Origin of the sequence: Amycolatopsis kentuckyensis (genome assembly GCF_002155975.1) — a bacterium.
In the GTDB taxonomy this organism is placed as follows: domain Bacteria; phylum Actinomycetota; class Actinomycetes; order Mycobacteriales; family Pseudonocardiaceae; genus Amycolatopsis; species Amycolatopsis kentuckyensis.
On the sequence record NZ_MUMI01000001.1, the window covers coordinates 1 to 55222 of the forward strand.

Here is a 55222-nt window from a genome sequence, read left to right on the forward strand (position 1 = left end):
CCAGCAGCTCGTCGACCAGGTCGAGCACGCGCTGCGGCTGGGCCTGCTGCAGCCCGGCGACCGGCTGCCCACGGCCAAGGAGGTCGTCGCGGCCACCGCGATCAACCCCAACACCGTGCTCAAGGCGTACCGCGAGCTGGAGCGGAACGGGCTGGTCGAGGCCAAGCGCGGGCTGGGCACGTTCGTGTCGCGCTCGCTCGCGATGCCGCGCGACGCCATCGAAGGACCGTTGCGGGACGAGGTCGGGGACTGGGTGCGCCGGGCCGGGCAAGCCGGCTTGGCCCGCGAAGACGTCGCCGCGTTGATGAAGGCCGCGCTGGACGAGAATTTCTAGAAGGGGTTTCGTGAGTACGGAAGCAGGGATCGCCCTGGCCGCCACCGGCCTCGGCAAACGGTACCGCCGCGGCTGGGCGCTGCGGGACTGCGCGTTCGAGCTGCCGATGGGCAGCATCTGCGCGCTGGTCGGACCGAACGGGGCCGGCAAGAGCACGTTGATGCGGCTGGTCGCCGGCCTGAGCAGGCCGACCGAGGGCGAGGTGCGCGTCAACCAGAAGGTCGCGTTCCTGGCCCAGGACAAGCCGCTGTACCGCAAGTTCACCGTCGCCGAGATGCTGCGCGCGGGTGCGTCGATGAACCCGGACTGGGACGACGACTACGCGAAGCAGCTGGTCGAGGAGGCCGGCGTCCCGCTCGGCGCCAAGGTCGGCACGCTCTCCGGCGGGCAGCGCACCCGGGTGGCGCTGGCGATCGCGCTGGGCCGCCGGCCCGAGCTGATCATGCTGGACGAGCCGCTCGCGGACCTGGATCCGCTGGCGCGCGACGAGGTCATGCGGGCGCTGCTCGCGGAGGCGGCGGACACGGGCATGACGGTCGTGCTGTCGTCGCACGTGCTCACCGACCTCGAGGAGACCTGCGACCACCTGCTCCTGCTCGCCGACGGCGGCGTCCGGCTGGCCGGGCCGGTCGAGGATCTGCTCGCGCAGCACCGGATCCTGACCGGGCCGGCCGGCCTGACCGTGCCCGCCGAGTCCGTGGTGGACAGCCGGACGACGGCCCGGCAGGCGACGGTGCTCGCCCGCACGGCCTCGGCCGAGGCAGGTTGGGAGGCGGCCCAGCCGACACTGGAGGAGCTCACGCTGGCGTACCTGCGGGCGAGCAAGGGGAAAGTGGCATGATCTGGGTGACCTGGCGCCAGCAGCGCGTGCCGATCCTGGCGACGGCTCTCCTGGTCGTCGTGGCGGCTGTCGTGCTGGCCTTCGTCCGCGCCGACGTGGTGTCGCTCCTGCCGGACCGGACCGCCGTGAGCGCGAAGTACGGCGACTTCCTGCAGTACTACGTGTTCGTCATGCTCGTCGTGCCGGTGCTGCTCGGCATGTTCACCGGCGCGCCGCTGTTCGCCAGGGAGATCGAGCAGGGCACGCACGTCTTCGGGCTGAGCCAGTCGATCAGCCGTGCCCGCTGGGTCGCCACGAAGCTGGCGGTGGCGGGCGGAGCGCTGGCCCTGTCGATGTTCTCCCTCGGCCTGGTCGCCGCGTGGGCGCTGGCACCGGCGGGCTTCGTGCTGTCCGGCCGGCTCAACGAGACGAACTTCGAAACCCAGGGCGTGGTCGTGGGCGGCTACGCGTTCGTCGCGTTCGTCGTCGGCGCCGTCGCGGGGCTGTTCCTCCGCAACACGCTGGCCGCGATGGTGGTCACGCTGGCGGTCTACGTGGCCCTGGTGTTCACCGTGGCGAACGGCGTCCGCCCGCACTACGCCGAGCCCACCGTCGTCACCGCGCCGATCGGCGGCCACGTGGCGATCGACCCGGAAGCATGGGTGACCGAGTACGGCTACCAGGACGCGAACGGCAACGACCTGCCGTATTCCTACCTGGACTGCGCGCGCCAGGAGGGCGACCAGGCGGCCTGCCTGCGCGAGAAGGGCATCGCAACCGAGTACTCGGCCGTGCACCTGCCGTCCCAGTTCTGGCGGTTCCAGTTCACCGAGCTCGCGGTGCTCCTGGTGCTGGCGGCAGCGGTGCTGGCAACGGGCGCCCAGGCGGCCCGGCGGCGGCTCACCTGAGGCGGGCCGGGTAGACTCCCGGTGGCTCCTGCTGGGGCCAGGCCGGTATAGCTCAGCTGGTAGAGCATCTGTCTTGTAAACAGAAGGTCAGGGGTTCGAGCCCCCTTGCCGGCTCGTCTCCGACCAGGGAGTCCCCGCCGTGCGGAGACTCCCTGGCTGTCTTCCGTCTCAGTTCCAGTCTCATCGCGCGCTTCCCGCACGCCGGCGGCCTTGAGGACGGCCTTCCACTCGCCGTAGTCCGCCCGCGGCCCAGTCGAGCAGCCCGATCTCGTCGCGTGTTTACCCTGCTCCCATGACCATCGTCGTGCCTTACCACCAGGATGAACGGTTGCCCGATAGCAGCATCCCGCTGCCTGGGGCGGCCGTCATCGAGACCGTCGAAGCCACCTTGCCCGACGGGGATGTCTGGACGCGTCTGGTGGCCTTGTTCGACGTGGTGGCGGACAGGGTGACCGCCCGGCTCGGGGCTCAGGAGGCCGTCGCGCCGGTGGTGGTGTCCGGGGATTGCCTGGTCGTGAGCGCCACGATCACCGGTGCGCAACGTGCGGGCCTCGACCCGTCGGTGGTCTGGTTCGACGCGCACGGCGATGTGCACACCCTGCGCAGTTCGACCTCGGGTTACCTCGGTGGCATGGCGCTGCGGCTCGTGCTGGGCGCGCACGAGGAACGATTCGCGGCGCCGTTGGGGCTTCGCCCCCTGACCGAACGCCAGGCGGTGCTGGTCGATGCGCGCGATCTCGACCCCGCCGAGGTCGACTACCTCGCCGGCAGCGGCGTCCGGCGCCACGGAGTCGAGGACCTCCAGGCTGCGATGCTGCCTGGCGGGCCGCTCGTGCTGCACATCGACGTGGACGTGATCAGCACCGATGAACTGCCGGGGATGCGCTTTCCGGCCCCGAACGGACCAACGCGGCGAGCCGTTCTCGACGCCGCGCGCCGCGTGCTGGCCACGGGCCGTGTCATCGCCGTCGACATCGCTTGTCCTTGGCACCCGGCCCGTGACGAGCAGGACACCGCCACCCGGACAGGCCTGCTCACCGAACTCCTCGCCGCGGCCCGGGCGGGGGCTCCGAGGTAGAACAGCGGCGCGGCCATCGAGCAGCCTGCCGGCGAGGTAGCCGATTCCCTTGCCCGACGGGTGAAACATGGTGCCCGGACGGTTCTTCCTCTTCGACCTGCGTGTCAAGGGTAGGCCGCTTGACCGACGAGGCGAACGAAACCGCGGCGAGATGAGCTCGTGTCCGAAACGTTCGTCCCCGCTCCGCCCCGCCGGTTATAGTCGCTGGCCAGGGCCCTGCTGCCGGGCCTTCCGTGGGGGGATGGGAACGATGAGCGGGTTCGTCACCGCGGCCTTGGCTTTTCCTGCCGTGCTCTTCAGCTTCCTGCTGGTCGTCGTGATCGGCTACTGGGGGCTTGCCCTCTTCGGCGTCCTCGACGTCGAAGACGGGGAGATCGGGTTCTTCGGCGGGGTTCCGCTGTCCATCTCGCTGTCGCTGTTCGTCGCCTTCAGCTGGTTCCTCAGCCTCGCCGGCACCGTGCTCATCGACGGCCTTCCCCTGCGGATCCCGCTCGGGATCGGTGTCCTGGTCGTCGCGCTCGGGGGAGGGGCGCTCGGTACCCGGCTGATCGTCGTTCCGTTGCGCCGGGTCTTCGCCGGGGCCGAGCCGACGCGGCAGGACTTCGTCGGCCGGGTCGCCGTTGTGCGGACGTCGAGTGTCACCGAGGACTTCGGGCAGGCCGAAGCCACCGCCGCGGACGGCTCGTCGGCGATCGTCCAAATCCGACTGGCCGGGGAAGGCAACCTCGGCGTGGGCAGCCGCGTTGTCATCTACGACTACGACACCGCGGGTGAGTTCTTCTGGGTCAGCCCCATGGAACTCGAAGCAGAAAAGGACTGAACTGGAATGGATGCCATCGGCCTGGGGGCCGGCGTGTTGATCGCCGTCGTGGTCCTGATCTTCCTCGTGCTGCTGTTCGTCGTGAGCCGGCTGTTCCGCAAGGTGCCGCAGGGCAAAGCGCTGATCATCTCGAAGGTGCGCAAGGTCGACGTCACCTTCACCGGCGCGGTCGTGCTGCCCGTGCTGCACAAGTCCGAGGTCATGGACATCTCGGTGAAGACGATCGACATCGAGCGCACCGGTCAGGAAGGCCTGATCTGCCGCGACAACATCCGCGCCGACATCCGGATCTCGTTCTTCGTCCGCGTCAACAAGACCGTCGAGGACGTCGTGAAGGTCGCGCAGGCGATCGGCACCGAACGCGCGAGCGACCAGGGCACCCTGCAGGAACTGTTCAACGCGAAGTTCTCCGAGGCGCTGAAGACCGTCGGCAAGCAACTGGACTTCGTCGACCTCTACACCAAGCGCAACGAGTTCCGCGACCAGATCATCCGCGTCATCGGCACCGACCTCAACGGCTACAGCCTGGAAGACGCGGCCATCGACTACCTCGAGCAGACCCCGATGGCGTCGCTCGATTCGGCGAACATCCTCGACGCGCAGGGCATCCGCAAGATCACCGAGCTGACGGCGATCGAGCACGTGCGCACCAACGAGTTCCGCCGGCACGAAGAAAAGGAGATCACGCGCCAGAACGTGGACGCGCGTGAGGCGATCCTCGAACTGGAGCGCCGCCAGGCCGACGCGGAAATCAAGCAGCGCCGCGAAATCGAAACCATGCGGGCGCGCGAAGAAGCCGAAATCGCCAAAGTGCAGGCCGAGGAGCGGCTCAAGTCGCAGGCCGCGCAGCTGCGCACCGACGAGCAGCTCGGCATCCAGCAGCAGAACCAGCAGCGCGAGATCGAGGTCGCCGGCAAGAACCGCGAACGCGTCATCGCCATCGAGTCCGAGCGGATCGAAAAGGACCGCCTGCTCGAGGTGATCGGCCGCGAGCGCGAGACCGAGCTGTCCCGGATCTCGAAGGACAAGGAACTCGAAACCGAAAAGCGGTCGATCGCCGAGGTGATCCGGGAACGGATCGCCGTCGAGAAGACCGTCGCCGAGCAGGAAGAGAACATCAAGAAGCTGCGCGTGGTCGAGGAAGCCCAGCGCACCCGCGAGGCGATCGTCATCCGTGCCGAGGCCGAAGCCCAGGAGAACCTGGTCAAGGGCATCAAGGCCGCCGAGGCCGCGGAGCAGGCCGCCAAGTTCAAGGCCCGCGAGGAGCTGACCCTCGCCGAGGCGCGCCAGCAGGCCGCCGAACTGGAGACGCGGGCCAAGATCCGGCTCGCCGAAGGCATCCAGGCCGAGGAGGCCGCGACGGGTCTTGCCGCCGCGCAGGTCCGGGAGCGCGACGCCGTCGCGCTGGAGAAGGTCGGCCGCGCCGAGGCGATCGTCGAGCGCGAGAAGGCCGTCGTGGTCGCCGAGGCGCTGCGCGACAAGCTGAAGGGCGAGGCCGAGGGCCTCACCGACAAGGCCGCCGCGCTGGCCGCTCTCGACAACGCGAGCCGGGAGCACGAGGAGTACCGGCTGCGGCTGGACGCGGAGAAGGAGATCCGGCTGGCCGCGCTCGACGTGCAGCGGGACGTCGCCGAAGCGCAGGCGACCGTGCTCAGCGTCGGCCTGGAGAAGGCCGACATCGACATCGTCGGCGGCGAGACCATGTTCTTCGACCGGATCGTCGGCTCGATCGGCCTCGGCAAGAGCGTGGACGGCTTCGTGCAGCACTCCGACGTCGTCGGGTCGCTCGCGCGGCCCTACCTCGACGGGTCGGCCAGCTTCACCGACGACCTCGCCAAGCTGATCGGCGCGGTCAGCACCGAGGACGTGAAGAACCTGACGCTGTCGGCCTTCCTGGCGAAGCAGCTGCAGGCCGGCGGGCCGGACAGCGACAAGCTCCGTGAGCTGATGACCACGGCGCAGCGGCTCGGCCTCGCCGAGACGTCGGTCGCCACCGTCGTCGCCGCGAAGCAGTGACGGCGGCCGAGACGAAGCTGGACGCGGGCACCTATGACGTGCTCCGCGTCCGGCTGGCCGCCCAGGCCGCCGAGCTGGCGAAACGCGCGGACGAGCTCAACGCGCGGCGGCTGGAGGTCTTCGGCAGCGCGCAGCTCGCGCTGGTCGGCACCGAACGCATCCGCACCGCCAACAACTGCGTGCCCCGGGACATCGTCGCGGTCGACGGGCGGATGTTGTTCGGCTACAACGTCTTCATCGGGCTGAAGCCCGAGACGGCGATCGACGACGTCTTCTCGCTCCAGCGCTTCAGCCGCGACGACGACGCGTTCCGCTTCGACGACGTCAGCGCCGACGAGCTGCCCGAACTGCTGCGTGACGAGCAGTTCGGGCGGGACTTCGGCGAGCTGTACCGGTACTACCGGCAGGCGAAGCTGCTGCAGCTGCGCCGGCTGGACGGGAAGCTGCTCGCGGTGTTCCAGATCGGCCCGCGCACCGAGGACATCCGGGTGCTGCGGTGGGGGATCGCTGCCGACGGCACGGTGTCCTACCTGGACAGCCGGGGCGAGCGCGACCACGTCTTCCCGCCGTCGCACGACTTCGAGTGGATCGAGACGACGCGCGAGGACCACGTCCTCGGCCGGCACCCGCACATCTCGATCGAGGACGAGGTCTTCGTCGAAACCGTCGGCGGCAACCTGACGGTCAAGGTCGAGAACAACACCGAGACCGGCGCCGGCGTCTACGCCGAGCCGGTGGACGAGCCGCTGCAGAGCCTCGCCGACGCCGAGGTCTCCTACGCCCGGATCGGCCCGCTGATCCTGCTGCGCATGCTGCCCTACAAGGAAACCGAATACCGCTACCTGGTGTTCAACACGCGCACCCAGGACGTCGTGCGGCTCGACGGCATCGGGCAGGCCTGCCAGCGCCTCCCCGAGGACCACGGCATCATCTTCCCCGGCGGCTACTACCTCGACACCGGCGTCAGCAAGACGTTCGACACCACTGTGGACGGTCTCGAGTTCGAGCGCGTGATCCGCTCGCCCAACGGCGAGGACGTGCTGTACGTCTTCCACGCGCGGGCCGAGGGGCGCACGCTCCTGCTGCCCTACAACGTGATCCGCAAGGAGGTCGCCAGCCCGATCCCGTGCCACGGGTACTCGCTGTTCGACGACGGCACGATGATCCTGTTCCGCGCGCTGTCCGACGAACCGAGCCGGGTCCACCCGATGCAGGTGTGGCGGACGCCGTTCCAGTCGGACACCTACGCCGCGGCGCAGCCGGCCGGCACCGGGCCGCTGGAGCGGGTCGGGAACGCCGACCTCGTCCGCGGGATCTCCGACTGCCTCTCGATCACCAGGATGATCGGGGAGATGGCGCCGTCGGCGGCGGTGTTCGAGGCGCTGATCGCCGCCTGCGCGCGGGTCTTCGACCACTACCACTGGCTCGGCGAGAGCGAGCTGGGCGACCTGCGCTCGCCGCTGTCGGACGTCCGCGTCACCGCCGAGCAGGTGCTGGACGAATTCGAGACGGTCACCACGCTCACCGCGCAGGCGGCCGAAGCCGTCGACACCGCGGCGGCCGACACGGCGTCGCTCGTGCGGCGGGTGCGGGGCGAGGCGCTGAACGCGGCGGACGCGTGGGTCCGCCGGCTCGCCGAGATGCACCGGGCGCGCGGCCGCCTGGTCACCGTGCGGGAACTGCGTTACGCCGACACCGCCCGCGTGGACGAGCTGATCGCCGGGCTCGACACGGAGTTCTCCGAGGCCGCGCAGCGGGCCGTGCGGTTCCTGCAGGGCGAGGAGGCGTTCACCGGCTACCACGCCGAAGTGGCCGGGCTCATCGCGGCGGCGGGCGCGATCAAGACCGTCGCCGAGGCCGGTCCGGTCGCCGAGCGGCTCGACGAGCAGTCCGCGGGTCTGGAGGTCCTCACCGACGTCGTGGGCGGGCTGGACATCGCCGACGCCGTCGTCCGGACGAAGATCCTGGAGCGCGTCGGCGAGGTGATCGGCGCCGTCAACCGCGCCCGGGCCACCCTGGACGCGCGCCGCAAGGAACTCCTGGAGACCGAGGGCCGGGCGGAGTTCGCGGCCGAGTTCGCGCTGCTCGCGCAGGCCATCACGGGCGGGCTCGCGGTCGCCGACACCCCGGAGCGCTGCGACGAGCAGCTGGGCCGGCTGCTGCTGCAGCTGGAGAACCTCGAATCGCGGTTCGGGGAGTTCGACGACTTCCTGACCTCGCTCGGGGAGAAGCGCACCGACGTCTACGAGGCGTTCTCCTCGCGCAAGCAGGCGCTGCTCGACGAGCGGGCGCGACGGGCGGACAGGCTGGTCTCCTCGGCCGGGCGCATCCTCGGCAGCGTGACGCGCCGGGTCGGTTCGCTCGGCTCGGCGGAGGAGATCAACACCTACTTCGCGGCCGACCCGATGGTGGCGAAGCTGCGCAGTGTCGTCGAGGACCTGCGGGCGCTCGGCGACCAGGTGCGGGCCGAGGAGCTCGAAGGCCGGGTGAAGGCCGCTCGCCAGGAGGCCGCCCGGGCCCTGCGCGACCGGCTCGACCTCTACGGCGAGGGCGGCGAGACGATCCGCCTCGGCCGCCACACCTTCGCCGTCAACACCCAGGACATCGACCTGACGCTGGTGCCGCACGACGGCTCGATGAAGTTCGCGATCACCGGCACCGACTACCGGGCGGCGGTGCGCGACTCCGCGTTCGAGGCGACCCGGCCGTACTGGGAGCAGCTGCTGGTCTCGGAGTCGCCGGAGGTCTACCGGGCCGAGTACCTCGCGACGTCGATCCTCGCCGAACGGCCGGTGGCCGAGCTGGTCGAGGCCGACCTGCTCGACGTCGTCCGGAGCGTGGCCGGGGAGCGGTACGACGAGGGGTACGCGCGTGGGGTCCACGACCACGACGCCGCCGCGATCCTGGCGGCCCTGCTGCGGCTGCGCTCGGCCGCGGGGCTGCTGCGCTACCCGCCGGCCGCTCGGGCGGCGGCCCAGCTGTTCTGGGCGTTCGGTGCGGACGAGCGGGCCAAGGTGTCCTGGACGACGCGGGCCGCGTCGCTCGCGCGAGTGCGGGAGGCGTTCGGCGCCACCCGGGCGATCGACGAGCTGGCGCGGGAGCTCACGGACGCGATGACGGCGTTCCTCGACGGCGCCGGGCTGGCGCTCGAGACCGAGTTCGCCGGGGAGTACCTGGTCGAGGAGCTCGCCGTCGCCCCGCCCGGGTTCGTCACGAGCGGCGGGGCACGGGCGGTGCTGGACAAGTTCCGGCTCGACCGGCGGAGCTTCGCCGAAGACCTGGGTGCCCTCGACGACCTGGCGGACCGGTACCAGCTCGCCGACGCCTGGCTGCGGTCCTTTGCGGACGCCGTCGGGCTGCCGGCCGACGAGCTGCCCGAAGCCGTCGCGATCGAGCTGTGCGACCTGCCGCGGTACGACTCGTCGGCGGCGCTGGCGGCCACTGTGGACGGTCTGCTCGGGGCGCACCCGCGGATCACCGGGCGGTCGCTGACGGTGCGGCTCGACGAGACGCTCGCCAGGACGCACCGCTTCCGGCGCGACCGCGTGCCGGGTTTCCGGGCGTACCAGCGGCTGCGCAACGACCTGGTGGCGGCCGAACGCGACCGGCTCCGGCTGGCGGAGTACCAGCCGAAGGTGATGAGCGCCTTCGTGCGGAACCGGCTGCTCGACGACGTCTACCTGCCGCTGATCGGCGACAACCTGGCCAAGCAGCTCGGCGCGGCCGGGGACGCCAAGCGCACCGACCAGTCCGGGCTGCTGCTGCTCATCTCGCCGCCGGGGTACGGCAAGACCACGCTCATGGAGTACGTCGCCAGCCGCCTCGGGCTGGTCTTCGTGAAGGTCAACGGGCCGGCGCTCGGCCACGACGTCACCTCGGTGGATCCCGCGGACGCGCCCAACGCGACCGCGCGGCAGGAGGTCGAAAAGATCTCCTTCGCGCTGGAGCAGGGCAACAACGTGCTGCTGTACCTCGACGACATCCAGCACACATCGCCGGAGTTGCTGCAGAAGTTCATCTCGCTGTGCGACGCGCAGCGGCGGATGGAAGGCGTGTGGGAGGGCCGCACGCGGACGTACGACCTGCGCGGCAAGCGGTTCGCGGTGTGCATGGCCGGCAACCCGTACACCGAGCAGGGCAAGCGGTTCCGCATCCCCGACATGCTCGCCAACCGCGCGGACGTGTGGAACCTGGGCGACGTGCTGTCCGGCAAGGAAGAGCTCTTCGCGCTGAGCTACGTCGAGAACTCGCTGACGTCGAACCCCGTGCTGGCGCCGCTGGTGTCCCGGGAACGGTCCGATGTGGACATCCTGGTCCGGATGGCGCGCGGCGACGGTTCCGTGCGGGCGGACCAGCTTTCGCACGCGTATTCGGCGACGGAGCTGGAGCAGGTTCTCGCGGTGCTGCGGAAACTGGGGCGGGTGCAGCGGACCGTGCTGGCGAACAACCAGGCCTACATCGCTTCGGCGGCGCAGGCGGACGCTTCGCGCACGGAGCCGCCGTTCCAGCTGCAGGGTTCGTACCGGAACATGAACAAGCTCGCCGAGCGGATCGTGCCGGTGATGGACGACGCCGAGCTCGAGGCCCTGATCGACGACCACTACGCCGGCGAGGCGCAGACGCTGACCTCGGGCGCCGAGGCCAACCTGCTCAAGCTGGCGGAGCTCCGGGGGCGACTCTCCCCTGCGCAGGCTCGGCGGTGGGCCGAGGTCAAGGCCGCTTACCTGCGCGAACAGGCGCTGGGCGGCGACGGCGAGGACCCGATGAGCCGCGCGGTCGGCGCGGTGGGCCTGCTGGCCGACCGGGTCGGCGCGGTCGAGGCGGCCATCGGGCGCGCGGCCCGGCAACTGGCGCGGGAAGAGGCTTAATTGCTTTGACGCGGCTCGGCACGTCCGGTGATGATGGGTGCCACACGAACCGAGGAGGGCACATGACGACCATGGAATGGCGGCACATGTCGCACTTCTCGGGGCTTCCTGTCATGACGTAGCCGCGTCATGGTCCAGGGAGCCGCCCGCCGGGGAACCGGGCCGGGCGGCTTTCTTCGTCTATCGGCGAGCTTCGGAAGCGGCGCGGCCTCCAAAACCGCGGCCAGAGGGTTCGACTCCTTCCGCCGGTGCACCTTTTCCCAGGCACTCGTCTTCGCAGCAATCAGTGCGCGGACGCGAGTGCGCTCGGCGCGTTGGTCCAGTGGAACGGATTCCCGGTTTCACCCGGGGGACCCGGGTTCGACTCCCGGACGCGCTACGTTGGCCGAAGCCGAAGGAGACGAGGCCCCGGGCTGTGACCCCGGGCGAAGCCGGTGCGAGTCCGGTCGGCCAACCCACGCGCGCGGTCCGGTGACCAGCGGGGCCTCATAAGCTCCGTCGGCGTGGTTCGACACCACGGCGCGCGACCACCTACCCGGGGGACCTCCATGCTGCAGACGATCATCCGCCACACCCTGCGCGTCCCGCGCGCCGCCGCACCGGCCGGCGACGGGTCCGCCGTGGCCCGGCAGCTGGACGTCGTGCTCCTGAGCGTCGGGTTCAAGGCCGATCGGGCGCTGCTCGGCCACCTGTCCACTGTGGAGTTCGGCGCGGCGATGGACCTCGCCGTGGCCGTCGTCGACGCGGTCCGCGGCCTGGTCGGCGACCACGTGCGGCACAACCCCTACTTCAAGAAGTTCCCGCGCGGCGTGCCGGACACCGTCGAGTTCTGGGTCTCGTGCCTGCAGCACACCGCCGGTGATCTGCTCACGGCGCCGGTTTACGGCCGTTACCAGCACAGCTTCGCCGACCTGCTCGCCGAGCACGACGAGCTGGTCGCGTCGGTCAAGGACCGGGTGACCGTCGTCCACCTGGGTGGCACGCTCGAGGAGGAAACCCACGTCCTGTACCGGTCACTGGCCGAGTCCGTCACCCCGCTGGGGGAGGCCGATCTGGGGCTGCTCGCCGAACTGGCCGTCAGCTGCGGCGACGTCGAACTCGATGCCGTGCCGGTGCGCGAGAACCGGGCCGTGCTCAACGCCGCGCGGCTGGCCGGGGGACGGCCGCTGGTCGCGGTCGACACCGTCGTCGACGTGCTGCGCGCGGCCTGCCAGGCCAGCGGCGGCGACGTCACGCTGGCCGAACCGACCCGGTTCCGCAGCTTCACCCGCCGCGAGCGGCGAGTCCTGCTCGCCGCGCTCGACCGGGTCGTCGCGGACAACGCCGGCAAGCTCGGTGACGTCTCCCGCTTCGCCGAGCGGTTCAAGCGGCTGGGCAGCTACCTGCACCCCTACGAGACCACGGCGTACCCGGGGGCTCGCGAGGTGTTCGACGTCGCGCGCGGCGACCGCAAGGTGTCTTCGGTGGCCGGACGGGCGGAGCGCGCGTTCGCCGATGGCGACGTCTCGCGCGCCGCCGAAGTCCTGACCGCCGCGCCGGGGCTGCTCATGCGGTCGCTGGACCGGCTGCTGCGGCAGGCCGATCCGGTCGACGACGTCCTCGCCGCCGCCGGGAAGGTGCTGGGCTCGGTGTCCGGGCGGGTGCTGTGTTCGGTGCGCGAGCACCTCATGAACCGCGCTTCGCCGGACGGGGCGCGCCTGTTCGCCACGCGCGGCCGTCGCGCGTGGGTCACCGCCGACACACGCCCGCCGCTGCCGCGCGAGGTGATCGCGCGGATGAGCGAGCTGATCGACGCCGAACTCACCAGCCGCCTGCCGGCCGGTGGGCGGCTGGTGGTCGACCCGGCGGTACTGGACGTCGCGCTGCCGTTGTCGGGCAAGGCGAGCGAGGACGGGTTCGCCGTGCTGCCCCGCGGTTCGCGCACCCACATCGAGGGGGAGGTGCTGCGGTTCTTCACCTATTGGCGGCAGGCGCGGGAAACCACCGACTTCGACCTGTCGGCGTTGCTGCTGGACGCGCACTTCCGGTACCTCGGGCACGTGTCGTGGACGAACTACCGCGAACGCGGCGCGGTGTACTCGGGCGACCTCACCGAGGCGCCGCACGGGGCGACGGAGTTCATCGACATCCCGCTGGACTCGATCGGCGCCGCGTACGTCGTGCCGCAGGTCAACGTCTTCTCCGGCGAAGGCTTCGACGACGTCGCCGAGTCGATGTTCGGCTGGATGCTGCGCGACCGGGCTCAGGCCGGGGCGCCGTTCGAGCCCCGCACCGTGCGCACCCGCTCGGACCTGCGCGGCAGCGGCCGCGTCGCGCTGCCGATGGTCTTCGGCCGTGACCGCGCCGGCACCTGGACGGCGACCTGGCTGCACCTCTACTTGTCCGGCTCACCCCGGTTCAACCGGATCGAGGCGAACCAGGTGAGCACGAGCGTGCTGGCGCGTGGCCTGGTGGAGCGGAAGTACCTGACCGTCGGCTACCTCGTCGGGCTGATGCGCGACACCGAGGTGACGGTGTGGGAACCGGGTGCGCGGCCGGCCGAGCCGGTCACGTACGTCGGCCTGCACCGGCCGGACGGGCTGCCGGCCGGGTCGACCGTGCTCACGCTGGAGACCCTTAACCGGTTGGTGCCGGCCTGACCCGCCGGATATCCTGCCGACGCGAGGCCATGAGCGGGCTTCCTTCTCCTCTGACATGGTTCTAGCCCGTTCGCCTTCCTCGCCGTCGCGGAAATTGTCGGTGCCCCGGTTTAGTCTCCGAAGAGCCTGAACCGGGGAGGAACGATGACCACGCACACACTGGAAACACCCGAAGCCGACATCGTCTACGACGTCCACGGCCCGGCGCCCGCCGAGAGCCCGCGGCCACCGCTGTTCATGATCGGGCAGCCGATGACCGCCGAGGGGTTCGGCGCCCTGGCGTCCCACTTCGCCGACCGCACCGTGGTCACCTACGACCCGCGCGGGCTCGGGCGCAGCGTCCGCAAGGACGGGCGCGAGGACCACGTGCCGGCCCTGCAAGCCGAAGACGTCCACGCCGTCATCCAGGCGCTGGGGGCCGGTGCCGTCGACTTGTTCGGGAGCAGCGGCGGGGCGGTCGCCGGGTTCGCGCTGGTCACGGCGCACCCGGAGGACGTGCGCACGTTCGTCGCCCACGAGCCCCCGCTCGTCGGATCGGTGCCCGACGCCGCCGCGGCGGAGCGGGCCAGCAAGGGCATGCGAGATGCCTACCAGGCCAAGGGTTTCGGCGCCGGGATGGCGGCGTTCCTCGCGATGACGTCGTGGCAAGGCGAGTTCACCGACACCTACTTCGCGCTGCCACCCGCGGACCCGGCCCAGTTCGGGCTGCCTGCCGAGGACGACGGCCGCCGGGACGACGCCCTGATGTCCGATCGCTCGCTGGCGGTGCCCGCTTACCGGCTCGACGTCCCGGCGCTGGGTGCGGCGCCGACGCGGATCGTCGTCGCGGTCGGTGAAGAGTCGCGGGAGGTCTTCACCGGGCGTGCGGCGATCGGCACGGCCGCGCTGCTCGGGCAGGAAGCCACCGTGTTCCCGAGCCACCACGGCGGTTTCCTCGGCGGCGAGTTCGGCTACGTCGGCCGGCCGGAGGCCTTCGCCAAGAAGCTGCGGGAGGTGCTTGAAAGCTGACCTACGCCTCTCCAACGCCCGCCGGACTCAGTCAAACGTTTAGTTGACAGAGTTGTCCGGTTGGTTGACGATGGCTGCGTCAAGGTCGTCGTCGAGGAGAGGTACGTCGTGGAGAAGCACGCGCTCAGGTGGTGGGCACTGGCGGTCGCGGTTCTCGCGGTGCTGGTGGACATGATCGACAACCAGATCGTCGCGGTGGCCCTGCCGACCATCCGGCGGGAGCTCGGCACCGGCGAGGCCGCGCTGCAGTGGATTTCGGCCGGGTACGCGCTGGGCTTCGCGCTCACGCTGATCACCGGCGGCCGGCTGGGTGATCGCCACGGGCCGAAGAAGCTGTTCGTGGCCGGCATGCTCGTGTTCACGGCGGCCTCGCTCGCCGCCGGGCTCGCCGGGCACGTCGGCGTGCTGATCGCCGCGCGCGTGGTGCAGGGCGTCGGATCCGGGCTGATGGTGCCGCAGGTGCTGTCGTTCGTCCACGCGGAGTTCGACGAGCGGGAGCGCCCGAAGGCGATGGCCTGGTACGCGGCCGCGTTCCCGGTCGGCGGGCTCGCCGGGCCGCTGCTGGGCGGCGCGCTGACCGAGGCCGACCTGTTCGGCACCGGCTGGCGGGCGATCTTCCTGGTGAACCTGCCGATCGGCGTGCTCGCGCTGGCCGGCGCGCTGGTCACCATGCCGGCCCGTCCGGGGTTCGTCCGGCACCGGATGGACCCCGTCGGGCTGGGGCTGCTGACCGCCGCGCTGTTCGCCGTGTTCTACCCGCTGGTGCAGGGGCGCGAGCTGGGCTGGCCGGCGTGGTCGATCGTGCTGCCGGTGGCGGCCGTCCCGCTGGCCGGCGTGTTCGCGTGGCACCAGCGGCGCCAGTTCCGCCGTGGCGGGGAACCGCTGCTCCCGCCGGACCTGCTGCGGCAGGTGGCCGGCAGCCAGGCCGTCCTGCTCTGCGTCAACACCGGCGTCGGCGTCTTTTTCGTCCTGACGCTGCACCTGCAGGTCGGGCTCGGGTTCACGCCGTGGGAAGCGGCTTTGACGTTCGCGCCGTCGACGCTCGGCATCGTCGTGGGCAACGTCCTGGCCATGCGCCTGGCCCCGAAGTTCGGCCGGGTGTTCACTGCCGGCGCCGTCGCCGTGGTGCTGGCGGGGCTGGTGCTGCTCGCCGTCCTGGTGTCGCAGGGGGACTCCGCGCTGAGCGGCTGGGCGTTGGTGGTGCCCGTGATCGCCGTCGGGCTGGGCATGGGCGCGGTGCTGAACTCGCTGTTCGCCGCGTCGATGGCGGGGATCCGGCCCGAGCGGGCCGGCGCGGCGTCCGGCGTCGTGAACACGACCGTCCAGCTCGGCACGGCGACCGGGATCGCCTTGTTCGGCACGGTCTTCTTCGCCCGGCTGGACGGCGGATCCGCGACGGCGACGGCGAGCGCGCTGGTGGTCAGCGCCGGGGTGCTCGTGCTGGGCCTCCTCCTGACGGCGGCGCTGCCTCAACCGTCTGTTCGGCAGAGTCATGCGGTTGGTTGACGTATAGTCGCGGCGTGACCGCGTCGAAGCCCCGCCGTTCGCCGAAGCCCCAGGAGCGCCAACGGGATCCGGAGCGCACCCGCCGGCTGATCCTGGAGGCGGCGGGCGCGGAGTTCGCGGCGAAGGGCTACGCCGGCGCGCGGATCGCGGCGATCGCGGCGCGGGCCGGGGTGAACCAGCAGCTGATCTCGTACTACTTCGACGGCAAGGAAGGCCTGTACCGGGCGATGTCGGAGGGGTGGGGCGAGCGGCAGAGCGAACTGATGGCGCCGGACCTGCCGCTGTCCGAACAGGTCCGCCGGATGGCCCTGGAGACACTGGCGAGCCGCGACGGCGTCCGGCTGCTGGCGTGGTCGGGGCTGGAGTACGAGGGCCCGGACACCGACCCCGACCACGCGCCGCGGACGCAGCGCCTGACGGGGACGGTGGCCCAGCTCGAGGCCCTGAAGGCCGAGGGCCGCTTGCCGGATTGGGTCGACCCGGAGTGCCTGACGGTCCTCGTGATGGCGGCGGCGATGGCCCCGGTGACACTGCCGCACGTGGTGGACGGGCTGACCGGGACGGAGGCGGACTCGCCCGAGTTCGTCCGGCGGTACGCCGACCAGCTGGCCCGGCTGATCGAGCACCTGGAGTCCACCGGCGGTTAGTGCGCGACGGGTTCGGCGGCGGCGGTGGAGGTGGACACGGCCGGCCCGGACCCGGGCGTACCGGCCGGCGCGGCGGGCCCGGCGAGCGCCAGCCCGGCGACCAGCGCGAGCGCGACGATGCCCAGCGCCGTGCGGAGCAGGGCGGAAACGGAACAGACGACCATCATGGCAGGCTCCTCGGAATTCCCCGGTGAACGGGATTCGGTGGATTTCACGGTGGTTTCGCGAAATTCCGGTCTGCATTGATGGTGCGCGCCGGAAGCCCGTCGCGACAAGGCGTTTCCCGTTGCCGGCAACGTCTTTCCCCAGGAAACACCGGGGCGCGGCGGGGTGCCGCCCGCGGAATTCAATGCGTAGTCATGACGGCAACCTCACGCTGGATTCGGCTTCCCTGCCGTTGATCGCCGCACCGGAAGCCTTCGCTACCACGACGGGCGCGGTGGCCAGTTAGTGTCCTGCTTCTGACCCGTTTTTCGCAGGGCAGCCCAGCTGCGGACGCCTGGGGTCACTCGCGAGCAAGCAAGTCACCCTCGGTCGCTCGGCGAGCAGGCGCCCCCGGTCCGCTCGGCAAGCGGGCCGCCCGCGCCACTCGCGAGCAAGCGGGCCATCCCCGGTCACTCGGCAAGCGGGCCGCCCCCGGTCGCTCGCGAGCAAGCGAGCCGCCCCCCCCGGTCACCCGGCGAGCGGGCCGCCCCCGGTCACTCGGCGAGCGGCCGAGCCGCTCCGGTCACTCCGCGAACGCCGGCCGGTTGCGGTATTCGGCCTCGCCGAGGACCGCCGGGTTGAGCTTGACCCGGTACGCCGCCGCCTCCGTCCACCAGCGCTCTGCGCCCTCGCGGTCTCCTCGGGCGGCCGCCGTGTTGCCCAAGCCCGTCAGGGCCCGGGCGCGCTCGTACTCACTTCCCGCGTCGTCGGCCAGCTCGGCCGCTCGGTGGTAGCCGCTTTCGGACTCCGGCCAGCGGCCGGCGCGGAAGTGGACCCAGGCCTCGCAGTTGACCGACATGGCCCGGTCCACCGGCAGCTGGGCGAGCTCGGCCGCCTCCGCCGCCGCGGCCAGCGCCTCGGGAAACCGGTCCAGCGCCACCGATGCGAGCGCGATCCCCCGCAGCGCGATCACCACGTTGCGGGTCCGGCCGGTCCGGCGGTACACCGCCAGCACCGTCGTCAAGTCGGCCAGCGCCGGCTCGGCCTCGCCGCGGTACAACCGGGCCCACGCCAAGCTGGACAACGCGTCGATCGAGCCGCGATCGTCCCGGGCCAGCTCGAACTCCGCCTGGGCCTGCTGGTGGAAGCGGACCGCGTCGTCGGGGCGGCCCGACTCGATGTGGGCCATGCCCAGGTTGTTGAGGATCATGCCCGTCGCGCTCGGGTCGGCGGCCGCCCGGGCCGCTTCCAGCGCCCGCTCGTGCGTGCGGATCCACGGTTCGAACAGCTTCTCGCGGAAGAAGAACGCGCGGAGCACGAACGCCAGCTGCCAGCAGCGGTCGGACAACCCGTGCCGGGCCGCGGAATCGACGATGTCCGCGAGCGTCGGCCACTGCGCGCCCAGCCAGGCGAGTGCGCCTTCGGCGTCCGAGAACGGCACGTCGGCCGGGGCGGGCAGGCCGGTGGGCGGGCGGAAGCGGTACGGCTCGGCGAGCTCGTCGGCCGCCACCGTCAGCGCGACCAGGTGCTCGACCAGCCGGCGGACCGCGACTTCGCGGTCGTCCGGCTCCACCTGGGGCAACGCGTGCTTCGCCGCGAAGGTGCGCATCAGGTCGTGGAGCTCGACGTACCCGCGTTCGTCGCGGACGACCAGGTGCGCGTCGTGCAGCCGGTCGACCAGCCGGTCCGCTTCGCCCGCGTCGAGCCCGGCGAGCGCTTCGACGGCGCCGGTCTCCGCGGCCGCCGCGGGGTGCAGGGCGAGCAACCCCAGCAGCCGCCGCTGGTCGCCCGGCAGGGCGTCGTACGAGACGGCGAACGCGCTGGCGACGCTCCGCTCGCCGTCCTCCAGCGCGCCGAGCCGGGTCGTCTCGTCGGCCAGGCGGTCGCGCAGCTTCGCCGCCGTCCAGCCGCCCGCGATGAACCGGGCGGCGACGATCCGCACCGCGAGCGGCAACTGCCCGCAGTACCGGACGATCTCGGTCGCCACCTCGTCGTCGGCCGGTGCGTGGTCGCCGGCGACGGACCGCAGCAACCGCACGGAGTCGCCCAGCGGCAGCACCCCGACCGGGAAGTGCCAGGCGTCGTCGAGCGCCGGCAGCCGGCCGCGGCTGGTCACCAGGATCCGCGACGACGTCTCGCCGTCGGCGATGGCCCGGATCTGCTCGGCGGACCGGACGTTGTCGAGCACGAGGATCATCCGCCGCCCGCGCAGCTGGTCGCGGACCAGGTTGGCCAGGCCGTCCTCGTCGGCGGGCAGCTGGTCGGCCGAGACGTCCAGCAGGCGCAGCAGCCGGTGCAGGGCTTCGCCGGGCGACAGCTCGACGGCCCCGGGGGTGTGGCCCCGGAGGTCGAAGAACAGGCAGCCGTCCGGGAACGTGTCCGCGACCTGCCGCGCGGCGGCGACGGCCAGCGCCGTCTTGCCCGCGCCCGCCATTCCGTGCACCACGCCCACCCGGGCGTCGTCCGGTCCGAGCAGCAGCGCGGAAAGCGCCGCCAGTTCGGTTTCGCGGCCGACGAAGTACCGGCCGCTGTCCGGCAGCCCGGCGATGCCGCCGGCGCTGCGGCGCGCGGGGAATGCCGATTCCGCGACGAGGGCGAGCAGTTCTCCGCCGGCCTCCAGCGCCTGGTCGCAGGCCTTGGCGAGGTCGCGGTTCACGCGGACCTTGCCGTTCTCCACCTTGCTGAGGTAGCCCTTGGTGAAATGGACGGACGCAGCGAGTCCGGTCAGTGACATGCCGACCGACATCCGTCGACGTTTCAATTCCGCTCCAAAGTCCGGCATGGGTCGATCATCCTGTAATCGGCGAACGGGGGGAAGGTCCGCCGGCGGCCCGGGCCCGCCGGCGAGGTACTGGTCAGCCCAGCAGCGAGACCAGCTGGCCGAGCACGATGACGAGGTGCGTGTGCATCGCGTTCCCCTTTCCGGATCACCGCCGCCGCGGTATATCCCGCGGCGGCTTCCTTGGTTGCCGAAGGATTTCGGCTGACCAAGCTTGACCCGGCGAATTGCCCGGCGGCAGACGTTTCCTGTTGCCGCTGAATGGAAATCGCTGACCTGCGGTGTTTCCCGGATCCGGAAACCGCCGGAAACAGGTGACGGCGTCGTGGAGCGCGGCGAAGGTGGGTAGACTTCCACACAACGACCAAGACGGAGGTGACGGCTTGGCTCAGCAGGCGGCCGAAGCGAAGATCAACGCGCTCTCAGCGGAGCTGAAACTGCTCCGCAAGGGGCTCGGCATCCAAGCGAAGACCCTGCCTGCGCTCGTCGGGGAACAGTTGCGCGAAGTGTGCGGCGTCGACGAAGACGACACGCCGGGAACGGTTCGCGGCAAGGTGGTCGAAACGCTTCGCCGGCTGATCGAAAAGCTGCCCGAATCGCACCGGCGGACGGCGCGGATCGTCCTGGGTTTCGGCACCGGCGCGAACGAGCGCTACACCCAGCGCCTCGAACTGCTGGGCACGGGCGCCGACCGGAACGTGCGCACGATGCAGCGGCGCGCCGACGACGTCATCTACCTGATCGCGGAGGCCGCGTACGGCGCGCCGTCGCCCTACGGCGGCTCGGCCGTCAGCGACGACGGCCCCTGGCACACGTCGGCGCTGGCGGTCCGGCTGACCTTGACGGGGGTGGCCGCCGCCGAGGTCTTCGAGACGCGCCGGGTGGTCAGCCACGTCGCCGGGCTCGCCGAGGTCGAGCACGCGATCTCCCTGGCCCGGCCGGCCAGCACCACCGGCCAGCCGGACCTTTCGGGCCTCGGCATCGACGTCGTCGCCGGCGGCGAGGTGCATTCCGTGCGGATGGTCAGCTCGTCCCGGGTCGCGTTCAGCCTGCGGCCCCCGCGGCCGCTGGACGCCGGCGACGAGCACGAGTTCTTCTTCCGCATCCGGGTCGACGAGCTGCCGTCGCCGTTCTACTGCTGCACGCCGGAGTTCCCGTGCGAGAGTTTCGACCTCAACGTCCGGTTCGACCGGCGGCAGCCACCGCAGCGCGTCTGGCGCATCGACGGCGAATTCTCCAAGGACGCCCAGGACCCGCTGACCGCGCGCAAGCCGCTCTTCCTCGACAACGCGGGCGAGGTGCACACCGGATTCCGCGACCTGCGGCCCGCACGGTCCTACGGCGTGGGCTGGCAGCCCGCTTCTTGAACCGCCAGCCGCATCCCCGGGAGCCGGAGCGAACCGGCTGTGCGGTGTCCGCTCCATGCTCCTCCTCGCCGTGACCGCCACTGTCCACAATGCCGTATCGGGCGGGGGTGGAACGCGACGAAAACCGGACAAGAACTCGACAGCGTCAAACCGGCTCGCCGGCCGCATCCGTGCCATCATCGGGCATGGTCACCCGTGAACCCGAGCTCAACAGCGGGGTGCTGCCCGGGAACGTGCGCGCCGACGACTGGATCATGCTGGTGCTCGCCGCCGGTTCGGTCGGGCTGCTGGGGTTCATGGTGCTCAGCCCGCCCGCGCGGGACATCGGGCTCGTCATCTTCTCCGTCGACTGCGTGATCTGCGGGGTCTTCCTGCTCGAGTTCCTGTGGCGGTGGCGCAAACGGCGGTGGGCCCGGAAGTTCCTCGTGCGCAACTGGTACGAGCTGTTCGCCATGATCCCGGTCGCCCACCCCGCCATGACCGCGCACAAGTTCGTCAGCGTCGTGCTGCTGCTCGTGCGGATCGGGCGGGCCGCGGACCGGGCCGTCGGCGAGCAGTTCACCTACCGGCTCGTCGACAAGCTCTCCGAGCCGATCGTGAAGGCGATCAAGAAGCCGGTGACCATCGCGGTGCTCGACGAGGTCGTCAAGGTCCTGGAAACCGGCAACTACCCGGAGAACCTGGCCAAGTCGCTCGGCGCGCACAAGGACGAGCTGCGCTCGATCATCGCCGAGAAGATCGCCGCGGACCCGCAGCTCGGGAAGCTCAAGCGGCTGCCCTTCCACGACGAAATCGTGCGCGCCTGCGTCGACACCTCGTTCCGCGTGCTGCTCGAAGTCCTCCTCGACCCGCGGATCGACGACTTCTTCTCCGCCGTGGTCCGCGAAAACCGGGAGCAGATCCGGCTGGCCGTGCAGCTCGGCCTCAACGAAGTCGACGACGAAGACCAGGAGAAGGTGCTGGGGGTGCGCACCCAGCGCGCGGCCGCGCACGAGTACGACCGGCTGCACCCGGGCTCACGGCCGTGACGCCAGGTACGCGCTGAGCCGGGCGGCCGCGTCGAGCATCGCCAGGCCGCGGGCGGTCAGCCGGTCCTGCCAGGTGGCCAAGGCGTCCACCAGCGACTCGGTGCCGCCCGCGGTGCGGACCTGCTCGACCACCGTCGCGATGTGGTCCAGGGGGTAGCCGCCGCGGCGGAGCAGGTGGGCCAGTTCGGCGTCGCGGATGTCGGCCGCCCGGAAGACCCGGTGGCCGGTGGCCCGGTTCCGCGAAGGCACCAGGATGCCCGCGCGTTCCCAGGCCCGCACGGTCGCCGCGGTGACGCCGAGGCGGTGCGCGAGCTCGCGGATCGACCAGCCGGTCGCGGCCGATCCGGGGGTGGGCCCGGTCGTCAGGTGCCCGATCGCCGTGCGGACCGTGTTGAGGGTTTCGCGGTCCCGGAGCAACTGCTCGTGGCCGCGGTCGACGAGCGTCAGCGCGCGGGCGAGGTCGTCGTCGTTGACGGCGTGCATGATCCCGCCGGCTGTCGCGTGCCCGTAGGCCGGGACCAGCGCCAAGAACGCCCGGAGGGCGGCCGCGTGTGCTTCCGTGTAGACCCGGTAGCCGCTCGGCGTGCGGGCCGCCGGCGGGAGGAAGCCGTCCTGTTCGTAGTTGCGGACCGCCTGCGTGGAGATGCCGTGCTCGCGGGCGAGATCCGCAGGTCTCAACCGAGTCTTCAAGGATACGATTCAACCACATGGACCTCACCGACTGCACCGCCGAACTGCTCGGCCTGGGCGAGCCCACCCACTTCGAGCCGGCTTGCGCGTGGCTGCGCAACGACCTCTTCGCCCAGCTCGCCGAGCACGGTTTCCGGTCGATCGCCCTGGAGACCGACCGCGTGGCCGCGCTCGACGGCGGCTTCTCGCACGACCTGGGCGAGGTGGCGGCCAACCGGCAGCTGCTCGCGTGGCTGCGCGAGTACAACGAGCAGGCCGACGAGCCGCTGACCTTCCACGGCTTCGACGCCCCGGCCGAGATGTTCAGCGCTCCCAGTCCCCGCACCTACCTCGAGCACGTCCGCGACTACCTCGGCCTCGACGTCGACATCGCGGCCCTGACCGGCGCCGACGAGCGGTGGAGCCGGTCCGAGGCGATCCTCGACCCGGCTCAGTCGCCCGGCGCCACCGCCGAGGCCCGTGAGCTGCGGGTCCTCGCCGACGACCTGCTCGTCGCCCTCCGCGCCCGGGCCCCGCGGCTGGACGCCGCTTGGCGGCGGGCCGAGGTGCACGCCGTCGCGGGCCGCGGCCTGCTGCGCTACCACGCGGCGTCGGCCCGGCCCGGCGACCGCGACACGAGGATCGCGCGCCTCGCGGGCATGCGCGCGGTGCTCATGGCCGAGAACCTCCTCGACATCCGGGCGATCGAGGCCGGCCGCGGCCCGACGCTGGTCTTCTCGCACAACAGTCACCTCCAGCGTTCGGGAACGGGTGCGGGCGCGATCGTCGGGGCGCTGCTCGGCGACCGGTACGCCTTCGTCGCCGGCAGCCTGGGCCACAGCGAGGCGATCGGCCTCGGCGAACCGGCGCCGGACACCTACGAAGGCCGGCTGCAGCAAGGCACCGAGACCTGGAAACTGACCGCGGACCTCCCGGACGGCCGCAAGCGCACCGACACCAAGCCCGAACGCGGCTACTTCGGCCTCGACGCCGACGTGCTCGACGGCGCCGCCGCGGTGTGGCACATCGCCTGACCGCGCGGAAAGCCCGCCCTGCCCACGCGGGATTGTGCTTAGCTGGAGTTGACACAGGATTCACATGGGGGGTTTCCGATGAGAGTTCGTCATGGGGTCGCCGCACTCCTGGCCGTGGTGGCGTTCGGCGCCGTCCCGGCCCAGGCGAGTGCCGCCACCCCGATCGCCGAGCCGGCCGTGACGTCGGCCGAGTACCCCGACGACAACGCCTGGCACCCCGGTGCCGGCGTGCCGGGCTCGTTCACCTTCAGCGCCAACGGCGAAGACTCGGTCGTCGGGTTCTACTGGGGCAACACCGATCCGGCCGGCACCTTCGTGGCGGCGGACCACGCGGGCGGGTCGGCGACGGTTTCCTACACGCCGCAGGCGTCCGGGCCCAACGACCTCTACGTGACGAGCGTCGACAGCGCGGGCAACCGGTCGCCGCAGCACGTCCACCACTTCTACGTGCAGTCGACGGAGCCGCTGGTCAACGGGCCCCGGGAAACCGGGGTCGGGATCCCGGCCGAGTTCCGCTTCTCGCCCGGCATGGCCGATGTCGTCTCCTACACCTACCGGATCGACGACGGGCCCGAGACCACCGTGGCGGCCGGGGCCGACGGAACCGTGACCGCGAACGTCGTCACGGCGACCCGGGGTTTCCACCGGCTCAACGTGTGGAGCACGACCGGCGCGGGATTGACGTCCGGTATCGCGAGCAGGGGCTACCCGGCCAGTGACGCTCCGCTGGTGGCGAGCACCGACTACCCGGACTTCGTCAGCAGCGGCGGCCCCGGCGTCACCGGCACCTTCACCTTGACCCCGCGCATGCCGGGCGTCGTCGCGTACGTCTACTACTTCTACGAGGACTGGGACAACCCGACCGTGGTCCCGGCCGGCCCCGACGGCCGGGCGAGCTTCACCTTCACGCCCGACGCGTCGGGTTTCTTCCCCATGCAGGTCTACAGCCGGACCGCCGACGGCACCCAGTCCGGCCTCGGCCGGGAGTACTACATCGTGGTGAAGTGATCGGGTGAAGGACGCCTTCGGCGCACCGAAGGCGTCCTTCACCGCTTACGGGTAGCTGACCACGTTGACCGGCACCGTGCCCGAAGGCGTGACACCGCCGGTGTCGTTGATGACGTGGGTGATCGTGCCGCGGTAGTTGAGCGACACCGTCAGCAGGCTGTGGAACCGGACGCCGCTGTTGTTCGGCACCTCGAACGCGTGGTAGCTGGACACCGCGGGGTTCGTGTCGAAGAAGCAGTAACTCCCGAGGCCCCAGGCCTCATGGGACGTCACGTTCGACCCGACCTTGTACGCGGCGTACCCGGCGACACCCGATGGCGCGTTCCACGACGCCTGGTTCGGCACGTCGTAGGGCATCTCGTTCTGGAAGAAGATGGTCCGGCCGCCCTGGCCGTTCCAGATCACCTGGTACTTCTGGTAGTGCTCGACGAACAGGCCGGTGGCCAGCACGTTCGCGCCGTTCACCACGAGCCCGGTGTCGGCGGTGTTGGTGTTCCAGCCGTAGGTGCCCGCGTTGCCGTGGTCGGCCCGCCACGCCCAGATGTGGTCGATGATCGTGTTGGCGCTGTTGACGATCAGGCTGTTCGTCGCCTTGCCGGCGATCGCGCCGCCGATCCGGAAGAACACGTCCTGGACCGTCGTCGGGTTCCCCGCGTGCGACGCCGACGAGCCGGACTGGCCGACCGTGAGCAGTGCCTGCGAGTTCGTCGTGCCGGCGTCGAAGAGCAGGCCCTTGAGCCGGACGCCGTCCACATCGGACACCTGCATCGCGTTGACGCCGTTGTCCGGCACCAGCGTCGGGTAGCCGATGCCGAGGACGGTCGTGTTCGCGCGGGTCACGTTGAGCGTCTGGTTCAGGTGGTAGACGCCCGGCGTGAAGAACAGGTTGCAGCCCGCGGCAAGGGCGTTGTTGATCGACGCGGCCGTGTCGCCGGACTTGACGACGTAGAACTGGCTCATCGGCAGCGACGAGCCCGGGGTGCTGCCGTTCGCCCAGCTCGGGCCGGACGCGTTGGTGCGCAGCGAGGGCAGGAACACGCGGTACTTGCCGGTGCCGTCGACGTAGAGGTAAGGGACGTCGCGGGAGACCGGGGTGGTGGCCAGCGTGGTCTCCGGCGGGTTCGGGAACGTGTTCGCCGGCGCGCCGCTGGTGCCGGAGAAGACCATGTTCCAGACGCCGCCGTTCCAGCTGCCGAGCTGCGAGTCGCGGGTGTACCACTGCTGCTGCGACACCGACGCGGCCTGGCCGGCCACCTTCGTGTCGGCGATGTAGCCGCCGCTGGCGTAGCCGTAGCTCGCCGGGTACAGCTGCAGCCCGCCGCGGACGTCCATCCGGCGGAACGGCGCGGCCTGCGCGACCGCCCACCGCTCGTTGCCGCCCGAGGGGTTGACGGCCATGTTCTCCGCCGAGCGCCAGAAGTTCTGCAGTGCGACGCCGTTGTCGGAGGCGTTGAAGGCGTCCACGGTGACGTCACCGTTGATCAGCACGTCACCGGGGTTCTGGCCGAGGCCGGCCACCGAGGTGTAGAAGCCGACGTTGTCGTGCACGCCTGAGTAGGTGCCCGGCTTGAACAGGTGGGCGACGCGCCGGTCCGCCATCTGCGCGGTGAGCGTGTCCTTCTGGTTGTTGAAGTCGGTGTCCAGCTGCGCCTGGATGGTCGCCGCCGACATGCCCGGGTCGAAGATCCGCACGTTGGGCCCGAAGTTCGGGGTGTCGGACTGCGTCGGGCAGCCGGCCTGGGTGCCGATCGTGTAGCTCGCGCTCGACACCGCGGAGTTCGCCGAACCCGACTTGGTCGCGATGGCGTTGACCGTGCGGGAGGTCGGGACGCTGATCGGTCCACTGTAGAGCGGCGAGGACGCGGTGGGCGTCGATCCGTCCACTGTGTACCGGATGGTCGCGCCCGCGGTGGCGCTGCTGATCGTCACCGTCTGGGCACTCGAGTACGTCCCGCCGGGCGGGCTGAAGGTCGGCGCCGCGATCGTCGTCGTGCCGCCGCCGACGGTGTAGCTGAAGTGCGGGGTGTCGTACTGCGGGCCGCTCTTCTCGTAGGTGAACCAGTAGTCGAGGACGTTTCCGCTGCTCAGGCCGTTGACCGTGGTCCGCCAAGTGCCGGAGCCGTTGGTCATCCGGACGTTCTGCTGGCCGACACCCGGCACGCCGGTGTAGTGGACGTCCACGTACAACGCCGGGGTGGCCGGGGTGAAGCTGATCTGCACCTGACTGGCGCTGGGCTGGCTGACGCTCTGGGTGTAATCGTCCGCGGCCAGCGCGGCCGGGGCGCTCAGCCCGGCCGCCACCAGCACTGCCGAGGCGACGAGCGCGAGGCCCGGGCCGCGTCGTCGAAGCTTGTCCAAGGTCCGGTTCACGCCGTGACACCTCCGCCGTTGGGGATCCACGAGGCATTTGTTGCGAGTCACAACAAAGTAACTCCCGCTCACCGGCGCTTCGATCACTTTTCGGTAACACTTGTCTGGACCAATAACTCGGCCGGGTGAGAAGGTTCGTGACTCTTCGTCCGGTTCGCCACGAGGTGGGCGAATGACTGAACCGAGAAACATCCGCTTGCCGGGTGACCTCGAACGGGTGACATGCGACGATCCGCTGCCACACCTCGTCCTCTACCGAGGAGTAGGCCATGGCGCCCCCACGGTTGTTCCGGTCCCTCGTCGTCCTCTCCCTGATCGCGGCCCCGCTCACGGTGGCCACCTCGACCGCCGAAGCCGCCCCGCTGCAGAGCGGCGGCGTGGTCGACTTCGGCTGTGCCACCTCCGGCAAGTTCCACTGCCTCGGCAAGGCGGTCCGGTCGCCGAAGGGCGCCGGCCCGCTGCTGAACACGACCCCGGTCGGCTACGGCCCGGCCGAGATCCAGGCCGCGTACCACCTCGGCGGGCTGCACGCCGACGGCCGCACGGTGGCCATTGTGGACGCTCAGGACGCCCCGACCGCCGAGGCCGACCTGGCGAAGTTCCGCGCCGCACGGGGACTTCCCCCGTGCACGACGGCCAACGGCTGCTTCAAGAAGGTCAACCAGAACGGCGCGGCGAGCCCGCTGCCCGCACCCGACTACGGCTGGGCGATGGAGATCAGCCTCGACCTCGACGCGGTGTCGGCGACCTGCCCGGACTGCCGCATCCTGCTGGTGGAGGCCGACTCCCCGGACACGGACCCGCTGATGACGGCGGTCGACACGGCCGCGGCGACGCCGGGCGTGGTGGCGATCTCCAACAGCTACGGCGGCACCGAGGACTCGACGATCCTCGCCGCGGACGCGCACCTGAACCACCCGGGCATCGCGGTCACGGCCTCCTCGGGCGACTCCGGCTACGGCGTCAGCTGGCCGGCCTCCTCGCCGTACGTCACGGCGGTGGGCGGCACGACGCTGAAGAAGGCGGCGACCACCACCCGCGGCTGGACCGAAACGACGTGGAAGGGCAGCGGCAGCGGGTGTTCGGCGCTGGAGGCGAAACCGGCCTGGCAGCACGACACCGGCTGTGCGAAGAGGACGGTCGCGGACGTCTCGGCGGTCGCGGACCCGGCCACCGGGCTCGGGGTGTACGACACGTACAACAGCTGCGGCAGCTCGTCGTGGTGCGACGTCCTGCTGTCCCTGGGGCTCGCGCAGGGCGCGGACGGCTGGGTCCAGGTCGGCGGCACGAGCCTGTCGTCCCCGGTGATCGCGAGCGTGTACGCGCTGGCGGGCAACTCGGTGACGTCGGGCTCGTACCCGTACGCGCACACCGGCGGGCTCTACGACGTGACGTCGGGCTCGAACGGCAGCTGCGGTGGCACGTACCTCTGCACGGCGGGCGCCGGGTACGACGGGCCGACCGGGCTGGGCACGCCGGACGGGACGTCCGGGTTCTGAGTGCTCGTTCACCGCGTCCCGGCCGGCGGTTCCCCGGTCGGGTGACGTTCGGGCAGCGCGTTTTCGCCGGTCAGCCCGCGGGGTAAGGATGTCTGCATGCTGGACACCGAAGTCCTGTCGCGGACGGCTCCGCGGGCGCTCGACGTCGTCACCCCGCTCGGGGACGTGCGGTTCGCCGTCCACGTCGGCGGCTGGGACGTGCCCGCGAGACCGGAGCTGACCTGGGGCCTCGAGTCCGGGGCCCGGCTCTGCCGGTGGCGGCACCAGTCCGTGCGGCTGGACGTACTGTGCGGGCCCACCGCGTCCGGGCTGCCCGGCGTCACCCGCGAGACCACCATCCTGCGGGTGCTGGCGCGCGAGGACGTCAGCGCCTTCGTCGTCCGAGCCGAGCTGGCCGGTGCCCCGCACGAGGACCGGACCTGGGAAAGCGCCTTCACCGCCGAGACCGCCGATGCCGTGGTGAGCGTCGGCGGGCCCGGGGCCGATCTGCTGCGGCGGTGTTCGCGGGCCGGGCAGCACGTGCCGCCGTACTGGTCGCGGCTGGTCGGCGGGGACGCCGTCGAGCGGACCGGCGGCCGGCTCGTCTGGCGGCTGCCCCGGATCGACCGCGGCGACTACGCCGAGCTGTGGGTGTCCGTCGCGTGGAGTGCGCCGGGCGGGGACCCGGGCCGCGCCGTCGACATCGACGCGGCCCGGGTGCTGCGGGAGCTAACCCAGTGAAATCCGGTCCAGATCCGGAGCCCCGGCGCGGTCGTTGCCGATCCGGATCGTATTGGCGCCCGCGGTCAGCGGCACCGGCACCGAAGTGGTGTACGGGGTGTTGTTCCCGGCGCCGCTGACCTTCACCTCCGTCGGCGCGCCGCCGTTCACCGACACGAAGTACGACCGGTCGCCGTTGACGGTGAAGTCCAGGTACAAGGTGTACTGGCCCGCCGCGGGCACGGTCACGCCCGGGAACGTCACCGCCGCGCCCGGCCCGATGTTGCGCACCTTCTGCCCGCCCGAGCACGCCGAGCAGCCGGTGACGCCGGCGTCGCCGATGTCGTTCGCCGAGTCCTCCGCTTCCCGCATGAACACCCGGTCCGCGGGCCGCGGTTTCACCTGCACCGGCTTGCTGACCGACTTCGCGCGCCCGAGCGTCCGGAAGGTCGCCGTCACCGGGATGCTCACGTCCTGGGCCGCCGGGGCGGTCACCGTCCACGAGCCGCTCAGCACCTGGCCGAGCGTCAGCGCGGACGCCGTCGCCGGGTCGCCCGTGACCGTCCAGCCCGGCGGGACCACCGGCGCCAGCGACACCTGGTCGATCGGGTCGTCGACGTCCAGCCGCAGCGACGCGGTGATCCGGATCGCCTGCTGGCCGGGCGAAACCCATTGAACGCCGGCGGGTTGCACGGTCAACGTCGTCTTCGGCGTGTACGACTCGGGTGGCATCGGCGCCACCGCGATCCGGTCGAGGTCCGCCGTCCCGGAGACCTTGATCGTGTTGGCGCCGGCGTTCAGCGGCACCGGGATCGCCGCCGGTGCGGTGACCGAGATCGGCGCCGCGCCGTTGACGCGCACCGAAAGCGTGCCCGGCCCGGTGGTGTCCAGCTGCAGCCGGGACGGGCCCGTGGCCTGGACGTTCCGGAAGACGACGGCGCCGCGGTCGAGGCCGGTCACCGCGTTCGTGCCCGAGCACGCCTCGCACCACACCGGCGTCGCCTTGCCCTCGAAGCCGTTGCGCCACGACTCCGCTTCCAGGGGCACCTCGCCGCGCGGGTCGGGGTAGCCGTAGGCGACGTCGATCTCGTCGAGGGCGAGCTGCCGGTAGAACGGCTTGGCCTGCGGCCCGGACCACGTGTTCAGCACCTCGAGCTTCAGGTACCGCGCGTGCACCTCGCCGACGTCGATGAACTGGACACCGCGGTTGCTGGGCAGGGCGCCGGTGCGCACCGTGCGCCAGGTCGTCCCGTCGTCACTGGCGTGGACGCGGTAGTCCTTGATCCGCGCGGAATCCTCGGCGCGGCCGAAGGATTCGCGGGCGTACGTCGGCGACGACTCGCGCTCGTGCACCGCGAGGTAGGCCGTCAACCGCTTCCGGCCCAGGTCCAGCGTCACGGACACGGGGAGCTGACCGCCCGCGTCCCAGTAGTTCAGGTAGCTGCCGTCGACGAGGTTCGCCGCCGATGCCGCGTTCGAAGACGCGGTCGCCTTGATCGTGGACTTGTCGTAGAAGTACTGCTGTCCGGCAGTGTCCACTTCGAACACGGTGTCGTAGGCGTCCCAGTTCTGGATGTCCAGGATGGACAGGTAGCCACCGGACTGGGCGAACCGCAGCGGCTTCCCGGTGCGCAGGTCGGACACGCCGGTGACGCGGTAGCCGTTGTCCCGCAAGCGGACCAGGTCGGTCGACGGTCGCGTGACGACGTGCACGTACTGCGTCCGCGCCCCGGGCTTGACGGTGATCACGCCGTGCGCGCCGTCGTTCCAGAAGCCGGGCTGCATCCCGCCGTACATGTACCCGCCGCCCTCGGTGCCTTCGAGCGACTCGCGGATCGGCTGCGTCCAGGACGCCATGAAGTTGTTGAACGCCTCCTGCTGCGGCGGGAACTTGCCGTTCAGCATGGCGGTTTCGGCCATCAGCGACTTGATCGACGAGCCCGCGTTCGTGATGTAGCGGCCGGTGGAGAGCCGGAAGTCGACGGCCTGGTCGCCGCCGCTGTACCACCAGTCGCCGTTGGTCGGCAGCTTGTAGTCGGCCTCGGTGAGGCGCGGCATCGGCGTGTAGACCGCCTGTGGGTAGTCGTAGGACGGCGTCATGCCGGTCTTCTGCTCGTTGCTGACCGTGTCCATGATCGGCGTGTCTTCGTTGTTGTTGCTCAGCAGCCAGGAGGGGCGCTTCTCGCGGATGTGCTCGTAGAGCCCGTGCTGCTCCCAGTACTCGTTGTCGTTGTCGATCCAGAACCCGGCGAGGTTGTCGTACCGGTCCATGACCTCGTCGAACAGGTCGTAGGAGAACTCGCCGAAGCCGGGGCGGGTCGTCAGGTCGACCGGGTGGCCCTTGTACGCCGAGTAGGCGGCCGAGTCGAGGGACTCGTGCCCGGTTTCGTTGTGCCACTGGGGATCGTCGGTCATGTAGAGCATGACGCGGACACCCTTGGCCTGGCCCGCGGCGATGAGCTCGCCGAGGAAGTCGCGCTGCGTCGAGCAGCTGCCGGGGACCTTCGACGGCCACGGCCGCGCGTACCCCAGCCGGCTGTGGAAGGTGGTGAGGACGACGTAGGACGCGCCCAGCTTCGTGGCCTCGTCGATCCAGTAGCCCGGCGTCCAGCCACCACCGGTGACGTCGCGTTCCCAGGCGGCGCAGTCGGTGTGCCGCGGCGCGGTGAACATGCCCCAGTGCAGGAACAGCCCGGCGGTCGAGGCCCGCAGCCAGTCCTGACGCGGGTGGTGGAGTTCGGCGTTCGCGGGACTGACCAGGCTCGCCACCAGCGCGACGGCGGCGGCGAGGCAGGCAAGCAGTCGGATTCTCAAAGGACCTCCTCGTCCGGAGAGATCCGATGATTAGTTCCTCATATATCGTACGTCAAGGGAAGATGCCGCTCATCGGTACACAGTCGTCTGATCTGTCGTGGAGGGCGGTCGCGGAGCCCGGCAGCACGCCGATGGTGCCGGGCTCTCCGCATCACGCCGTCGTGGCGATCCCGCCGTCGACGGGGACGACGGTGCCCGTCAGGTAAGCGCCCGCCCGGCTGGCGAGGAACACGGCGACACCCGCCATGTCGTCGTCGCGGCCGATGCGGCGCAGGGGAGCCGCCGCCGCGATCGCCTCGCCCAGCTCGTCGAGGGTGGCCGCCATCATCGCCGAGGGGAACGGTCCCGGCGCCACCGCGTTCACCGCGATGTGCTGCGGGCCCAGTTCCTTGGCGAGCACCCGGGTGAGCTGGTGCAGCGCGGCCTTGCTGCTGGAGTACGAGTAGTTGGGCCGCTGGGGGATGTGGATGGCGGCGATGCTGCCGATGTTGATGATCCGCGCGGGATCGTCGGCGGTCCCGGCGGCGCGAAGGGCCGGCAGCAGCGCCTGAACCAGCCAAAACGGCGACTTCAGGTTGAGGTCGATGACCGTGTCCCAGGCCGCGTCCGGGAACGTCGCCAACGGCTCGTCCCACATCGCGCCGGCGTTGTTGACGAGGATGTCGAGACCCCCGCCGTCGGCCGTGACGAGGTGAGCGAGGCGCTCGCACTCTTCGTGCCGGGACAGGTCGGCGGGGATCGCCCGGACGTCGCCGTATGCGGACAGCTGTTCCTGCGCCCGGGCGCAGGCTTCCGCGTTGCGTGAGCTGATGACCAGGCGGGCGCCCGCCTGGAGGAGCCCGCGCGCGATCATCATCCCGATGCCCCTGGTGCCACCGGTGACGAGGCCGCGCTTGCCACTCAGGTCGAAAAGCTCTGTGTGCGTCGCCAATGGGTTGCTCACGCGGTCACCGGCAGCAATCCGCGCTCGCCGAACACCTTCTTGGCGGTGAAGGTCGCGTTCAGCGCCTTCGGGAATCCACAGTAGACAGCGGAGTGCAGGAGCGCCTCGACGATCTCCGCCGGCGTGAGGCCGACGTTGAGCGACGCGTTGACGTGGACTTCCAGCTGCGGCTCGCAGCCGCCGAGGGCGGTGAGCATGCCGAGGGTGACCAGCTGCCGGTCGCGCGGCGCCAGCCCCGGCCGCGAGTAGATCTCCCCGAACCCCCAGGAGACGACGGCCTCGCCCAGCGCGGGGGCGACGTCGGCGAGCGCGTCGATCACCCGCTGCCCACTCTCGCCGTCGATCTCGGTCAGGGTCTTCAAGCCACGCTCGAAGCGCTCGTCGGTCATGTCGGGTTCCTTTTCCCTGGCGATCTTGTCCCGGACGACGCTAGGTGCTGGAGCGCGCTCCAGGTCAAACGTGCCGTCCTGTCACAAATCCGCGGCCGCGTTCGTCAAGGTGGTGATCGCACCCGCGAAAGGACGAACCCGTGAACGAGGACCTCCTGGCCCGCAGCTTCGAAGGCCACCGCGACCACCTCCGGTCCGTCGCCTACCGGATGCTGGGTTCGCTGACCGAGGCCGAGGACGCCGTCCAGGAAACGTGGCTGAAGCTGAGCCGCAGCGACGCGGCCGCCGTCGAGAACCTCGCCGGGTGGCTCACCACCGTCGTCGGGCGGGTCTGCCTCGACATGCTGCGCTCGCGGAAGGCCCGGCGCGAGGAGCCGTGGGACACCCTGGTGCCCGATCCGATCGTCAGCCGGGAGGACGACGGTCCCGAACACGAGGCGCTGCTGGCCGACTCGGTCGGCCTCGCGCTGCTGGTCGTGCTCGACACGCTCACCCCGGCCGAGCGGCTCGCCTTCGTGCTGCGGGACATGTTCGCGATGCCGTTCGAGGAGATCGCCCCGGTCGTCGGCCGGTCCGAGGCGGCGACCCGGCAGCTCGCGAGCCGGGCCCGGCGGCGGGTTCAGGGTGCCCCGGTCGCGCCGGACCCGGACCTCGCCCGCCAGCGCGAAGTCGTCGACGCCTTCCTGGCGGCCGCCCGCGGCGGGGACTTCGACGCGCTGGTCTCGGTCCTCGACTCCGACGTCGTGCTGCGGGCCGACCACGGCGCGGGCCGGGGCGGCTCGACCGAGGTCCGCGGCGCGGCGGCGGTCGCCAACCAGGCGCTGACGTTCTCCCGCCTCAACGCCGGTGGCGGCGTCGTGCACCGCGCGCTGGTCAACGGCGCGGCGGGCGTCGTCGCGACGCGCGACGGGCGGCCGTCCTCGGTGCTGGGCTTCACGGTCGCGGGTGGCCGGATCGTCGAGATCGACATCCTCGCCGACCCGGACCGCCTCAGCCGGCTGGACCTGGCCGTACTGGACTGAGCACGCTGACGTCGTCGACGATGGCGCCGGTTTCGTCCGTCACCAGGACGATTTCGCCGGCGTCGTCGAAGTGCAGGTAGCGGGTGCGGCCGTCCGCGTACCGCCGCACCGCGTCCGCCACCACGACCACCAGCTCGCCGTCTTCGAGGGCGTAGTGGTCGTCCGGGGACAGGATTTCGTGGATCCGCGAACCGTGGGTGATCAGGGTGCGGACGCGGCGGCCGGTGTGGTCGTAGCTGTACAGCGCGTTGACACCGTCGTCGCCGTGCACCCCGCGCAGCCGGCCGAACGCGTCCCGGATTTCGCTGCCGGACAGCGTCGCCGATGCCGGGCCGGGCTCGATGTCGCGCACCAGCCCACCCGGGCCGGTGACCACGTGCCGTCCGTCGGCCCAGTGCTCGCTGACGCCGTTCGCGTAGTGCACCGCGGTGCGGCGGCCGCCCAGGTCGTGGTCGACGGCGTCGACGAAGCCCGGCACGCTCACCAGCCGCCCGACCTCGTCGTACTGGTGCTGCACGGTCAGCCGCCCGTCGCCGGCGTCGGGGTAGGCCACCTCCGACACCCGCCCGTCGGCCCGGCGGGTCAAGTCGAGCCGGTACTCGACGGCCACGTGCGCCGGGCGCCAGCGCTTCTCGGCCGGCCGGCCGAGCGCGTCGTAGCCGAACTGGGTCACCCCGCATTCGTCGGTGACGCGCACCAGCCGCCCGCAGCTGTGCGGTCCCGCGCCCAGCGGCACCGCGAGTCCGCCGTCGTGGTGGGTGAACGTGGTGACCGGCGTGCCGCGCGGGTCGTCGACCAGCACCGCGACCACCCGGCCGGCCGCGTCCCGGACCCGGAACACCGTGTGCCCGCCCGCGGTCCGCGACTCGACCACGTTCCCGGCCGCGTCCCGGACGTGCACGACGCCGTCCGCGCCGCGCAGCTCCCGCCCGAGCAGATCGGGCACGCCGCGTTCGGGGTGCTGGTCTTCGCGGAGCGGAAGCGGGCGGCCGAGTGCGTCGTACCGGAATTCCTCCGGAGCGGGCAACGGGTCGCCGTCCCGGAACACCCGGCTCGTCCGGCAGACCAGGCCGCGCGCGCAGTACTCGTGGTGCTCGTCGACGACGTCGCCGAGCAGTTCCGCGTGCCGCCGCTGCAGCAGCCGACCGGCGCCGTCGCGCAGCTCCGCGGTCACCAGCACCTCCGCCTCGCCCGACACCGCCCGCTGCTCGGTGGTGACGCGGGTGCCGTCGTAGCGGTACCGGACGGTCGGCAGGTCCGCCGAGTCGCCCGGCCGCACGACCGTTTCGGGCCGCCCCAGCGGGTCGTGGGTCAGCGTGGTCACCGCGCCCGCCGGATCGGTCACCTCGCACACCAGCGCCGTGCGGACGTCGTGGCGGGTGACCGTCACGTTCCCCACCGGGTCCGTGGTCACCTCGGGGAAGCAGCGGTCGGCCGAATACCGGACCTCCCGGGTGTGGCCGAGCGGGTCGGTCGTCGTGGTGCGCAGCCCGGAAACGGTGTCCAGCCGCCCGTGGAACGTCGTGACCCACCAGCCTTCCTCGCCGGGACGGCGGTGGTAGCCGTGGTGGCGCAGGTCGGGTGGGCGCGAGCCGTAGACGTCGGCGACGAGCGCGTCGGTGAGCACCAGCTCCTCCCGCGCGGTGAGGAGGCCGTGCGAACCGGCGAAGCCGTCGGGCTCTTCGTCGTAGCGGAAGATCTTGTCGGACCGCACCTTCCCGGTGCCGTCCACCTCGCGGACCCGCGCCGGGAGCGCGGTGAACCGGTGTTCGGGATCGGTGACGTACTTCGTCCGGGTCTCGCGCACGACCGGCTCGTGCCCGGGCCGTTCGGTCGTCTCCACCTCCCGGGTCGGGTTCCCGGCCGAGTCGAAGGCCGTCTCCTTGGTGGTGACCGACACCGGCGTCTCCCGGCGTTCGAACTCCGTCGTCACCGCCCGAGTCCACTGTGGACGCCGGAGGTGCTCGACGCGGCGGTACGGCCGGTCCGCCGCCGGGGAGCCGTCGAGGCCGTAGGTCTCCTCCTTGTCCAGCAGGCCTTCGCCGCCGAACCAGCGGACGGTCCGCAGGGTGGGCGCGTACTCGTCGCCGAGGTCGTCCTGGACGACGCGGCCGAAGCCGGGGGCCCGGCTGTCGTGGTACTCGAACTCGGTCACGCCCACGTGGCCGGTGACCGACTCGCGCAGCGAGACCCGCCGGACCACCGGCACCGAGGCGACGGTCGCGTACTCGATCGCGGTCCGCAGCCCCAGCCCGTTGTCGATCTCGCACAGCCGTCCGGTGCGGGGCGGGTCTTCGAAGGAGTGGTACGGCACGGCGTCGAGCACGGACACCCCGCCGCCGGACCGCGCCCGCGCGGTCAGCTGGACCCGCCGCGGTGGCGGGGCCTCCAAGGACGCGTAGGCCAGCCGCAGGAGCGGAGCGGCGGTTTCGGTGCCGTGCGTGTCGAAGCCGGTGAGCGCCACCGACGTCAGCAGGGACGCGCCGGTGACGTCGTCGGCGTCGTAGCCGAGGGTCCACCGCCGCACCAGCGGCCGCGTCGAGGCGGGGACCCGCAGGTCGATCCGCGCACACCGCAGGGCCGTCGTGACGAGGGTGCCGCCGCGGCCCCGGCGCAGCACGTCCGGCCGCGGTTCGTAGCTGAACTCCACTTCGTACGGGCCGTAGGAGACGCGCGTGAGGTAGGCCTGGCCGCTGTGGTGCGCCCAGCCGAACGTCGCGGCGGTGCCGAACGCGTCCTCAGTCCGGTCGAGGTACCAGGTGGCGCCGTCGCCCGGGCCGAGGAAGTGCCGCAGGCCCGATCGGGTGGTGAGCAGGAAGCCGTCGCCGCGGCGGGCGAGCCGGCCCGCCGCACCGGACGGCGCGTGGTCGTCCGCCGGGCCGACGTGCGGCAGGGGGACGGTGAACCCGCCGCCGAACGGGCCGTTCGCCGCGCCGGTCGTGTACCGCAGGGCGAGCGCGGGCGCGCTGCCGCCGGGACCGGGCGGCAGGTCGAGCGGCACCGTGAAGCAGCCGCCGCCGGTCGCCGGTTCCGGTGTGAAGGCGGCTTCGTGCGTGCTCGACCGGAGCACAACCATGGTCATCTCCCCGCATGGATCCGTGACGTGTGGAGGGCCAAGTGGGTGAGCCGGGGGCGCCAGATACGTCGTCACCCGTTTGCCGTTGCCGTTATGCATTCGTGATGTCGGTGTCGTATCCCAGTGGCGGCCCACGGGTCTTTCCCGGGTGCCGTTGGTGATCAGTGGCGGGGGCAGAGGCAGCAGGAGGGTGGACCCGATGGTCGTCAGGTTCGTGCGCGACGAGACCGCGGAAGCAGCGACGGAAGACGCAAGGACGCTCAACGAACTCCCGGCCCCGCCGAGGCAGGTGCTGGACCGGCACGGCGCCCGCGTGCTCGACCCGGCGACGGCCGTCGTCGCGGCCGGGCAGCCGGCCCCGCGCACCACCGTGTACCGGCCGGGCGTGTTCCTGCTGCCCCAGCGGTACCTGCGCGACCAGGAAACGCTGTCGGCGATCAACCGCGTGCTCGCCCGCATCGGTCTCTACGCCGCCCCGGCCGACCGCGGCGGTGACGCCGAGGAGCTCGCCCGCGTCCGGCAGCTCGACGACGTGCCCGTCCGCGCCCTGCTGCACGTGCGCGACGACGTCGACCCGGTCGTCGTCGACTGCTGGAAAGCGCTTCAGTTGCTGCGGTCCGCCGCCTCGGGCGAGCGGCCGGAACTGGATCCGGACGTCGTCCGGGAGATGTCCGTCGAGCACCTGCTGTTCACCACACCGGTGTTCGGCGGGGTGCCGTGGGAGACCAGCGGCCTCGGCGGCACCCCGTGGGAGACCAGCGGGTTCGGCGCGGGCAGCTCGTACGGGCGCACCCACGGCGCCAACCGGATCCCGGTGACGCTGGCCGCCGCCCCGCCCTACCGCAGCCAGAAGCCCGCCCACCGGCGGCCGGTGATCGCCGTCCTCGACACCGGCATCGGCCCGCACCCGTGGTTCGGGCTGGCCGACCGGAGCGGGCCGCCGCCCGCCGGCTCGGGGCTCGCCGTCGCCCCGGACATCCAGGCCGCGATCCTGCAGGCGGAACTCGGCGCCGGCACCGTGCCCACCCAGCTGCTCCACGACTACTGGGACGCGCCGACGACCGGCCAGCCGCTGATCGGCGACATCGACACCGACACCGGGCACGGCCTGTTCATCGCCGGCATCGTCCGGCAGGCCTGCCCCGAAGCCGACACCCTCGCCCTCCGCGTGGTGCACAGCGACGGCGTCGCGTACGAAGCCGACGTGCTGCTCGCGCTGCACCTGCTCGCCGACCGCGTCCGGAACGCGCAGGCGAACAACCGCCCGCAGGACATGGTGGACATCGTCTCGATCTCGATGGGCTACTACGTCGAAGACCCGGCGGACGTCGCCTTCACCGGCCAGTTCGGCTCGGTGATCGCGGAACTGCTGGGCCTCGGCGTGCTCGTCGTCGCGGCCGCGGGCAACGACGCCACCACGCGCCGGTTCTACCCGGCGGCCTTCTCCGACCAGCCGCTCGGCAGCGGCTGCGGCCCGCAGGTGATCAGCGTCGGGGCGCTCAACCCCGACGTCGCCACGAGCAAGGCGCTGTTCTCCAACGAAGGCCCGTGGGTGCACTGCTGGGCGACCGGCGCCGGCGTCGTCAGCACGTACCCGACCGACGTCCGCGGCACCGCGGCCGCCGACCACCAGGTGCCGGGCTTCGGCCGCAACTCCTTCGACCCCGACGACTACAGCGCCGGCTTCGCGGTCTGGGACGGGACGTCGTTCGCCGCGCCGCTCGCCGCCGCCGAGCTCGGCAAGGCCCTGCTGCAGTCCGGGGACCTCGCCACGGTCGACCGGGAGACCGTCGTCAAGCGCGCCTGGACCGCGCTGGGCGCGCTGTGAACGTGGCCAAGACCGACCACGCTCGGGTGGCGACCCTGTTCGACGCCGCGCGGGAGGGCGACCGCGCGGCGCTGGACGAGCTGGTTTCGCTGCTCACGCCGTTGCTCTGGCAGGTGGCGCGCGACCAGGGACTGGACGTCGATCAGGCGGCCGACGTCGTGCAGACGACGTGGCTGCGGCTGCTCGGTTCGTTCGCGGAGATCCGCTCGCCGGTCGCGCTGACCGGCTGGCTGATCACCGTCACCAAGCGGGAGGCCTGGCGCACGGGGGAAAAGCGCCAGATCGAGCGGCCGCTGCCGGAGCTTCCGGAGCGGCTGACCGAAGCTTCGCCGGCACCCGAGGAGGGGGTGCTGCGCGAGGACCAGCGCGTGCGCTTGTGGCGCGCGGTGGACAACCTGCCCGAACGCTGCCGCAGCCTGCTGCGGATCGTGGCGTTCGTGCACCGGCCGGACTACGCCGAAGTCGGCGCCCGGCTGGGTATGCCGAGGGGGAGTATCGGCCCGACCAGGGGACGCTGCCTCGCGCGCCTGCGTGAGCAGCTACTCGCCAACGGCGAAGGAGATTGGCTGTGACGACCGTCGAACCACCAGGCGCGAACGAGCCCTTGGACGAGCTCGACTTCCGGCTGCTGGCCGGCGTGCGCGAGCTGTGGGAAGACGCCGACCCGATGCCGGTCACGCTGATCGAGCAGATCCGGTTCGCGATCCAGCTGGAGGACGTCGACCTGGAAGTGATGCGCATCCGGGAACAGGAGGCTTCCGCGGGTGCGCGCAGTGCCGCCGAACAGGGCAGGCTCATCACGTTCGACAGCGAAAGCCTGACGATCATGGTGAACGTGAGCCCGGAAGCAGGCGGCACGATCCGCCTGGACGGCTGGTTGACGCCCCCGGCCGAGCACCCGATCGAGGTCCGCACGAGCTCGGGCCCGCTGACGACGACGTCGGACGCGGAGGGCCGGTTCGCGGTCAGCGGGGTGCCGCACGGGATGGTCCAGGTGCTGGTGCGGACCGTGGGCCGGTCGAGGACGGTGAGCACTCCGGCGATCGAGCTCTGATTTCGAAGCTGCCTGATACCTCTGACTCGGAGGTACGATCCGGGGCGTCCTTCCCCGGCCGAAAGGGCAGCCCGTGGTCGCGTCGCCGAGGGTCGAAGACCGGGTCCGCGACCTGCACCGGCGGGCGGTCGCCGCGACCAACAACGGCCAGCCGGTGGTCGGCGGCCGGCTGATCCGGTCCGCCGCGCGGCTGCTCGGCCTGCCCGCCACCGAGCCGCCGAACGGGTGGCCGGCCTGGCCTGACCTCGCCACGCGCGTGCTCGGCACCTACGCGGCCGTCGAAACGGCGCTCGGCAACAGCGCCCGCGGGCTCGCCCTGCTCGACGAGGCCGACGTCCTCGTGTCCGACGCCGGGCGCGGGATCCTGCGCCAGCAACGGGGTCTCGTGCTGATCCTGATCGGCCGGATGGACGAAGCCCTCACCTGCTTCGACGAGGCCATCCCGCTGCTGCGGCAGGCCGGCGAGTTCGTCGTGCTCGCCAGGACGCTGCTCAACCGCGCGATGCTGCACCAGTACGCCGGGCGCGTCCGGCTCGCGCTCGCCGACCTCGACCAGTGCGAGCAGATCGGCGCCGGCCATCCGGAAGAAGACGGCCTGGCCCGGATCTTCGCCAAAGCCGCGCACGGCCGCGGCCAGGCGCGGGTGCTCACCGGCGACATCCCGGGCGCGCTGCGCGACTTCGACGCGGCGAGCGGGTTCTACGCCGCGCAGAGCGTCGGGATGCTGCCGGTGCTGGCCGTCGACAAGGCGCGGGCGCTGCTGGCCGCCGGGCTGCCGCACGAAGCCGCCGCCGAGCTGGACGCGGCACTCGTGCAGTTCCCGCGGCTGCGGATGAACCAGGAACACGCCGAGGCCGAGCTGACCAGGGCGCTGGCGGCGCTGGCGAGCGGCGATCCGGCGTGCGCGCGGAGCTGGGCCGGGCGGGCCGAACGCCGGTTTCGCCGCCGCGGCAACGAAACCTGGGCGGCGGTGGCGCACCTGACCGTGCTGCGCGCGGACTTCGCGGCCGGACGGCGGATCGCCCGCGTCGCCGCCGAGGCGACCGCGCTGGCGGACCGCCTCACCGGGCTGGGCCTGCGCAACGACGCCGAAATCGCGGCGCTGCTGGCGGCCCGCGCCCGGATCGCGCTCGGCGACCTCGACGGCGCCCGCGCCGGGATCGCCCCCCGGGACCGCCGGACCGCGCCGCTGGAAAACCGCCTGGTCCGGCGGCTCGCGCTGGCCGAACTCGGGGCCGCGAGCGGGCACCGGCGCGTCACCTTCGCGAACGCGCGGGCCGGGCTGACCCAGTCTGCAGAGGCAACGCAGCCGGTTCGGCAGCGTCGACCTGCAGACCGGGACGACGTCGCTGGGCAAGGAACTCGCCGCCGCGGGGCTCGCCGCCGCGCTCGCCCAGCGCTCGCCGGGTGTGGTGTTCCGCTGGCTGGACCGCTCGCGCGCGCAGGCGTTCCGGTTCCGGCCGGTGCGCCCGCCGGCCCACCCGGAGACGGTCGACGCCGTCGCCGAGCTGAGGTTCCTCTCGATGCAGATCCGCGCGGGCGAGCTGGCCGGGAAGCCGGACACCCAGGCCGTGAAGCGGTGTGCCGCGCTGGAACGGGAAATCCGCGCCAAAGGCTGGCAGGCCGAGGGCGTCGACGCCGACCACGCCGAGGCGAAGCTGCGCGAAATCGGCGACGAGCTCGCGGCGACCGGCAGCGCGATGGTCTGCTTCCTCGCCGACCGCGGCGCGTTGTGCGCGCAGGTGATCGCCAACCACCGGGTGGCGCTGGTCGAGCTCGGCCCGGCGTCGGCGGTCGCGGAGCCGGTCGCGCGGCTCCACAGCGACCTCGACGCGTTGTGCGGGCGCCAGCTGCCGCCGCAGCTGGACCAGGTGATCCGCCGCTCGGTGCGGACGCAGGTCACCGCGCTGGACCGGATCCTGCTGGCCCCGCTGGGACCCCGGCTCGGCGACCTCGACGTCGTCGTCGTGCCGACCGGCGCGCTTTCGGCGATCCCGTGGGGGCTGCTGCCGACGCTGCACGGCCGCCCGGTGACGGTCACGCCGTCGTCGTCGGCCTGGTTCGACGCGGGCTCCCGGGCCGGCCGGGCGACCGGTGCGCCGCTGCTCGTCGCGGGTTCCGACCTGACCCACGCCGAAGCCGAAGTCGCCCGGCTGGCGCCGCTGTACCCGGACGCCGAGGTCCTGACCGGCCCGGACGCCACGGTCGCGGCGACGCTCAAGGCGTTCGACGGCTGCCGCCTGGCCCACTTCGCCGCGCACGGTCACCACGAGCAGGAGAACGTGCTGTTTTCCCGGCTCAACCTGGCCGACGGGCCGCTGATGGCCTACGACGTCCAGCAGCTGGCGACGGCCCCGGAGCAGGTGGTGCTGTCTTCGTGCGACGTTGGCCAGGCGGTGGTCCGGGCGGGCGACGAGGTCCTGGGCTTCACGGCGGCGCTGCTCTACGGCGGCAGCCGCACGGTGGTCTCGAGCGTGGCCCGCGTCGACGACCGCACGGCGGGCGGCGTGATGCTGGCGTTCCACAAGGCGCTGGCCGCGGGCACGCCCCCGGCCCGGGCGCTCGCGGACGCGGCCCAGGCGGAACCGCTGATGCCGTTCGTCTGCTTCGGCCGCAGCTGACCTCCTTTTCGACGTCCGGTCGCGGCCGGGGTGGCTTTCCGGTGATCGACCCCATTCCGCCGCATCCCCGTGGGCCCGCCGGAAATCTTCCGGAGACGAGTTCGATCATTCGGCGCAGGGAGGCACCCGCTTCGAACGGCGGCACGGGCGCCGGCGCCGCGGCGGCCCCCGAGCCCGCCGCGGCGAAGACGTCCGGCACGCCCGGTGCACGACGGCGGACCTCTCGATCGCCCTGGGCAAGCCGGAGGAGAAGAGCCCCGGCCTGTACGGCGTGCCCGGCGTCGACCTCGTCGGCCCGGACGACCCGGTGTTCGGCGCGGTCTACCACCTGCCGCGCGTCGACAACGGCGTGCAGCACAACGAGGTGACGCCCGGGACCACGGCTTCGGCGACCGTCACCGTGCTGACCCCGGCCGAGGGCGGGAAGTCCTGGACGCCGGCGAAGCTGAACACGATCCCGCCCGGCCAGACCCGGCCGCTGTCCGCGGACTGGCCGGCGGACCTGCCTGTGCTCCGCAAGGACGCGGCCACCCACCCGGGCTCGTATGTCAACGGCATTCTGGCCGATCCGGCCTGACGTCACTCGATCGAGTGAAGCGCGGGGCCGCGCGTCATTCCTGGCGCAGGGTTCCCTCTTCCTCGGTGCGGCGGTAACCGGCCGGCACGCCCCCCGACTGGCCGGTTACCGCTGCGAGTTTCCTACTCACGGTGGAGCAGCACGACGGAGTCCGTCCCGTCGACGCGCAGGTACCCCTCGTCCGCCAGCTCGGTCAGCGCCGCGGCCTTCGTCGCGAGCGTCGTCGGCCAGGACTGTTCCGGCTGCGCCACGACCACCCACTCCGGCCGCTCGTTCGTCACGCCGTCGAAGAACAGCACCGTGCAGCGGGACGTCAGGTGCGGGGCCAGGCGGTTGGACGCCAGGACCGTCGCGCCGTCGGGGATCCGCGCCAGGACCGCGGTGATCCCGGCCCGCTGCGCCGGCGTCCAGACGCCGTCGGTGAGGTGCGCCGCCTGCAGGCCGAGCGACGCCAGCCCGGCGACCACCGCGCACACCGGCAGGTACCGCTTGAAGCCGCCGAACCGGCGGGCGCCGTGCACACCGGCGAGGAACACGATCGGCATCAGCACCGCGCTGTAGTGGTAGCCCATGCCCCAGTAGCGGTCGTTCGCCGAGACCAGCCGCCACAGCAGCGTCGGCACCGCCAGGACGAGCAGCGGCGAGCGCAGGGCCGCGAACGCCGTCGGCGCCAGCAGGGCCAGCAGCATCGACACCTTGACGATCGCCCCGCCGAACGGGTTGAAGCCGCTGCCGTGCGCGTACGCGCCACCGGGGTTCAGCGCGGGCAAGACGACCAGGAACAGCAGCGCGGACGTGACGACGCCGAAGACGATCACCGTCCAGCCGAGCCGCCGCTGCCGGTTGAGCACCAGCACCACGCCGACGGCGGCGAGCGTCAGCGGCAGGTCCTCCTTGACCAGCACCAGCGGCAGCGCGCACCAGACCGCCGCCCGCCACCGCTCGTGCAGCAGGTGCTCGGCGGTGAAGGCCAGCATCGGAACGGCGAAGCAGACCTCGTGGAAGTCGAAGTTCACCGCGGACAGCAGCCCCCACGACAGCACGTACCCGGCGCCGGCGAGCGCACCCCGGCGGGCGCCGAGCAGCCGGATCGCGCACCGCGTCACCGGCACCGCGGACAGCGCGAACAGCAGCGCCTGCGCGACCAGCAGGCACCCCGGCGACGGCCACAGCAGGTAGAACGGCGCCAGCAGCGCCAGGATCGGGTGGAAGTGGTCGCCGAGCGTCGGCCAGTCCGCGCCGAGCAGGTCCGACACCGGCCAGTGGCCGTGCGCGTAGGACCGCACCGCCTGTTCGAAGATCCCCAGGTCGAACCCGCTCGCGTCGAACGTCCGCAGCCGCTGCAGCGACCAGGCGGCGTACCCGGCGAAGGCGACCGCGGCGACGACGTAGGGGACCGCGCGGCTTTCGCGCGTGCGCGCCGGAGCCGGCGCGAAGTCGATCAGCATGGCGGGATGCTCTTGCGGCCACGCTGAACCGAAGCTTAAGCAGGCTGAAGAAGTCTTCAGGCAAGCGGCAAGCGCAGCTCCAGGCAGGCGCCGGCCGTGCTCTCGGCGACGCGCAGCGTGCCGCCGTGCGTCCGCGCGATCTCCGCGGCGATCGCCAGCCCGAGCCCGGAGCCGCCGTCGTCCTCGCGCGCACGGTCGTCGTCGAGCCGGACGAACCGGTCGAAGACGCGCTCACGCTGGTCGGCCGGGATGCCCGGGCCGTCGTCGCGGACGGTCAGCACGGCCTGGCCGCCGACCTCGCTGAGCGCGATCGTCACCCGGCTGCGCGCGTGCCGCTCCGCGTTGTCGACGAGGTTGCGCAGCACGCGCTCCAGGCGTCCCGAGTGCCCCTGGACCACCGGGTCGGCCTGGAGGTCCGGGCGCACCTCGACGCCGTCGCGGGGGAGCCGCGCGGCCAGGTGCCCGGTGACGAGGTCCGCGAGCGCGATCCGGGTGGTCCCGGCCGGCTGGTCGGCGTCCAGCTTGCTGAGCAGCAGCAGGTCCCCGGTGAGGGTCTCCATCCGCGACACGTCCAGCACGGCGTTCTCGAAGCTGTGGCGCCAGTCGAGCCGGTCGGGGTGGGCGAGCTGGACCTCGAGCTGGGTGCGCATCGACGCCAGCGGCGTGCGGAGCTCGTGCGAGGCGTCCGCGGTGAACTGGCTCTGCCGCTGCACGGACCGGTCGAGCCGCGCCAGCATCGCGTTCATCGTGACGGCGAGCTCGGTGATCTCGTCACCGGAGTCGGGCACCGGCACGCGGCGGCCGAGGTCCCGCGCGCGGATCCCGTCGACCTCGGCCCGGATGGTCCCGACCGCGCGCAGCGACCGCCGCACGGCGAACCAGGCGACGGCGCCGATGAACAGGGACGCCGCGGGCACCCCGCCCCAAAGGATCCGCCGGGCGGTGGCCACGGTTTCGAGGCCGACCGGGTCGAGCTTCTCCGCGGACAAGACGGCGTAGCGGCGGTCTTTCGTCCGCGCGGTGCGGTAGAGCTGGTCGTCGAGGCCGAACGGCTCGACGATGACGCAGTTCGGCCCGTAGACCCGGACCGGTTCGCCGTCGGAGAACTTCTTCGTGCTGCCCATCGAGCAGTCGGCCGCCTCCAGGCTGATCATGTACCCGCCGCCCTTGGGGTACCGCTTCGGCACGTCGGCCGGGGCGACCCTCGAGTTCAGCAGCGCGAGCAGTGTGTCGACCTTGTCGCTGGCCCGGGAATCGGCGTTGTTCACGAGGCCGCTTTGCAGGGTGCTCACGAACCAGTACGACCCGAGGCCGAGGACGAGCGCCGACGCGAGGGCGGCGAAGAGGGCGACCCGCCACCGGGTCGACCGGGGCAGGATCCGGGCCATGTCCAGAAGATAACCGCACCTTCGGAGATCCGGACCGGCGTGCCCGCGGGCTAGCGTCGGAAACCGTGACGGTCGAACAGTGGCACCAGGTGCGCGCGGCCCTGCCCGAGGTCGGCGGCCGGTTCGCGGACCTGCTGACCGGCGTCGGCGACCCGCACGCGAGAGCGCTCGGTGAGTGGACGATCGGCGAAGCGGCGTCCCACGTGGGGATGATCGCGCTGATGTACACGGCGATGATCCGCGGCGACGGCGGCCCGCTCCCGCTGCCGGGCCTGGAAGAGCCGATCGACGCGGCGAGCGTCGACACGATCTCCCGGATGAACGCGCTCGCGCTGGAGCTCTACCCGGAGCGCGACCCGGTCCGCCTGGCCGCGCGGCTGCGCGCGGACCTCGCCGAGGTGCTGCTGGTCAGCGCGGACCTGGACCCGGAGAAGCCGGTGTGGTGGCTGGGCGGCTCCCGGGTGCCGGTCGCGGGCGTCCTCGCGCACCTGGTCAACGAGATGCTGATCCACGGCCTCGACATCGCCCGGGTGCTCGGGCAGCCGTGGCGCATCCCCGCGCGGCTGGAGGCGCTGTTCCTCGAGCTGTTCCTGTTCGGCATGGTCCGCAACGACATGGGCCACCTCCTCGACGACGCGACACCGTCACCCCGCCGCATCGCGGTGGAGTTCCGGTCGGCGTACACGAGCCCGGCGGTACTGGCGCTCCAGCACGGAAGGCTGCGGTACGAGCGACCGGACGGCACCGCGGACGTCCGGCTCCGGTTCGACCCGGCGATCCTGGTGCCGATGATGTTCGGCCGCATTTCCCGCGTCCGCGCGGTGTTGCTCGGCGGCCTGCGCATCGGCGGTCCGCGGCCGTGGCTGCTGCCGGCGTTCCTGCGGACGGTCCGGATGCCTTAGCCGCCCTGCCACCGGATCAGGCGGAAGACCAGCCGTCGCCCCACTCGGCGTCCCGGGCGGCGCGGTACCGCGGGCCCTGCTTCTTCGAGACGGCGACCCCGGGCTTCAGCCCTTCGGAAGCCGTGCACAGGTCGAGCGCGACCCAGCCCTTGTGCTTCTTCGGGTGCCGGATGATCCGCGCGTCCGCCCGCTCGGGCGTGGTCCGCGCCGCGACGACGTAGGCGAACTTCTCGTCCTCGAACCCGAGGGTGCCGGCCTTGAGCCGCCGGTGCAGGCCGGAGCGCGGGAGCCGCGCGGAGAAGTGGCACCAGTCCTGGCCGGGCACGATCGGGCAGGCGGCATCGTGCGGACACGGCGCGACGACGTGCAGGCCGAGTTCGATCAGCTCGGCGCGGGCGGCGCGGATCCGCTCGTAGCCGGCCGGTGTGCCGGGCTCGATCAGGGCGACCGCCCCGGCCTTCGCCGCAAGCCAGCGCACCACGCCGGGGCGAGTGGCTTCCGGGAGCTCGCCGAGCACGTAGGACAGCGTGACGAGGTCGGCGTCCGGGGCGGGCGAGGCGGGGTCGACGAACCCGCGCCGCCACTCGGCGTCGCGGACCGCGGTCCGGCCGCTGCCGGCGGCGAGCCGCTTGCCGAGCCCGATGGCCCCGGCCACCTGCTCCAGCACGGTGCACTGGGCCAGCGACGGCCACACGTCCACGGCGGCCCACACGGCGGCACCAGTACCCCCGCCGACGTCGATCTGCGTACGTGGTTCGAAGCCGGGAGCACGCAACGCGGCTTCGGCGAGCACAGCGTGTACAGCGGCGTAGGTGGCCGGCATGCGGTAGCCCGCGTACGCGGCGACGTCGGCTTCGGAGCTGAGGATCGGCGAAGTGGCCGCGTCACCTTGGCGGTAGCGCGCGCTGAGGCGATCGACGGACTGGGTCAGCCGAGCCACGGGGTGCCGGGCCAGCTCGTCGTCGAGCGCGGAGGAGAGATCATCGGGGAGTACCGCCACGACGGCAGGTTAGCCGGGGCCCGGCCCTCACCAGGGCTTGGCGTCGCGGTTCCGGGTCCAGCGCCAGGCGGAGGCCGCGCCTCGCCACAACTGCCGGCCGGCGCGTGCCAGGCGGCGCGGCCGGTCTTCGGTCGCTCGCCGGATCTCGACGGCGCGCGGGTACCGCCGCCGGACTCGCCGCACGGACTTGTCCCAAACCGGGAAGCCGGGCTTGCCTGCCTGGCCTGGCCGGTCCGCCGGGAGCCGGACGATGTACCGGCGCTCCCCCTGCCGTACGCGCTCCGCCACGTGGCCCTCCCCGCTCTGCCGCAGGCCGGCAGCTTACTCCCGGGACCGGGCACGCCTGTCCGGATTGTCCCCCGGAATCGGCCCTGAGCTGCTAGTTTTCCCGCGCCAAAACTTTTCGGCGGCGGCTGTCGATCCGGCGCCCGGCCGTTCGACGCGTAGGCAGAAGCGAACGAAGGGAGACCGCGATGCGGTTCATGGTGATCGTCAAGACCAACGAAGACTCCGAGGCGGGCAAGGGCCCCAGCGCCGAGCTGCTCGAGGAGATGGGGAAGTTCAACGAAGAGCTGGTCAAGGCCGGCGTCCTGCTCGCCGGTGAAGGGCTCACGCCGAGCTCGCAGGGCGCGCGGGTCGTCTTCTCCGGCACCGAGGAGCCCAAGGTCGTCGACGGTCCGTTCGCCGAGACCAAGGAGCTCGTCGGCGGCTTCTGGATCCTCCAGTGCCGGGACCGCGAAGAGTGCATCGAGTGGATCAAGCGGATGCCCAACCCCGAGGGCCAGGCCGGTGAGGTCGAGATCCGCCGGGTCGCCGAGGCGTCGGACTTCGAGAACATGACGCCGGAAGTCGTCGAACTGGAAGGCCGGCTGCGGGCGCAGTCCGCCGGGCAGGCGTGACATGCGGTTCCTGGTGATCGTCAAGGCGAGCCCCGAATCGGAGGCGGCCGGGTTCCAGCCCAGCGCCGAAGAGCTGACCGAGATGACGAAGTTCAACGAGCGGCTGTTCGCCGAGGGCCGGATCGAACTCGCCGAGGGGCTCACGTCCAGCGCGGACGGTTCGCGCGTCCTGTTCGAAGGCGACGCGGAGCCCAAGGTCATCGACGGCCCGTTCGCGGAGACCAAGGAGCTGATCGCCGGGTTCTGGGTGCTCAAGGGCGAGTCCCTCGAAGAGATCGTCGAGCTGATGAAGCAGGTCCCCAACCTCGGCCCGGGCGAGGGCGTGCTGGAGATCCGCCCGATCGACGAGTAGTGGGTTGCACCGGGCAAGATCACCCTGTCTGATGGCCGGGTGACGGTTGCGGACGCCCGGAGAACGGTCGAAACGGTCTGGCGGATCGAGTCGCCGCGGCTCATCGCGGGCCTGGCCCGGATGGCTCGCGGCGACGTCGGTCTCGCCGAAGAACTGGCGCAGGACGCGCTGGTCGCGGCGCTGGAGCAGTGGCCGGACGCCGGCGTCCCCCGCAACCCCGGCGCCTGGCTGATGACGATCGCCAAGCGCCGTGCGGTCGACCAGTTCCGCCGCAACGAGCGGTACGCGGAGAAACTCGAGGAAGTCGGGCGCGATCAGCGGCTCGGCGACGGTGTCCTGCCCGACTTCGACGCCGCGCTCGACGACCACATCGAGGACGACGTCCTCCGCCTGCTGTTCGTCGCCTGCCACCCGGTGCTGAACACGCAGGCCCGGGTCGCGCTGACGCTGCGCATGGTCGGCGGCCTGACCACCGACGAGATCGCGCGCGCCTTCCTGGTCCGCGAATCGACGATCGCCCAGCGGATCGTCCGGGCGAAGAAGGCCCTCGCCGCGGCGAAGGTGCCCTTCGAGGTGCCGGAGGGCGACGAACGCGTCGCCCGGCTGTCGTCCGTGCTCGAAGTCCTCTACCTCGTGTTCAACGAGGGCTACTCGGCCACCCGCGGCGACGACTGGATGCGGCCGGCCCTCTGCGAAGAGGCGATGCGGCTCGGCCGCGTGCTCGCCGGCCTGATGCCGGGCGAGTCGGAGGTCCACGGCCTGGTCGCGCTGATGGAGCTGCAGGCGTCCCGCGCGAAGGCCCGCACCGGCCCGAACGGCGAACCGGTGCTCCTGCTGGACCAGGACCGTGCCCGCTGGGACCGGTTCCTGATCCAGCACGGCCTCGCCGCGCTGGCGTTGTCCGAGCAGATCGCCGAGGGCGCGTACGGCCCGTACTCCGCCCAGGCGGCGATCGCGGCCTGCCACGCCCGGGCGCGCACGGCCGAGGAGACGGACTGGGCCCGCATCGCGGCGCTCTACGAAGGTCTCGGCAAACTCCAGCCGTCCCCGGTGATCGAGCTGAACCGCGGGGTCGCGGTGGCGATGGCGTACGGGCCGTCCGCGGGCCTGGAAGTGGTCGACGCGGTCGCCGACGACCCGGCGCTGAAGGACTACCACCTGCTGCCGAGCGTCCGCGGCGACCTGCTGGAGAAGCTCGGCCGGCGCGCGGAAGCCGAGCGGGAGTTCCGCCGGGCGGCGGAGATGACGGAGAACTCCCGCGAACGCGCCCTGCTGCTGGACCGCGCGACGGCGGTCGCCGGCTGAGACCGGCCTCAGGCGGATAGCAATACTCTCCATTTCAGATAGTCAAACTATCCGACTGGAGGGAACTGTGGGGAAGACTGTGAACAGGCGGGCTGTCCTGGGCGGCGGCGCCGCGGGTGTGGCGGCCGTGCTCGCCGGGCCGTCGGCGAGCGCCGCGGCTGCCGCCAAGGGCCGGTTCGACGGCAAGGTCGTGCTGATCACCGGCGCCACCTCGGGCATCGGGCGCGAGGCCGCGCTCGCGTTCGCGGCCCAGGGCGCCCGGGTGGGGTTCTGCGGCCGGCGCGCGGAACTCGGCCGCGAGGTGGAGCGCGAGCTGCGCGGCCGCGGATTCTACGTCCGGGCCGACGTCCGCGAGCCGGCACAGGTCGAGTCCTTTGTGGACGCGGTGGTGCGCCGCTGGGGGCGGCTGGACATCGCGTTCAACAACGCGGGCATCTCCGTCGCCAAGCCGGTGCACGAAATCAGCCTCGACGAATGGGAAGACGTCCAGCGGACCAACGCGCGCGGGGTGTTCCTCGCGATCAAGCACGAGGTCCCGCACCTGCTCGAACACGGTGGCGTCATCATCTGCACGGCGTCGTCGCAAGCCGAGCACACCCGGCCGGGACACGCGGCGTACACCGCCAGCAAGCGGGCGATCCAGGGCATCGTGAAAGCCGCCGCGCTCGACTACGGCGCCAACGGGATCCGGGTGCTTTCGATCGACCCGGGGACCACGGACACCGCGTTCGTCCGCCCGCCCGGCATCCCCGACGACCAGTGGGCGCAGTTCAAGCGGGCGTGGGGCCCGCTGAACGTCCACGGCCTGCCGAGGATGGCCGAGCCGAAGGAGATCGCCGCCGCCGTGGTGGCCCTGGCGTCGCCGGACTTCTCCTACCTCACCGGGACGTCGGTGCTGGTGGACGGCGGCCTCGGCACCGGCCGCCCGATGGTCATGCCGCCCCGGGGCTAGCGGTCGCGCCAGGCGAGCGGTGACAGCGTCATCGCCGCCTCGGCGACCTTCCGGGCGGTCTCCGTCTTGAGTCCCTTCCGCGCCGACTCGATCCACTCGCCGACCGGCCGGACGCCGACGTCCCGGTACTCCAGGGCCTGCAGCAGCATCTCCAGCTTGTCCGCGTCCTTGGCGCACCACGCTTCCGGCGACGTCCGGGTCTCGTACTCGTCGACGGCCTCGCGAACCAGCTCCCGTGACCGCTCGGGGAGCGAGGCCGTCTGGTCGGCGGTGATCTGCCGCGGCTCCGGCTTGCGCAGGTAGTCGCCGGCCGTCAGCGGCAGGTCGCCCGTGCGGGTCTCCTGCGTGTCGTGCCACAGCGCGAGGAAGGCCGCCCGCTCCGGGGACGCGCCTTCCTCCGCCGCGAGCAGCGCCGCGAGCTGGGCGGCGCGCAGGCTGTGCTCGCCGACCGACTCCGGGTCGCGGACCCCCGCGTGCCACCAGCCCGATCTCCTGATGCGCTTCAGGATCCCGAGCTCGTAGCCGAAGGACGCCAGTGCCTCGCTCATGCCGCCCAGCCTAGGGCGACGGGATCATCGCCGTCAGGATCGTCGCCTGGAGGAGCGAAATCACGCCGACCACCGCGGTGAGCAGCAGCGACCACAGGAACGTCTGCCGCAGCAGTGAGCCTTCCTTGCCGCTCTGCCCGATCGCCGTCGCACCGATCGACAGGTTCTGCGGCGAGATCATCTTGCCCATCACGCCGCCCGAGGTGTTCGTCGCGCCGGCCAGGATCGGGTTGAGGTCCAGCTGCTGCGCCGAGATCACCTGCATCGGGCCGAACAGGCTGTTCGTCGACGCGTCCGACCCGGTCAGGAACACGCCCAGCCAGCCGATGTAGGCCGAGAACAGCGGGAAGACGACACCGGTCGTCGCCAGGGCCAGGCCCAGCGTCTGCGTCGCGCCGGAGTAGTTCATCACGAAGGCGATCGCCAGGATCAGGAAGATCGTCGCCAGCGCCCAGCGCATCTGGTGCAGCGTCTTCCGGTACGTCGTCAGCAGCAGTTTCGGCCGCCCGCCCATCGCGAACCCGGCGAGCACCGCCGCGATCAGCGCGACCGTGCCGGGCGAGAAGAGGAAGTCGACGGTCAGCGTCGCCGCGTACGGCGCGTTCTTCGCGGTGATCGGCGGGTGCTGGACGACGTGGTTGTGCAGCCCCGGCCAGGCGAAGACCCAGTCGGCCTTGTGCAGCAGCTTCGTCAGGTCGAGCCAGGTGGGGAGGTGCTTGAAGATGGTGCCGATCCGCGACAGGAAGATCGCCAGGATCAGGATGATGTAGGGCAGCCACGCGTACAGCGCGCCGCGCTCGGCCTGGGCGGCGCCGAGGCTCTTGGCCGGGGTGGCTTCCTCGCCTTCGAAGCGCCACACCGTCGCGGGCTGCCAGAAGCGGGTCAGGATCCACAGCGCGGCCATCGCGGTGAGCGCGGCGAGGACGTCGACCAGGCTGGCGCTGATGTAGTTGGACGCGACGAACTGCATGGCCGCGAAAGCGAGCCCGGCGGTCAGCACCGCCGGCCACACCTCGAGCATGCGCTTCCAGCCGGCCAGGACGACGACCAGGAACGCCGGGATGATCAGCGCGAGCACCGGAACCTGGCGGCCGACCGCCGCCGAGAACAGCTCGGTGGCCTGGTCCTGCTTGAGGTGCATGATCGGCGCGGTCAGCCGGCCGAGCACGATCAGCGGGTTGCCCAGCCCGCCGAAGGCGACCGGCGCGGTGTTCGCCAGCAGCGCCAGCACGACGGCCTTCACCGGCGGGAACCCGAGCGCGGCCATCATCGCCGCGGTGATCGCGATCGGCGACCCACCGCCCGCGACGCCTTCCAGCAGCGCGCCGAAGCTGAACGCGATGAGCAGCGCCTGCAGCCGCCGGTCCTCGCTGAACCCGGCGAGCACCCGCTTGATCGCGTCGAACCGGCCGGTGGCGACGGTGACGTTGTGGAAGTAGACGGCGTGGAAGGCGATCCAGGCCACCGACCACACGCCGAACACGACGCCCATGGCCGCCGAGTCGAACGCCAGCGCGGCCGGCATCCGGTAGAGCAGCAGGGCGACGCCGAGCGCCGTCACCAGTGCGAGGGCTGCCGACAGGTGCGCGGAGAACCGGATCACCCCGAGCGAAACCAGCAGCACGATGATCGGGAGCGCGGCGAGCAGCGCGGAAACCCACAGCCCGCCCGCCGGCTGGTAGTCCTGGATCCAGGTCACGTCGGCTCCTTTGCCGGGGTGTCTCGTGCTCAGGCGGGTCGGCTCCGGACGTACCCGAGCCGCAGGGACAGGGCGGCGGCGGTCCCGGCCACGGAGGCGCCGAGTTCGTCGAGCCGGCGCAGCACGCGCGGCGCGGGCCCGGCAATGCTGATGGCGGCGATCGGCCGGCCGGAGTGGTCCCGCACGGCGGCGGCGACACACCCGACGTCGGGCTCGTTTTCGACCTCGTCGATCGCCCAGCCGCGGCGGCTGGTCTTCGCGAGCTCGTCGAGCAGCCGGTGCGGGTCGATGATGGTCTTGAGGGTGAGCGAGTCGAGCTTCATCCGCCGCACGCGTTCGAGCCGGTCGGCCTCGGGCAGCGCGGCGAGCCAGGCTTTCCCGAGCGACGTCGCGTGCTGCGGCCGCCGAGTGCCGAGCCGGCAGGCGAGGGTGACGGCACTGGCACTGCGTTCGGTGGCGACGTAAACCATGGTGTCGTTGTCGGGCACGGCGAGGTAGGTGGTCTCCCCGGACCGTTCGGCGAGCGAGGCGAGGTACCGAGGCGCACACCGGTGCAGATCGGTGGCGGCCATCGCGCGGGCCCCGAGCTCGACGAGCCGCGTGCCGAGCCGAACCCGCCCGGTGACCTGGTCGGCTTCGAGGTACTCGAGGTTCTTGAGGGTGCCGACGATCCGGTAGGCGGCGCTGCGGGAAAGCCCCAGTTGCCGCGCGATCGCATTGGTGGAAATCTCCTGGTGCCGCCCGACGTGCTCCAGCACGGCAAGCCCGCGTTCGAGAGTTCCGCTTTGTTCGAGCCCGCGCTCCGGTCCCACGTTGCCCTCCATTTCCCGCTGAGCGGCACGCCTTTCCGCTGGCTGGGGTTGGACGGTAACACCTCCGATGTATCTGCGGTAGATCTTGGAAAGTTTCACAACAATGCGAGTAGTTGTGGGTGCTAATTGGTTCAACATCCGATGGTTAAGTTTCCTACCTATGGCGGTTGCGCGCCCCTGAGCGGCCGCGTTCGACAGGTTCGACGGGGGTGGTGTTCATATCCGTGAATGTGCGGACGGGTTGTCCACGCCCCGACGGCAATGTGGACAAAGCGGCTCGGGCGGGGGTTCTTTCGCCGTTGTTGTCGGTTTGCGCCGATACGCTGGACCCGGGGGGCGCCCCCGCGGCGGG

The 55222-nt window shown here is 71.7% G+C and carries 43 protein-coding genes, 2 tRNA genes and 1 pseudogene; 30 read left to right on the forward strand and 16 right to left on the reverse strand.

The features are described from left to right. The 13 genes and pseudogenes from CCN39_RS00005 to CCN39_RS00065 all read left to right on the forward strand — a co-directional run. On the forward strand, nucleotides 1–334 hold a 334-nt coding region (locus CCN39_RS00005), incomplete at its 5' end, for a GntR family transcriptional regulator (protein ID WP_143263852.1). A gap of 10 nt (nucleotides 335–344) precedes the next feature. After that, nucleotides 345–806 (forward strand): annotated as a pseudogene (locus CCN39_RS52990) (ATP-binding cassette domain-containing protein); the annotation flags it as partial. A 365-nt stretch (nucleotides 807–1171) separates the two neighbouring features. After that, a complete protein-coding gene (locus CCN39_RS00015) occupies nucleotides 1172–2062 on the forward strand; it encodes an ABC transporter permease (RefSeq protein WP_086837736.1) in 891 nt (296 codons plus the stop codon). Between the two features lie 41 nt (nucleotides 2063–2103). Continuing rightward, nucleotides 2104–2176: transfer RNA gene (locus CCN39_RS00020), tRNA-Thr, on the forward strand. Between the two features lie 178 nt (nucleotides 2177–2354). Beyond that, complete coding sequence (locus tag CCN39_RS00025) at nucleotides 2355–3140, forward strand: arginase family protein (RefSeq protein ID WP_086837737.1); 786 nt, start codon at nucleotides 2355–2357, stop codon at nucleotides 3138–3140. A 250-nt stretch (nucleotides 3141–3390) separates the two neighbouring features. Beyond that, on the forward strand, nucleotides 3391–3960 hold the full coding sequence (locus CCN39_RS00030; RefSeq protein ID WP_086837738.1) for a hypothetical protein: 570 nt from the start codon (nucleotides 3391–3393) through the stop codon (nucleotides 3958–3960). Nucleotides 3961–3966: 6 nt separating this feature from the next. Continuing rightward, nucleotides 3967–5976 carry a flotillin family protein gene (locus CCN39_RS00035; RefSeq protein ID WP_086837739.1) on the forward strand — a complete coding sequence of 670 codons (2010 nt, stop codon included), beginning with the start codon at nucleotides 3967–3969 and terminating at the stop codon, nucleotides 5974–5976. Continuing rightward, nucleotides 5973–10844 carry a DNA repair ATPase gene (locus CCN39_RS00040; RefSeq protein ID WP_086837740.1) on the forward strand — a complete coding sequence of 1624 codons (4872 nt, stop codon included), beginning with the start codon at nucleotides 5973–5975 and terminating at the stop codon, nucleotides 10842–10844. The genes CCN39_RS00035 and CCN39_RS00040 overlap by 4 nt, the downstream gene beginning before the upstream one ends. Before the next feature lie 308 nt (nucleotides 10845–11152). After that, nucleotides 11153–11223 (forward strand) — tRNA-OTHER (locus tag CCN39_RS00045). 169 nt (nucleotides 11224–11392) lie between these two features. Then, entirely contained in the window at nucleotides 11393–13483 is a 2091-nt protein-coding gene (locus tag CCN39_RS00050) for a TerD family protein (protein WP_086837741.1), read from the forward strand. A 144-nt stretch (nucleotides 13484–13627) separates the two neighbouring features. Then, entirely contained in the window at nucleotides 13628–14491 is an 864-nt protein-coding gene (locus CCN39_RS00055) for an alpha/beta fold hydrolase (protein WP_086837742.1), read from the forward strand. Nucleotides 14492–14551: 60 nt separating this feature from the next. Continuing rightward, complete coding sequence (locus tag CCN39_RS00060; protein WP_143263854.1) at nucleotides 14552–15997, forward strand: MFS transporter; 1446 nt, start codon at nucleotides 14552–14554, stop codon at nucleotides 15995–15997. Nucleotides 15998–16011: 14 nt separating this feature from the next. Beyond that, complete coding sequence (locus CCN39_RS00065) at nucleotides 16012–16644, forward strand: TetR/AcrR family transcriptional regulator (protein WP_086837744.1); 633 nt, start codon at nucleotides 16012–16014, stop codon at nucleotides 16642–16644. Here CCN39_RS00065 and CCN39_RS49980 read toward each other — a convergent pair. Together CCN39_RS49980 and CCN39_RS00070 are read right to left on the reverse strand one after the other, a co-directional pair. After that, complete coding sequence (locus CCN39_RS49980) at nucleotides 16641–16811, reverse strand: hypothetical protein (RefSeq protein ID WP_158104463.1); 171 nt, start codon at nucleotides 16809–16811, stop codon at nucleotides 16641–16643. The genes CCN39_RS00065 and CCN39_RS49980 overlap by 4 nt on opposite strands. Before the next feature lie 560 nt (nucleotides 16812–17371). Continuing rightward, entirely contained in the window at nucleotides 17372–19570 is a 2199-nt protein-coding gene (locus tag CCN39_RS00070; protein ID WP_086837745.1) for a helix-turn-helix domain-containing protein, read from the reverse strand. Between the two features lie 380 nt (nucleotides 19571–19950). Here CCN39_RS00070 and CCN39_RS00075 point away from each other — a divergent pair, with 380 nt between their 5' ends. Together CCN39_RS00075 and CCN39_RS00080 are read left to right on the forward strand one after the other, a co-directional pair. Next, the gene (locus CCN39_RS00075; protein WP_086837746.1) at nucleotides 19951–20934 is read left to right on the forward strand and encodes a hypothetical protein; all 984 of its coding nucleotides are present in this window, start codon (nucleotides 19951–19953) and stop codon (nucleotides 20932–20934) included. 185 nt (nucleotides 20935–21119) lie between these two features. Then, complete coding sequence (locus CCN39_RS00080; RefSeq protein WP_086837747.1) at nucleotides 21120–21962, forward strand: hypothetical protein; 843 nt, start codon at nucleotides 21120–21122, stop codon at nucleotides 21960–21962. Here CCN39_RS00080 and CCN39_RS00085 read toward each other — a convergent pair. Further along, a complete protein-coding gene (locus CCN39_RS00085) occupies nucleotides 21951–22652 on the reverse strand; it encodes a TioE family transcriptional regulator (RefSeq protein ID WP_086837748.1) in 702 nt (233 codons plus the stop codon). The genes CCN39_RS00080 and CCN39_RS00085 overlap by 12 nt on opposite strands. 17 nt (nucleotides 22653–22669) lie before the next feature. Here CCN39_RS00085 and CCN39_RS00090 point away from each other — a divergent pair, with 17 nt between their 5' ends. Together CCN39_RS00090 and CCN39_RS00095 are read left to right on the forward strand one after the other, a co-directional pair. Beyond that, nucleotides 22670–23665: an erythromycin esterase family protein gene (locus CCN39_RS00090; RefSeq protein WP_086837749.1), complete on the forward strand. Its 996-nt coding sequence runs from the start codon at nucleotides 22670–22672 to the stop codon at nucleotides 23663–23665. Between the two features lie 78 nt (nucleotides 23666–23743). Continuing rightward, nucleotides 23744–24673: a hypothetical protein gene (locus CCN39_RS00095; protein WP_086837750.1), complete on the forward strand. Its 930-nt coding sequence runs from the start codon at nucleotides 23744–23746 to the stop codon at nucleotides 24671–24673. 45 nt (nucleotides 24674–24718) lie between these two features. Here CCN39_RS00095 and CCN39_RS00100 read toward each other — a convergent pair whose 3' ends face one another. Continuing rightward, complete coding sequence (locus tag CCN39_RS00100; protein WP_086837751.1) at nucleotides 24719–27043, reverse strand: chitobiase/beta-hexosaminidase C-terminal domain-containing protein; 2325 nt, start codon at nucleotides 27041–27043, stop codon at nucleotides 24719–24721. Nucleotides 27044–27312: 269 nt separating this feature from the next. Between CCN39_RS00100 and CCN39_RS00105 the strand changes: the two genes are divergently transcribed. Both CCN39_RS00105 and CCN39_RS00110 read left to right on the forward strand, forming a co-directional pair. Further along, entirely contained in the window at nucleotides 27313–28542 is a 1230-nt protein-coding gene (locus tag CCN39_RS00105; protein WP_086837752.1) for a S53 family peptidase, read from the forward strand. Between the two features lie 96 nt (nucleotides 28543–28638). Then, nucleotides 28639–29262, forward strand: coding sequence for a hypothetical protein (locus tag CCN39_RS00110; protein WP_086837753.1), 624 nt, complete (start codon nucleotides 28639–28641; stop codon nucleotides 29260–29262). On the opposite strand, the gene CCN39_RS00115 is transcribed toward CCN39_RS00110, so the two are convergent. From CCN39_RS00115 to CCN39_RS00125, 3 genes are all read right to left on the reverse strand, one after another. After that, entirely contained in the window at nucleotides 29251–32055 is a 2805-nt protein-coding gene (locus CCN39_RS00115) for an alpha-L-fucosidase (RefSeq protein WP_086837754.1), read from the reverse strand. The genes CCN39_RS00110 and CCN39_RS00115 overlap by 12 nt on opposite strands. 151 nt (nucleotides 32056–32206) lie before the next feature. After that, nucleotides 32207–32998 (reverse strand): SDR family oxidoreductase, encoded by a 792-nt coding sequence (locus CCN39_RS00120; protein ID WP_143263856.1) that lies wholly within the window; start codon nucleotides 32996–32998, stop codon nucleotides 32207–32209. Beyond that, nucleotides 32995–33387, reverse strand: coding sequence for a carboxymuconolactone decarboxylase family protein (locus tag CCN39_RS00125; RefSeq protein WP_086837756.1), 393 nt, complete (start codon nucleotides 33385–33387; stop codon nucleotides 32995–32997). The genes CCN39_RS00120 and CCN39_RS00125 overlap by 4 nt, the downstream gene beginning before the upstream one ends. 140 nt (nucleotides 33388–33527) lie before the next feature. On the opposite strand from CCN39_RS00125, the gene sigJ reads away from it, so the two are divergent. After that, nucleotides 33528–34409: an RNA polymerase sigma factor SigJ gene (gene sigJ, locus CCN39_RS00130; protein WP_086837757.1), complete on the forward strand. Its 882-nt coding sequence runs from the start codon at nucleotides 33528–33530 to the stop codon at nucleotides 34407–34409. Here the strand turns inward: sigJ and CCN39_RS00135 are convergent. Continuing rightward, entirely contained in the window at nucleotides 34378–37485 is a 3108-nt protein-coding gene (locus CCN39_RS00135) for a SpvB/TcaC N-terminal domain-containing protein (protein WP_086837774.1), read from the reverse strand. The two genes, sigJ and CCN39_RS00135, sit on opposite strands and share 32 nt — an antisense overlap. A gap of 199 nt (nucleotides 37486–37684) precedes the next feature. Here CCN39_RS00135 and CCN39_RS00140 point away from each other — a divergent pair, with 199 nt between their 5' ends. The 3 genes from CCN39_RS00140 to CCN39_RS00150 are packed head-to-tail and all read left to right on the forward strand — an operon-like array spanning nucleotide 37685 to nucleotide 40367. Further along, the gene (locus CCN39_RS00140; RefSeq protein WP_086837758.1) at nucleotides 37685–39313 is read left to right on the forward strand and encodes a S8 family serine peptidase; all 1629 of its coding nucleotides are present in this window, start codon (nucleotides 37685–37687) and stop codon (nucleotides 39311–39313) included. Further along, the gene (locus tag CCN39_RS00145; protein WP_086837759.1) at nucleotides 39310–39885 is read left to right on the forward strand and encodes a sigma-70 family RNA polymerase sigma factor; all 576 of its coding nucleotides are present in this window, start codon (nucleotides 39310–39312) and stop codon (nucleotides 39883–39885) included. Before CCN39_RS00140 ends, CCN39_RS00145 begins: the two co-directional genes overlap by 4 nt. Beyond that, the gene (locus CCN39_RS00150; RefSeq protein WP_086837760.1) at nucleotides 39882–40367 is read left to right on the forward strand and encodes a hypothetical protein; all 486 of its coding nucleotides are present in this window, start codon (nucleotides 39882–39884) and stop codon (nucleotides 40365–40367) included. Before CCN39_RS00145 ends, CCN39_RS00150 begins: the two co-directional genes overlap by 4 nt. Here the strand turns inward: CCN39_RS00150 and CCN39_RS51460 are convergent. Then, nucleotides 40279–41616, reverse strand: coding sequence for a hypothetical protein (locus CCN39_RS51460; protein WP_244210545.1), 1338 nt, complete (start codon nucleotides 41614–41616; stop codon nucleotides 40279–40281). The two genes, CCN39_RS00150 and CCN39_RS51460, sit on opposite strands and share 89 nt — an antisense overlap. A 163-nt stretch (nucleotides 41617–41779) precedes the next feature. Between CCN39_RS51460 and CCN39_RS51465 the strand changes: the two genes are divergently transcribed. Then, entirely contained in the window at nucleotides 41780–42988 is a 1209-nt protein-coding gene (locus CCN39_RS51465) for a CHAT domain-containing protein (RefSeq protein WP_244210546.1), read from the forward strand. A 271-nt stretch (nucleotides 42989–43259) separates the two neighbouring features. After that, nucleotides 43260–43565: a DUF4232 domain-containing protein gene (locus tag CCN39_RS00160; protein WP_244210547.1), complete on the forward strand. Its 306-nt coding sequence runs from the start codon at nucleotides 43260–43262 to the stop codon at nucleotides 43563–43565. A gap of 122 nt (nucleotides 43566–43687) precedes the next feature. Here the strand turns inward: CCN39_RS00160 and CCN39_RS00165 are convergent, their stop codons facing one another. Together CCN39_RS00165 and CCN39_RS00170 are read right to left on the reverse strand one after the other, a co-directional pair. Beyond that, nucleotides 43688–45013 (reverse strand): DUF2079 domain-containing protein, encoded by a 1326-nt coding sequence (locus CCN39_RS00165; RefSeq protein ID WP_086837761.1) that lies wholly within the window; start codon nucleotides 45011–45013, stop codon nucleotides 43688–43690. A 56-nt stretch (nucleotides 45014–45069) separates the two neighbouring features. After that, entirely contained in the window at nucleotides 45070–46401 is a 1332-nt protein-coding gene (locus CCN39_RS00170; protein ID WP_086837762.1) for a sensor histidine kinase, read from the reverse strand. 65 nt (nucleotides 46402–46466) lie between these two features. Between CCN39_RS00170 and CCN39_RS00175 the strand changes: the two genes are divergently transcribed. Then, nucleotides 46467–47303 (forward strand): maleylpyruvate isomerase family mycothiol-dependent enzyme, encoded by an 837-nt coding sequence (locus tag CCN39_RS00175; protein WP_086837763.1) that lies wholly within the window; start codon nucleotides 46467–46469, stop codon nucleotides 47301–47303. 16 nt (nucleotides 47304–47319) lie between these two features. Here the strand turns inward: CCN39_RS00175 and CCN39_RS00180 are convergent, their stop codons facing one another. After that, on the reverse strand, nucleotides 47320–48303 hold the full coding sequence (locus CCN39_RS00180; protein WP_086837764.1) for a small ribosomal subunit Rsm22 family protein: 984 nt from the start codon (nucleotides 48301–48303) through the stop codon (nucleotides 47320–47322). Nucleotides 48304–48330: 27 nt separating this feature from the next. Further along, entirely contained in the window at nucleotides 48331–48591 is a 261-nt protein-coding gene (locus tag CCN39_RS00185; protein WP_086837765.1) for a hypothetical protein, read from the reverse strand. A gap of 185 nt (nucleotides 48592–48776) precedes the next feature. On the opposite strand from CCN39_RS00185, the gene CCN39_RS00190 reads away from it, so the two are divergent. The 4 genes from CCN39_RS00190 to CCN39_RS00205 all read left to right on the forward strand — a co-directional run bounded on the left by CCN39_RS00190 (nucleotide 48777) and on the right by CCN39_RS00205 (nucleotide 51811). Next, nucleotides 48777–49202 (forward strand): YciI family protein, encoded by a 426-nt coding sequence (locus tag CCN39_RS00190; protein WP_086837766.1) that lies wholly within the window; start codon nucleotides 48777–48779, stop codon nucleotides 49200–49202. A 1-nt stretch (nucleotide 49203) separates the two neighbouring features. Continuing rightward, complete coding sequence (locus CCN39_RS00195; RefSeq protein WP_086837767.1) at nucleotides 49204–49554, forward strand: YciI family protein; 351 nt, start codon at nucleotides 49204–49206, stop codon at nucleotides 49552–49554. A 39-nt stretch (nucleotides 49555–49593) separates the two neighbouring features. Further along, on the forward strand, nucleotides 49594–50859 hold the full coding sequence (locus CCN39_RS00200) for an RNA polymerase sigma factor (protein ID WP_086837768.1): 1266 nt from the start codon (nucleotides 49594–49596) through the stop codon (nucleotides 50857–50859). A gap of 79 nt (nucleotides 50860–50938) precedes the next feature. Then, nucleotides 50939–51811: an SDR family NAD(P)-dependent oxidoreductase gene (locus CCN39_RS00205; RefSeq protein WP_244210548.1), complete on the forward strand. Its 873-nt coding sequence runs from the start codon at nucleotides 50939–50941 to the stop codon at nucleotides 51809–51811. Here CCN39_RS00205 and CCN39_RS00210 read toward each other — a convergent pair. The 3 genes from CCN39_RS00210 to CCN39_RS00220 are packed head-to-tail and all read right to left on the reverse strand — an operon-like array spanning nucleotide 51808 to nucleotide 54870. After that, on the reverse strand, nucleotides 51808–52359 hold the full coding sequence (locus CCN39_RS00210; protein ID WP_086837770.1) for an HD domain-containing protein: 552 nt from the start codon (nucleotides 52357–52359) through the stop codon (nucleotides 51808–51810). The two genes, CCN39_RS00205 and CCN39_RS00210, sit on opposite strands and share 4 nt — an antisense overlap. A 10-nt stretch (nucleotides 52360–52369) precedes the next feature. Continuing rightward, nucleotides 52370–54058 (reverse strand): L-lactate permease, encoded by a 1689-nt coding sequence (locus CCN39_RS00215; protein WP_086837771.1) that lies wholly within the window; start codon nucleotides 54056–54058, stop codon nucleotides 52370–52372. A gap of 29 nt (nucleotides 54059–54087) precedes the next feature. Then, nucleotides 54088–54870, reverse strand: a complete 783-nt coding sequence (locus tag CCN39_RS00220) for an IclR family transcriptional regulator (protein WP_086837775.1) — start codon at nucleotides 54868–54870, stop codon at nucleotides 54088–54090. Between the last annotated feature and the right edge of the window lie 352 nt (nucleotides 54871–55222).

Excerpts from the sequence above, each read along its gene's own strand:
- CCN39_RS00090 (WP_086837749.1), top strand. The coding sequence starts at position 22,670 with ATGGACCTCACCGACTGCACCGCCGAACTGCTCGGCCTGGGCGAGCCC.
- CCN39_RS00135 (WP_086837774.1), bottom strand. The coding sequence starts at position 37,485 with ATGGTTGTGCTCCGGTCGAGCACGCACGAAGCCGCCTTCACACCGGAA.
- CCN39_RS00105 (WP_086837752.1), top strand. The coding sequence starts at position 27,313 with ATGGCGCCCCCACGGTTGTTCCGGTCCCTCGTCGTCCTCTCCCTGATC.
- CCN39_RS00190 (WP_086837766.1), top strand. The coding sequence starts at position 48,777 with ATGCGGTTCATGGTGATCGTCAAGACCAACGAAGACTCCGAGGCGGGC.
- CCN39_RS00095 (WP_086837750.1), top strand. The coding sequence starts at position 23,744 with ATGAGAGTTCGTCATGGGGTCGCCGCACTCCTGGCCGTGGTGGCGTTC.
- CCN39_RS00070 (WP_086837745.1), bottom strand. The coding sequence starts at position 19,570 with ATGCCGGACTTTGGAGCGGAATTGAAACGTCGACGGATGTCGGTCGGC.
- CCN39_RS00210 (WP_086837770.1), bottom strand. The coding sequence starts at position 52,359 with ATGAGCGAGGCACTGGCGTCCTTCGGCTACGAGCTCGGGATCCTGAAG.
- CCN39_RS00110 (WP_086837753.1), top strand. The coding sequence starts at position 28,639 with ATGCTGGACACCGAAGTCCTGTCGCGGACGGCTCCGCGGGCGCTCGAC.
- CCN39_RS00195 (WP_086837767.1), top strand. The coding sequence starts at position 49,204 with ATGCGGTTCCTGGTGATCGTCAAGGCGAGCCCCGAATCGGAGGCGGCC.
- CCN39_RS00035 (WP_086837739.1), top strand. The coding sequence starts at position 3,967 with ATGGATGCCATCGGCCTGGGGGCCGGCGTGTTGATCGCCGTCGTGGTC.
- CCN39_RS00015 (WP_086837736.1), top strand. The coding sequence starts at position 1,172 with ATGATCTGGGTGACCTGGCGCCAGCAGCGCGTGCCGATCCTGGCGACG.
- CCN39_RS00080 (WP_086837747.1), top strand. The coding sequence starts at position 21,120 with ATGGTCACCCGTGAACCCGAGCTCAACAGCGGGGTGCTGCCCGGGAAC.
- CCN39_RS00170 (WP_086837762.1), bottom strand. The coding sequence starts at position 46,401 with ATGGCCCGGATCCTGCCCCGGTCGACCCGGTGGCGGGTCGCCCTCTTC.
- CCN39_RS00125 (WP_086837756.1), bottom strand. The coding sequence starts at position 33,387 with ATGACCGACGAGCGCTTCGAGCGTGGCTTGAAGACCCTGACCGAGATC.
- CCN39_RS49980 (WP_158104463.1), bottom strand. The coding sequence starts at position 16,811 with ATGATGGTCGTCTGTTCCGTTTCCGCCCTGCTCCGCACGGCGCTGGGC.
- CCN39_RS00050 (WP_086837741.1), top strand. The coding sequence starts at position 11,393 with ATGCTGCAGACGATCATCCGCCACACCCTGCGCGTCCCGCGCGCCGCC.
- CCN39_RS00165 (WP_086837761.1), bottom strand. The coding sequence starts at position 45,013 with ATGCTGATCGACTTCGCGCCGGCTCCGGCGCGCACGCGCGAAAGCCGC.
- CCN39_RS00140 (WP_086837758.1), top strand. The coding sequence starts at position 37,685 with ATGGTCGTCAGGTTCGTGCGCGACGAGACCGCGGAAGCAGCGACGGAA.
- CCN39_RS00030 (WP_086837738.1), top strand. The coding sequence starts at position 3,391 with ATGAGCGGGTTCGTCACCGCGGCCTTGGCTTTTCCTGCCGTGCTCTTC.
- CCN39_RS00025 (WP_086837737.1), top strand. The coding sequence starts at position 2,355 with ATGACCATCGTCGTGCCTTACCACCAGGATGAACGGTTGCCCGATAGC.
- CCN39_RS00055 (WP_086837742.1), top strand. The coding sequence starts at position 13,628 with ATGACCACGCACACACTGGAAACACCCGAAGCCGACATCGTCTACGAC.